52 protein-coding genes (2 of these 52 running past the window's edge) are annotated in these 57,671 nt (G+C 41.6%); 8 read left to right on the top strand and 44 right to left on the bottom strand.

Translation table 11 applies throughout. From position 1 onward, the window contains the following. The 3 genes from ACVBIK_RS02125 to ACVBIK_RS02115 all read left to right on the top strand — a co-directional run. Window positions 1–709 carry the 3' portion of a sugar phosphate nucleotidyltransferase gene (locus tag ACVBIK_RS02125; RefSeq protein ID WP_447168969.1) on the top strand. The gene continues 779 nt to the left of window position 1, outside the view, so 709 of the gene's 1,488 nt are visible here — the last part of the coding sequence; its start codon lies beyond the left edge, outside the window; it ends in the stop codon at window positions 707–709. 107 nt (window positions 710–816) lie between these two features. Next, a complete protein-coding gene (locus tag ACVBIK_RS02120; RefSeq protein ID WP_447168968.1) occupies window positions 817–1,272 on the top strand; it encodes an adenylyltransferase/cytidyltransferase family protein in 456 nt (151 codons plus the stop codon). Beyond that, window positions 1,272–2,618, top strand: a complete 1,347-nt coding sequence (locus tag ACVBIK_RS02115; RefSeq protein WP_447168978.1) for a CDP-glycerol glycerophosphotransferase family protein — start codon at window positions 1,272–1,274, stop codon at window positions 2,616–2,618. The genes ACVBIK_RS02120 and ACVBIK_RS02115 overlap by 1 nt, the downstream gene beginning before the upstream one ends. 468 nt (window positions 2,619–3,086) lie before the next feature. On the opposite strand, the gene rfbC is transcribed toward ACVBIK_RS02115, so the two are convergent. The 3 genes from rfbC to ACVBIK_RS02100 form a co-directional block, all read right to left on the bottom strand. After that, window positions 3,087–3,653, bottom strand: a complete 567-nt coding sequence (gene rfbC, locus ACVBIK_RS02110) for a dTDP-4-dehydrorhamnose 3,5-epimerase (RefSeq protein WP_447168967.1) — start codon at window positions 3,651–3,653, stop codon at window positions 3,087–3,089. Window positions 3,654–4,237: 584 nt separating this feature from the next. Continuing rightward, a complete protein-coding gene (locus tag ACVBIK_RS02105) occupies window positions 4,238–5,248 on the bottom strand; it encodes an NAD-dependent epimerase (RefSeq protein ID WP_447168966.1) in 1,011 nt (336 codons plus the stop codon). Window positions 5,249–5,482: 234 nt separating this feature from the next. Further along, on the bottom strand, window positions 5,483–6,649 hold the full coding sequence (locus ACVBIK_RS02100) for a nucleotide sugar dehydrogenase (protein WP_447168965.1): 1,167 nt from the start codon (window positions 6,647–6,649) through the stop codon (window positions 5,483–5,485). Window positions 6,650–7,401: 752 nt separating this feature from the next. Between ACVBIK_RS02100 and ACVBIK_RS02095 the strand changes: the two genes are divergently transcribed. Then, on the top strand, window positions 7,402–8,838 hold the full coding sequence (locus tag ACVBIK_RS02095; protein WP_447168964.1) for an MBL fold metallo-hydrolase RNA specificity domain-containing protein: 1,437 nt from the start codon (window positions 7,402–7,404) through the stop codon (window positions 8,836–8,838). A gap of 723 nt (window positions 8,839–9,561) precedes the next feature. Here the strand turns inward: ACVBIK_RS02095 and rfbB are convergent. The 18 genes from rfbB to rfaH form a co-directional block, all read right to left on the bottom strand. Beyond that, entirely contained in the window at window positions 9,562–10,605 is a 1,044-nt protein-coding gene (gene rfbB / locus ACVBIK_RS02090; RefSeq protein ID WP_447168963.1) for a dTDP-glucose 4,6-dehydratase, read from the bottom strand. Window positions 10,606–11,134: 529 nt separating this feature from the next. After that, the gene (gene rfbA / locus ACVBIK_RS02085) at window positions 11,135–12,016 is read right to left on the bottom strand and encodes a glucose-1-phosphate thymidylyltransferase RfbA (RefSeq protein ID WP_447168977.1); all 882 of its coding nucleotides are present in this window, start codon (window positions 12,014–12,016) and stop codon (window positions 11,135–11,137) included. A 104-nt stretch (window positions 12,017–12,120) separates the two neighbouring features. Further along, entirely contained in the window at window positions 12,121–12,486 is a 366-nt protein-coding gene (locus ACVBIK_RS02080) for a hypothetical protein (protein WP_447168979.1), read from the bottom strand. Next, window positions 12,426–12,575, bottom strand: a complete 150-nt coding sequence (locus ACVBIK_RS02075) for a hypothetical protein (protein WP_447168976.1) — start codon at window positions 12,573–12,575, stop codon at window positions 12,426–12,428. Before ACVBIK_RS02075 ends, ACVBIK_RS02080 begins: the two co-directional genes overlap by 61 nt. Window positions 12,576–12,906: 331 nt before the next feature. Further along, on the bottom strand, window positions 12,907–13,707 hold the full coding sequence (locus tag ACVBIK_RS02070; protein ID WP_447168962.1) for a glycosyltransferase: 801 nt from the start codon (window positions 13,705–13,707) through the stop codon (window positions 12,907–12,909). A 64-nt stretch (window positions 13,708–13,771) separates the two neighbouring features. Further along, a complete protein-coding gene (locus ACVBIK_RS02065) occupies window positions 13,772–14,863 on the bottom strand; it encodes a pyridoxal phosphate-dependent aminotransferase (RefSeq protein ID WP_447168961.1) in 1,092 nt (363 codons plus the stop codon). Window positions 14,864–14,874: 11 nt separating this feature from the next. Beyond that, the gene (locus ACVBIK_RS02060; RefSeq protein WP_447168975.1) at window positions 14,875–15,771 is read right to left on the bottom strand and encodes a glycosyltransferase family 2 protein; all 897 of its coding nucleotides are present in this window, start codon (window positions 15,769–15,771) and stop codon (window positions 14,875–14,877) included. Next, complete coding sequence (locus tag ACVBIK_RS02055; RefSeq protein WP_447168960.1) at window positions 15,771–17,036, bottom strand: hypothetical protein; 1,266 nt, start codon at window positions 17,034–17,036, stop codon at window positions 15,771–15,773. The genes ACVBIK_RS02060 and ACVBIK_RS02055 overlap by 1 nt, the downstream gene beginning before the upstream one ends. Beyond that, complete coding sequence (locus tag ACVBIK_RS02050) at window positions 17,020–17,898, bottom strand: glycosyltransferase (protein WP_447168959.1); 879 nt, start codon at window positions 17,896–17,898, stop codon at window positions 17,020–17,022. The genes ACVBIK_RS02055 and ACVBIK_RS02050 overlap by 17 nt, the downstream gene beginning before the upstream one ends. Then, a complete protein-coding gene (locus tag ACVBIK_RS02045) occupies window positions 17,888–19,096 on the bottom strand; it encodes an oligosaccharide flippase family protein (protein WP_447168958.1) in 1,209 nt (402 codons plus the stop codon). The genes ACVBIK_RS02050 and ACVBIK_RS02045 overlap by 11 nt, the downstream gene beginning before the upstream one ends. Further along, window positions 19,089–19,997 carry an ATP-grasp fold amidoligase family protein gene (locus ACVBIK_RS02040; protein WP_447168957.1) on the bottom strand — a complete coding sequence of 303 codons (909 nt, stop codon included), beginning with the start codon at window positions 19,995–19,997 and terminating at the stop codon, window positions 19,089–19,091. Before ACVBIK_RS02040 ends, ACVBIK_RS02045 begins: the two co-directional genes overlap by 8 nt. After that, window positions 19,966–20,634: an HAD family hydrolase gene (locus ACVBIK_RS02035; protein ID WP_447168956.1), complete on the bottom strand. Its 669-nt coding sequence runs from the start codon at window positions 20,632–20,634 to the stop codon at window positions 19,966–19,968. Before ACVBIK_RS02035 ends, ACVBIK_RS02040 begins: the two co-directional genes overlap by 32 nt. After that, entirely contained in the window at window positions 20,627–21,826 is a 1,200-nt protein-coding gene (locus ACVBIK_RS02030) for a hypothetical protein (protein ID WP_447168955.1), read from the bottom strand. Before ACVBIK_RS02030 ends, ACVBIK_RS02035 begins: the two co-directional genes overlap by 8 nt. A 2-nt stretch (window positions 21,827–21,828) precedes the next feature. Then, window positions 21,829–22,818 (bottom strand): sugar transferase, encoded by a 990-nt coding sequence (locus tag ACVBIK_RS02025; RefSeq protein ID WP_447168954.1) that lies wholly within the window; start codon window positions 22,816–22,818, stop codon window positions 21,829–21,831. A gap of 141 nt (window positions 22,819–22,959) precedes the next feature. Continuing rightward, window positions 22,960–23,922 (bottom strand): Wzz/FepE/Etk N-terminal domain-containing protein, encoded by a 963-nt coding sequence (locus ACVBIK_RS02020; protein ID WP_447168953.1) that lies wholly within the window; start codon window positions 23,920–23,922, stop codon window positions 22,960–22,962. 116 nt (window positions 23,923–24,038) lie between these two features. Further along, window positions 24,039–24,416, bottom strand: coding sequence for a four helix bundle protein (locus ACVBIK_RS02015; RefSeq protein WP_447168952.1), 378 nt, complete (start codon window positions 24,414–24,416; stop codon window positions 24,039–24,041). Window positions 24,417–24,644: 228 nt separating this feature from the next. Beyond that, complete coding sequence (locus ACVBIK_RS02010) at window positions 24,645–27,440, bottom strand: SLBB domain-containing protein (protein ID WP_447168951.1); 2,796 nt, start codon at window positions 27,438–27,440, stop codon at window positions 24,645–24,647. A 1,932-nt stretch (window positions 27,441–29,372) separates the two neighbouring features. Continuing rightward, on the bottom strand, window positions 29,373–29,894 hold the full coding sequence (gene rfaH / locus ACVBIK_RS02005; protein ID WP_447168950.1) for a transcription/translation regulatory transformer protein RfaH: 522 nt from the start codon (window positions 29,892–29,894) through the stop codon (window positions 29,373–29,375). Window positions 29,895–30,357: 463 nt separating this feature from the next. Here rfaH and ACVBIK_RS02000 point away from each other — a divergent pair, with 463 nt between their 5' ends. Further along, window positions 30,358–31,827, top strand: coding sequence for a peptide MFS transporter (locus ACVBIK_RS02000; protein ID WP_447161384.1), 1,470 nt, complete (start codon window positions 30,358–30,360; stop codon window positions 31,825–31,827). A 972-nt stretch (window positions 31,828–32,799) separates the two neighbouring features. On the opposite strand, the gene ACVBIK_RS01995 is transcribed toward ACVBIK_RS02000, so the two are convergent. Beyond that, the gene (locus tag ACVBIK_RS01995) at window positions 32,800–33,906 is read right to left on the bottom strand and encodes a response regulator (RefSeq protein ID WP_447168949.1); all 1,107 of its coding nucleotides are present in this window, start codon (window positions 33,904–33,906) and stop codon (window positions 32,800–32,802) included. A gap of 90 nt (window positions 33,907–33,996) precedes the next feature. Continuing rightward, window positions 33,997–34,776 carry an MlaA family lipoprotein gene (locus tag ACVBIK_RS01990; RefSeq protein WP_447161386.1) on the bottom strand — a complete coding sequence of 260 codons (780 nt, stop codon included), beginning with the start codon at window positions 34,774–34,776 and terminating at the stop codon, window positions 33,997–33,999. A gap of 394 nt (window positions 34,777–35,170) precedes the next feature. Between ACVBIK_RS01990 and ACVBIK_RS01985 the strand changes: the two genes are divergently transcribed. Together ACVBIK_RS01985 and ACVBIK_RS01980 are read left to right on the top strand one after the other, a co-directional pair. Then, window positions 35,171–36,865: a hypothetical protein gene (locus ACVBIK_RS01985; RefSeq protein WP_447168948.1), complete on the top strand. Its 1,695-nt coding sequence runs from the start codon at window positions 35,171–35,173 to the stop codon at window positions 36,863–36,865. A 65-nt stretch (window positions 36,866–36,930) separates the two neighbouring features. Then, window positions 36,931–37,239, top strand: coding sequence for an EscU/YscU/HrcU family type III secretion system export apparatus switch protein (locus ACVBIK_RS01980; RefSeq protein WP_447161463.1), 309 nt, complete (start codon window positions 36,931–36,933; stop codon window positions 37,237–37,239). Window positions 37,240–37,895: 656 nt separating this feature from the next. Here the strand turns inward: ACVBIK_RS01980 and ACVBIK_RS01975 are convergent. Then, window positions 37,896–38,300 (bottom strand): DUF2802 domain-containing protein, encoded by a 405-nt coding sequence (locus ACVBIK_RS01975; protein ID WP_447161388.1) that lies wholly within the window; start codon window positions 38,298–38,300, stop codon window positions 37,896–37,898. A gap of 567 nt (window positions 38,301–38,867) precedes the next feature. Next, window positions 38,868–39,359, bottom strand: a complete 492-nt coding sequence (locus ACVBIK_RS01970) for a chemotaxis protein CheW (RefSeq protein ID WP_447161389.1) — start codon at window positions 39,357–39,359, stop codon at window positions 38,868–38,870. Between the two features lie 239 nt (window positions 39,360–39,598). Between ACVBIK_RS01970 and ACVBIK_RS01965 the strand changes: the two genes are divergently transcribed. Further along, window positions 39,599–39,769, top strand: a complete 171-nt coding sequence (locus ACVBIK_RS01965) for a hypothetical protein (protein ID WP_447168947.1) — start codon at window positions 39,599–39,601, stop codon at window positions 39,767–39,769. Between the two features lie 26 nt (window positions 39,770–39,795). On the opposite strand, the gene ACVBIK_RS01960 is transcribed toward ACVBIK_RS01965, so the two are convergent. From ACVBIK_RS01960 to fliL, 19 genes are all read right to left on the bottom strand, one after another. Continuing rightward, window positions 39,796–40,734, bottom strand: coding sequence for a chemotaxis protein CheW (locus ACVBIK_RS01960; RefSeq protein ID WP_447168946.1), 939 nt, complete (start codon window positions 40,732–40,734; stop codon window positions 39,796–39,798). Then, on the bottom strand, window positions 40,718–41,509 hold the full coding sequence (locus ACVBIK_RS01955; protein ID WP_447161392.1) for a ParA family protein: 792 nt from the start codon (window positions 41,507–41,509) through the stop codon (window positions 40,718–40,720). The genes ACVBIK_RS01960 and ACVBIK_RS01955 overlap by 17 nt, the downstream gene beginning before the upstream one ends. A gap of 244 nt (window positions 41,510–41,753) precedes the next feature. Next, complete coding sequence (locus tag ACVBIK_RS01950) at window positions 41,754–42,425, bottom strand: hypothetical protein (RefSeq protein WP_447168945.1); 672 nt, start codon at window positions 42,423–42,425, stop codon at window positions 41,754–41,756. Then, on the bottom strand, window positions 42,418–43,605 hold the full coding sequence (locus tag ACVBIK_RS01945; RefSeq protein ID WP_447168944.1) for a protein-glutamate methylesterase/protein-glutamine glutaminase: 1,188 nt from the start codon (window positions 43,603–43,605) through the stop codon (window positions 42,418–42,420). The genes ACVBIK_RS01950 and ACVBIK_RS01945 overlap by 8 nt, the downstream gene beginning before the upstream one ends. Before the next feature lie 94 nt (window positions 43,606–43,699). Further along, on the bottom strand, window positions 43,700–45,964 hold the full coding sequence (locus ACVBIK_RS01940) for a chemotaxis protein CheA (protein ID WP_447168943.1): 2,265 nt from the start codon (window positions 45,962–45,964) through the stop codon (window positions 43,700–43,702). A 12-nt stretch (window positions 45,965–45,976) separates the two neighbouring features. Further along, window positions 45,977–46,714: a protein phosphatase CheZ gene (locus ACVBIK_RS01935; RefSeq protein WP_447161396.1), complete on the bottom strand. Its 738-nt coding sequence runs from the start codon at window positions 46,712–46,714 to the stop codon at window positions 45,977–45,979. 13 nt (window positions 46,715–46,727) lie between these two features. Next, a complete protein-coding gene (cheY, locus tag ACVBIK_RS01930; RefSeq protein ID WP_012276572.1) occupies window positions 46,728–47,111 on the bottom strand; it encodes a chemotaxis response regulator CheY in 384 nt (127 codons plus the stop codon). Window positions 47,112–47,171: 60 nt separating this feature from the next. Beyond that, on the bottom strand, window positions 47,172–47,891 hold the full coding sequence (locus ACVBIK_RS01925; protein ID WP_447168942.1) for an RNA polymerase sigma factor FliA: 720 nt from the start codon (window positions 47,889–47,891) through the stop codon (window positions 47,172–47,174). Further along, window positions 47,884–48,765 carry a MinD/ParA family protein gene (locus tag ACVBIK_RS01920; RefSeq protein ID WP_447161398.1) on the bottom strand — a complete coding sequence of 294 codons (882 nt, stop codon included), beginning with the start codon at window positions 48,763–48,765 and terminating at the stop codon, window positions 47,884–47,886. Before ACVBIK_RS01920 ends, ACVBIK_RS01925 begins: the two co-directional genes overlap by 8 nt. 4 nt (window positions 48,766–48,769) lie before the next feature. Then, the gene (flhF, locus tag ACVBIK_RS01915; RefSeq protein WP_447168941.1) at window positions 48,770–50,185 is read right to left on the bottom strand and encodes a flagellar biosynthesis protein FlhF; all 1,416 of its coding nucleotides are present in this window, start codon (window positions 50,183–50,185) and stop codon (window positions 48,770–48,772) included. An 11-nt stretch (window positions 50,186–50,196) separates the two neighbouring features. Beyond that, complete coding sequence (flhA, locus tag ACVBIK_RS01910) at window positions 50,197–52,296, bottom strand: flagellar biosynthesis protein FlhA (protein ID WP_447161400.1); 2,100 nt, start codon at window positions 52,294–52,296, stop codon at window positions 50,197–50,199. A gap of 151 nt (window positions 52,297–52,447) precedes the next feature. Further along, window positions 52,448–53,581: a flagellar biosynthesis protein FlhB gene (gene flhB / locus ACVBIK_RS01905; protein ID WP_447161401.1), complete on the bottom strand. Its 1,134-nt coding sequence runs from the start codon at window positions 53,579–53,581 to the stop codon at window positions 52,448–52,450. Window positions 53,582–53,646: 65 nt separating this feature from the next. Next, window positions 53,647–54,444, bottom strand: a complete 798-nt coding sequence (gene fliR / locus ACVBIK_RS01900) for a flagellar biosynthetic protein FliR (RefSeq protein WP_447161402.1) — start codon at window positions 54,442–54,444, stop codon at window positions 53,647–53,649. A gap of 114 nt (window positions 54,445–54,558) precedes the next feature. Then, window positions 54,559–54,828 carry a flagellar biosynthesis protein FliQ gene (fliQ, locus tag ACVBIK_RS01895; RefSeq protein WP_447161403.1) on the bottom strand — a complete coding sequence of 90 codons (270 nt, stop codon included), beginning with the start codon at window positions 54,826–54,828 and terminating at the stop codon, window positions 54,559–54,561. 7 nt (window positions 54,829–54,835) lie between these two features. Next, complete coding sequence (gene fliP, locus ACVBIK_RS01890; protein ID WP_447161404.1) at window positions 54,836–55,585, bottom strand: flagellar type III secretion system pore protein FliP; 750 nt, start codon at window positions 55,583–55,585, stop codon at window positions 54,836–54,838. Next, entirely contained in the window at window positions 55,582–55,953 is a 372-nt protein-coding gene (fliO, locus tag ACVBIK_RS01885; protein WP_447161405.1) for a flagellar biosynthetic protein FliO, read from the bottom strand. Before fliO ends, fliP begins: the two co-directional genes overlap by 4 nt. A gap of 12 nt (window positions 55,954–55,965) precedes the next feature. Continuing rightward, on the bottom strand, window positions 55,966–56,343 hold the full coding sequence (gene fliN, locus ACVBIK_RS01880) for a flagellar motor switch protein FliN (RefSeq protein WP_447161406.1): 378 nt from the start codon (window positions 56,341–56,343) through the stop codon (window positions 55,966–55,968). Window positions 56,344–56,355: 12 nt separating this feature from the next. Beyond that, complete coding sequence (fliM, locus tag ACVBIK_RS01875) at window positions 56,356–57,384, bottom strand: flagellar motor switch protein FliM (RefSeq protein ID WP_447161407.1); 1,029 nt, start codon at window positions 57,382–57,384, stop codon at window positions 56,356–56,358. A 45-nt stretch (window positions 57,385–57,429) separates the two neighbouring features. Further along, window positions 57,430–57,671 carry the 3' portion of a flagellar basal body-associated protein FliL gene (fliL, locus tag ACVBIK_RS01870; RefSeq protein ID WP_447168940.1) on the bottom strand. Its footprint extends 274 nt past the window's final position, so the window shows 242 of its 516 coding nt (coding positions 275–516); its start codon lies beyond the right edge, outside the window; its stop codon occupies window positions 57,430–57,432.

Genomic DNA, 57,671 nt, shown 5'->3' with positions numbered 1-57,671 from the left:
AGGTAAGAACTGCCTTGTAGATGCGCAATCGAGTCTTAAAAACTGCATTATTCTAGATGACTCTTATGTGGGCAAAGGGCTCAACGTTAATAATGCCATTGTGTGTAAGAATACACTGATCACACCCGGGAATGGTGGCGCGATCAAGCTCAATGATGACAGCATTTTGGCTAAAAACCATACCCTGGCTAACACTGAAAGCGTGACCCTTTGCGATAGAAGTATTGCTCTTTTTCTTCTTTGTATTGGATTAGTGTTTAGCCCGCTCATTGCAACTTATTGTTTAGTTAACGCCAAAAACAATACGTTAACGAGAGGGGTATCAATTAGAAAACCGCTAATTAAAGAGAAAGTCACATTAAATAATAAGCACTACAGCTGCTGGCGCTGGAATGTTAAGTCGCTATGGATGAGTCGCCTCCCCCAGCTCTACCTCGTTGTTTTAGGGCGATTAAGCCTTATCGGTCGTAGCCCATTTATCAAACCTATCAACCCCTTTAGTGCCTATGAATACGGGATCTACGGCCCACTACAACTATTAATACACTCAGCCGTTGAAGACGCCTCTGCAACGTTCCCTGAAGAATGCGATTTAATCGAGGATGAATTCGCGCAGCCCTTACAAAAATATAAATATTGGCAACTCATCAAATATGTTTTTAACCGCTCTAAACAATTACGAATACATAACCAGCTAGAACAGAATTAAAGCCGAACCTAAAGCATGAGCCAAAACATGCGCCTAAAACATAAGTTTCAACATAAGCAAAAGTAGCCAAATTGACATTAGCAAGATAAGCCAAGCGGGAGATCATTATGAAAACAATCATCACTTACGGCACATTCGATCTTTTTCACTATGGACATGTGCGCCTATTTAAGCGATTAAAAGCCCTCGGCGATCGTTTAATCGTGGCAGTTTCGACAGACGAATTTAATGCTTTAAAAGGTAAGGCCGCATTTTTTAGCTACTTTCAACGAGCTGAAATCGTCGAAGCTTGCCAATATGTCGATATGGTAGTACCAGAAACCCATTGGAATCAAAAAGCAAAAGATATATGTGAATATGATGTCAGTATTTTTGGCATGGGTAACGACTGGAAAGGTAAATTTGATGATCTGTCACTATTGTGTGAGGTTATTTACTTAGATCGAACCGGTGAGATCTCAACAACTGAGATTAAAAATAACCTAGCATTACCTAAACAAACCAGTGATGGTAATGACACAGCTTCAACACCGTTGCAGCAATCCAAAAAGATAAACAAATGATGACATACTCTATTTTAGACTGGCTAAAAGCAATACTCAGAAAGCTCATATTCATGCTATCTGGCCTTGCTCCGCGCACATCTAAAAAAGCGGTATTTGGAAGTTATAAAGAGGGCTTTAGTGACAACAGTAAATACTTGTACCTGCATTGGCAGCAGACAAAATTCATCCGTTGCATCTGGATAAGTGGCAATAAGGCTGTGATCACGCAGCTACAAAGTCAGAACCTAGAGGCTTATTATCGCTGGTCATTTAAAGGTATTTACCACAGCTTAACGGCTAAATACTTTTTTTATAATAGTTACATTGGCGATATTAATCAGTGGCTTGCTAATGGTGCAGTAAAGATAAACTTATGGCATGGCTTGCCGATGAAGAAAATTGAATTTGATATAACAACAGGCCCCATGGCCGAAGTTTTTAATCCTAAAAGCCAACTAGCCCAGTGTAAACAATGGTTACTTGCCCACCAGCAACGGACAATGCCTGACTTAATGTTGAGCCCAAGTCCGCTAATCGATTCGCTTTTTTGCAGTGCATTTAGACTCAGCAGCTCACAGCTCTTGCGTGCAACCAATCCAAGAACCGACTACTTTACACTCGGCTACGCCATAAAAAGTGAAATAGAAAGCGATTCACCAGTCAAAGGTTCAACAGAACAATACCCAACAAGTGGTGAACCGAGTCCGAGCACGCTAACTCAATCCATTAAGTCACTGCTCGCAGTCCATCTAACTCAGCCAAGTGAGCCTGCACCGCAGCCACACATTATTTTATACGTTCCGTCGTGGCGTGACAGCCATCAGGAAGGCAACCCGTACAGCAAAGCATTCAACTGGCAGCAATTATCAAATCACTTAGTGGCTAATAATCAGTTGTTTCTATTACGCCTACATCCCAATGAGGCGGCACTTGCTGATGAGCTTACAAGTTACGCTAACATTATCAATATTACGCCGTTAGAAGATGTATATAGTTTATTGCATCAGGTGGACCTACTCATTACAGACTACTCATCTTTATTTATTGATGTACTACCACAAGGTACGCCAATCTGCTTCTATCGCTTTGATGAACAACATTACCAACGAGATTGCCGAGATATCTACGACTACGCCACAAAGTTGCCAGAGTTCGCACCTAAATGCACAAGTTTCAATGAGTTATTAAAGCAGCTAGAACCAGAGACTATCGCCGCACGGAGATTTAATGCTATAGACAGTGGACAAAGGGCTAATCAAACAAGTTATAAAAATAACTATCAAGCAGTAACAGAACTATTTTGGGGAAAGGACACGCCAAATGCATTTGAAGCTTTGGAAGAAAGAATAGGTTCTAGCTCCTAGAACCTCGAACGCTTCGCTGCTAGGAAAAACAAAAGCAAAAGAATTGACGGCATAAATGCCGACCTACTTAAACATTTAGAGCCTAGGTTCTAGAACGTTCGCAAGCTCACTGCGAGGGCGCTTCGCTGCTAGAAAAATCAACAGCAGAACAACAGTTCCTTAGGGTTTAAATTAACTTGTCGGCTCTTGCATGTCAGTCTTTGTATTGTGGCTTCCCCCGGTTCTTCCACCTTCACTCTATTTGACTTTTGCAACTCATAACCATCGCTTTTGCTTGTATAGCATCTAGCAGGAGCAAAGCGACGCTCTCACCAGCCGTAGGCTGTACTAGCAGGCCAGAGGCCGATCTTCTTAGCTTTTAACCGTCAGCGAAGCGTTCCGTAAGTAAGCCTGCGAACGTTCCGTATACCGTAAGGCCGCAGGCCGTTCCGCTTTTACGTCTTAGCTTCTACCATCTTTTGCTCTTAACTAGGACCTAGTACCTGCTCTTCCTAGGACCGTCTCAGCCTTTTTATCTTTCTCCGATAAAATCGGCTTAGCCCCCTCTTCTAACGGCCATAGGATATCTAATTGAGGATCATTCCAGGCAATAGTTCTTTCAAACTCTGGCGCATAGTAATCGGTACATTTGTAAATAATGTCGGCGTAATCACTTAAAGTTAAAAAACCATGAGCAAAACCCGGGGGGATATACATTTGCAGTCTATTTTCGGCAGATAAAATTTGCCCAAACCACTGACCGTAGGTTTTTGAATCTTTACGAATATCAACCGCGACATCAAAAATACTACCAGCTGTCACACGAATAAGCTTACCTTGAGCTTGTTGCAGTTGATAATGCAGGCCTCGCAGCACATGCTTTTGCGAGCGACTCATATTCTCTTGCACAAAGCTCGGGCAAGCCATGCCAACTTCAGCAAATAGCGCCTCAAACTCTGATTGACGAAAGGTTTCCATAAAAAAGCCCCGTTCATCACCAAATACTTTGGGCTCAATCAGCAACACATCAGGAATTAGGGTAGGTATTAGTTTCATCATAGTCTTTTAAATAAAGGCTTGGGCTTGGACTAGGACCTAGGTTCTAGGACGTTCGCTAGCTCACTGGATAAACAAAGTTCTAGGACCTAGGGCACTTCGCTCCGAGGACGGCCTTCAGCCTGCTAGGAAAAACAAAAGCAAAAGAATTGACGGCATAAATGCCGACCTACTTAAACATTTACATCCTAGATTATAGGCCGTTCGCAAGCTCACTGCGAGGGCGCTTCGCTACTAGGAAAATCAACAGCAGAACCTTGGGGTGTAAATTAACTTGTCGGCTCTTGCATGTCAGTCTTTGTATTGTGGCTTACCCCGGTTCTTCCACCTTCACTCTATTTGATTTTTGCGACTCATAACCATCGCTTTTGCTTGTATAGAATCTAGCAGGAGCAAAGCGACGCTCTCGCCAGCCGTAGGCTGTACTAGCAGGCCAAAGGCCGATCTTCTTAGTTTTAAACCGCCAGCGCAGCGTTCTGTAAGTGAGCCTGCGAACGTTCCGTTACCAGTAAGGCCGCAGGCCATTCCGCTTTACCGTCTTCGCTTTTACCTAGAACCTGCATTTCCTAGGACCTAGGACCTTCTTAGCTTTTTAAGTAATACTCTTTATACCATTCAACAAACTTCTGTACGCCTTCTTCGACGCTAGTTTGTGGCTTGTAACCTACAGTGTTGAATAAGTCTTCAGTATCGGCCCATGTTGAATGTACATCGCCAGGCTGCATATCCATCATATTTTTAATGGCTTCAATACCTAACGATTTTTCAAGTGCAGAGATGTAATCCATTAGTTGAACCGGGCTACCATTACCGATATTAAACACCCGATAAGGTGCAGAGCTCGTTGCAGGAGTGCCCGAATCACTTGACCAATCTGGATTAGCAGCAGGAATACTGTCTTGGATACGGATGATGCCTTCAACGATATCGTCGATATAGGTAAAATCGCGGCTTAAGTTGCCATGGTTATAAACATCAATCGCTTCACCTTTCACTATCTTATTGGTGAACTTAAGTAGCGCCATATCAGGGCGTCCCCAAGGACCATAAACGGTAAAGAAACGCAGGCCTGTCGTTGGCACACCATAAAGATGCGAATAAGTATGTGACATCAACTCATTGGCTTTTTTAGTCGCAGCATACAGCGAGATAGGATGATCAACACTGTCGTCTGTTGAGAATGGCATTTTTGAGTTAAGGCCATAAACAGAGCTTGAAGAAGCATAAACCAAATGCTGAATCTTATGGTGACGGCACCCTTCTAAAATTGTCAAGTGGCCAACCAAATTACTGTCGGCATAGGCCATAGGGTTATCGATTGAGTAGCGCACACCCGCTTGCGCCGCGAGGTGAATCACTCGATCAAAACCTTGCTCTGCAAACAGCGCTGCAATGCCTTCTCTATCTGCTAAATCTAATTTTTTAAATGAAAAAAGAGCCTGAGACTCTAAATTTTTAAGGCGGTCCAGTTTTAGGTTAACATCGTAATAATCATTTATGTTATCGATACCAACCACTTCATGGCCAGCAGCACATAAACGTTCACTGACTTTTGAGCCGATAAAACCTGCTGCACCTGTTACTAAATACTTCATAAAATTCTCTTTTGTTAAAAGAAGACCCTAGATACTAAGACGTTCGCAAACTCTCTGAATAGCAAGGTTCTAGGACCTAGGACGCTTCGCTCCGAGGACGGACTACGTCCTACTAAGGAAATAAAAAACAAAACAGCGTTGCCTTTGACCTTGCAGCTCTTTCCCGCTTTTCCGTCTTAGCTTGTACCTAGAACCTAGGACCTTTCTTTTTCCTAGGACCTTCTCAGCCTTTGCTCAATCCGACCCAAACAAGTCTCGTGTATAAACTTTATCAGCAACATCAGCCAGCTCATCAACCATTCGGTTCGATACTATGACATCTGAAACTTGCTTAAACTCTTCTAAATCTTGCATCACGCGAGAGTTAAAAAATTCGGGCTCTGTCAGCACAGGCTCAAATACTACAACCTCAATGCCTTTAGCCTTAATGCGCTTCATAATGCCTTGAATAGAAGACGCGCGGAAATTATCTGAGCCTGACTTCATAATTAGGCGGTAAACACCGACAACTTTAGGTTGTTTTTTAATAATTGAGTCAGCAATAAAGTCTTTACGCGTCGAGTTAGCATCAACAATTGCGCTAATCAGGCTATTTGGTACGTCAGCATAGTTTGCACGTAATTGCTTGGTGTCTTTTGGTAAGCAATAACCGCCATAACCAAATGATGGATTGTTATAGTGCGAGCCAATTCGAGGGTCTAAACCGACACCTTCAATAATTTGACGCGCATCCAAACCATGCGATTCAGCGTAACTATCTAACTCATTGAAATACGCGACACGCATTGCAAGATAAGTATTAGAGAAAAGTTTAACCGCTTCTGCTTCTGTTGAATCAGTGAAAAGAATATCAATATTTTCTTTAATCGCCGCATTTGCAAGTAAGTTAGCAAATACTTCAGCGCGCTCAGAGCGCTCACCGATAATAATACGAGAAGGATGTAGGTTGTCGTAAAGAGCGCGCCCTTCACGTAAAAACTCAGGTGAGAAGATAATATTGTCAGTATTATATTTTTGTTTAACTGACTCAGTGTAACCTACTGGCACGGTCGATTTAATCACCATCACTGCATTAGGGTTAATGGCGAGTACATCTTGAATGACCGCTTCAACAGATGAGGTATTAAAGTAGTTTGACACGGTATCGTAATCGGTAGGAGTTGCAATAATCACGTACTTAGCATCTTGATAGGCTAGCTTTTTATCTAACGTTGCCGTTAAATCGAGCTTGTGATTAGCTAAGTAATCTTCAATTTCTGTGTCCGCTATAGGTGATAAACCTTGGTTAATCATCTCGACTTTTTCAGCAACAATATCAACCGCCATCACGGTGTTTTTTTGCGCCAACAACACTGCGTTTGACAGGCCTACATAGCCCGTCCCTGCTATAGCAATTTTCATCTTAAAACCTTAAAAATAAATATCCGCGTAAAATAACACTCAAGCAGCAAAAAGTCTTGTTTTAGGCCACATTTTTACCGCTAAGACGAGGTACTGTAAAGACGAACGCTTCGCTCACGGATAACGGAACGTTCGCAAGCTCACTCACAGAACGCTCCGCTTAAAGTGCAAAGCGATACGGTGCTAAGACCTCGGACGTTTCTAGGACGGAATACGCCCTGATGTAGGCTGAGCTTTAGCCCATCAACAACATAAAACATCAAAGAAAAGCTGACGGCATAAATGCCGACCTACATTAAAAGAAGCCCCTATCTTAGCTTTAACCGTCAGCGAAGCGTTCTGTAGGCCAAAGGCCGTTCCATCTTTGCTTACCGTCTTTGCTCGTACCTAGGATCTAGAACCTGCTTTTCCTAGGACCTTCCTAGCCTTTAACCGTCAGCGAAGCGTTCTGTAGGCCAAAGGCCGTTCCACCTTTGCTTATCGTCTTTGCTCGTACCTAGGATCTAGAACCTGCTTTTCCTAGGACCTTCCTAGCCTTTAACCGTCAGCGCAGCGTTCTGTAGCCCAAAGGCCGTTCCATCTTTACTTACCGTCTTTGCTCCTACCTAGGATCTAGAACCTGCTTTCCTAGTACCTAGGGCCTTCTTGCTTTAAGCTCGTATAGAATCTAGCAGGAGCGTAGCGACGCTCTGGCCGTGGCGGAGCCACGTTCTAGTCTCTGCCCCCTAATAACAACGATAAGGAAGTCATTTATGCAAATCATCCATCATGGTGCTGTTAATGGAGTAACAGGTTCATGCCACCAGCTTAATATCAACTCCAACTCAAGTATTCTCATTGACTGCGGCTTATTTCAAGGCGCTGAAACAGCAGGTAAAACCGCAGCAGACCAACTCCAAATTGAATTCGACATTAGTCATATCACCGCACTGATTATTACCCATTGCCATATTGATCATGTTGGTAGGCTGCCATATCTACTTGCCGCAGGTTTTGATGGCCCGATATATGCGACATCAGCAACTGCAGCCCTCCTCCCCATGGTGATAGAAGATGCACTCAAGGTCGGCGTCACCAGAAATCAGCGATTAATTAGTTTATATTTAAAGCGCTTACAACAATTAATTAAGCCTATTGATTATGGCCAATGGTTTACCCTGGAGGTGAATCACTGTGACAGCGGCTTTCAACAAGCTAAAGCAAGGTTTAACGTCGCTGGGCACATTCTGGGGTCGGCCTATGTTGAAATAGAACTGAGTAATAATTCGCTAGCTTACAGTGACGGTGACAATCACAATGACAAAGACAATGACAAGCACCTAATCGTATTTTCAGGTGACTTAGGAGCCAGTAACACGCCGCTATTACCAAGCCCGAAAAGCCCTCTGCGCGCCGATACATTAGTGATTGAGTCAACCTATGGCGATAAAAACCATCATAACCGTGAGCATCGAGCTGAAAGCTTACGCCGAGTGATTGAGAAATCAGTCAACGACAACGGCGTAGTACTCATTCCAGCCTTCAGCATTGGGCGCACCCAAGAATTACTGTACGAACTAGAGCAAATCATCTTTGAGCAACAACACAATCCTATGTGGCAAAGTATCGATATAATTGTCGACTCGCCCATGGCTGCAAACTTTACCGAGCAATATGTTAACTATAAAAAGCTGTGGGACTCTGAGGCCAAATCTATATTAGCCCAGCAACGCCATCCACTGGATTTTGCTCAGCTTTACACCATAGATAGCCACCAAGATCACTTAGCGGTAATCAACTACCTTTCAAGCAGACAAAAGCCCGCGGTGGTGATTGCAGCAAGCGGCATGTGTACAGGCGGGCGCATCGTCAACTATCTACAGCGGTTTTTAGCCCAGTCCACTGCAGACATTCTATTTGTGGGATACCAAGCAAAAGGAACGATAGGACGGGATATTCAGACATACGGGCCAAACGGAGGCTACGTATATATTGAAGGGGATAAAATCGATATCAAAGCAGGAGTACATACCATCAGCGGCTATTCAGCCCATGCAGATCAACAAGACCTAATTAATTTTGTCGAGGGCATACAGCATAAGCCTAAACACATACGCATCGTCCACGGCGATTCTGATGCCAAACAAGCGTTAGCTGATAAATACCAGCAACTCTTACCTAACGCAGAGATTGAAATAGGAACAAGCTAAGACTATAAAGCCAAAGCTATTCACCACAGAGGACACGGAGCGCTACGCGACACGAAGAAAAACAACATCAAGACCAACTAAAAATAGCGCTAATCTTTTGCTTTACGCACTTCTCCGTGTCCTTCGTGAAAGCGAAGCGCTTCGTGGTGAGAATACTCTTCATGCTGTAATCAAAAGCCAAAAGCTATTCACCACAGAGGACACGAAGCGCTACGCGACACGAAGAAAAGCAACATCAAGACCAACTAAAAATAGCGCTAATCTTTTGCTCTACGCACTTCTCAGTGTCCTTCGTGAAAGCGCTTCGTGGTGAGAATACTCTTCATGCTGTAATCAAAACAGGCCGTTCGCTTTACCGTCCCAGCTTGTACCGTCTTAGCTCTTACCTAGGACCTGCTTTTCCTAGAACCTCGCACCATCTTAGAGCCAACCGTCAGCGAAGCGTTCTGTAAGTGAGCCTGCAAACGTTCCGTCATCCGTAAGGCCGCAGGCCGTTCGATTTCCAGTATCTACTTGTATCGCTTCGCTTTACGTAGGTTGGGCTTTAGCCCATCAAAACATAAAACACCATCAACAAGCTGACGGCATAAATGCCGACCTACATACAAATAAGGTTTGAGATTCTAGGATCTTGTTTCTAACCGTCAGCGAAGCGTTCTGTAAGTGAGCTTGCAAACGTTCCATATACCGTAATCCGCTTTCCCGTCTCAGCCTTTATCGACTTTAAACCATCTTTGCTTTTACCGCCGCTTTTACATACCACTCTACGGTTTTACGTAAACCTGATTCAAAAGACTCCGTCGGCTTCCAGCCTAACTCGCTTTGGAACTTACTCGAATCAATTGCGTAACGAACATCATGACCTAGTCTATCTTCAACATATGTAATGAGCCCTTTAAATCCCTCAGCATTGCGACTCCCCATTAATGAATTGGGGTTTTCAGGGGCTAACTCCTCTAGAAGCTCACAAATCAGGTTAACGACATCAATATTACGTTTTTCACAGCTGCCGCCAATGTTATAGGTTTCGCCCATTTCCCCTTCTGTTAAAACGGTATAAAGCGCGCTAACATGATCCTCCACGTATAACCAATCACGCACCTGCTGCCCATTACCGTATATTGGAATAGTCTTACCGGCTAATGCATTACATATCGTTTGAGGAATGAGTTTTTCGTGATGCTGAAAAGGACCGTAGTTATTAGAGCAATTAGTCACGACAATAGGCAAACCATAGGTTCTATGCCAAGCCCGAACCAAATGATCGGACGCCGCTTTGCTAGCAGAATATGGCGAGCTAGGATCATACCTAGTTTGTTCGGTAAATAATTCACCGTCAGCTAAGTCACCAAATACTTCATCGGTAGATACATGATGAAACCGAAACGCATACTTTTTATCTTCTTTGAGTGAAGCGTAGTATGCACGACTAGCTTCAAGAAGAGTGTATGTACCAATAATATTGGTTTGCATAAATTCTGCAGAACCATCAATAGAACGGTCTACGTGGCTCTCAGCAGCTAAGTGAATAATGGCATCAGGTTGATACTGTATAAGTAATTTGTCTATTAACGCCCTATCACAAATATCACCTTGCACAAACGCATAGCGATTCGATAATTCAACGTCAGCTAAAGACTCCGAATTACTGGCATAAGTCAGTTTATCGAGATTAACCACAACACTATTGGTGTACTTAATGAGAAAGCGAACCAGAGCTGAGCCAATAAACCCAGCACCACCGGTGATCAAGATGACCTTATCCATTTACTACCAACTCAAAATTAAATTTAACGACAACGTCTAAATTGACGGCATAAGCGATCACCTACAGCATCGTTGTAGGTTGGGCTTTAGCCCATCAAAACATAAAACAAAAGCTGACAGCATAAATGCCGACCTACATTCAAAGAAGGTCCTAGGTTTGAGGTTCTAGGATCTTGTTTCTAACCGTCAGCGCAGCGTTCCGTCAGTGAGCCTGCGAACGTTCCGAAATCCGTAAGGACGTAGGTCGTTCGCTTTCCCGTCTCTGCTTGTATCGCTTCGCTTTACGTAGGTTGGGCTTTAGCCCATCAAAACATAGAACAAAAGCTGACGGCATAAATGCCGACCTACATTCAAAGACGGTCCTAGGTTTGAGGTTCTAGGATCTTGTTTCTAACCGTCAGCGCAGCGTTCCGTAAGTGAGCCTGCGAACGTTCCGCAATCCGTAAACTCACAAGCTGTTCCTTATACCTAGAACCAGCCTTTCCTAGGGCCTAGGATCTTCTTAGCTTTTACCTAGAACCTTCTTTACTTATTCAATTAAAGACAACAAATACTGTCCATAGCTATTACTCAACATAGGTTGTGCAAGACGCTCAATATCATTATCACTTAACCAGCCGCTTCGCCAGCCAATCTCTTCTAAACAAGCAACTTTCAACCCTTGAACCGTTTCAATAGTTTGAACAAAAGAAGAGGCTTGTTGCAAACTATCAAACGTGCCGGTATCTAACCATGCAAAGCCGCGCCCTAGCCTTACTACCTGTAATTCTCCCTGCTTTAAATAAGCTTGGTTAATATTGGTGATCTCTAGCTCATGTCGTGCAGATGGCGTTAAATTTTTAGCAATATTGACCACTCTATTATCAAAAAAATACAAGCCAGTAACCGCCCAATTAGATTGAGGCTGTAACGGCTTTTCTTCAATCGATAACGCCTTGAAAGATTCATCGAACTCAACAACGCCGAAGCGCTCAGCTTGATCAACTTGATAAGCAAAGATTGTTGCACCGACTTTCTTACTCGCTGCAATCTTTAACGACTGACTAAACCCTTGCCCATAAAAAACATTATCACCAAGGATCAAACAAACATTATCATCGTTAATAAAATCCTCTGCAATCACAAATGCCTGAGCAATACCTTCAGGCCTTGTTTGAACGGCAAAAGACAAACGGATTCCAAAATCAGTACCATCACCGAGTAAACGTTGAAATAACATTAACTCTTCAGCAGTCGTGATAACCAAAATATCTCGAATACCAGCTAACATTAAAACCGATAACGGATAATAGAACATCGGTTTATCGTAAACAGGGAGTAACTGTTTAGACACACCTCGCGTGATAGGATAAAGCCTTGAACCAGCGCCACCGGCTAACACTATTCCTTTGGTAATAGCTTGGTCATTCATGGTACTTTTAGCAGTACTATTCAAGATAATCATCCACAATTTAATACTCTAAAACAAGAAAATCCCCAAATAGGGGATTTTCAAAATAGTGCATAACGCCGAGTTTAGCCGTTACGCCTAATCCAAGTTAAGATCTGCCATACATGAGCTAATGCCCAGTTATATGTCGCAAAAATAACTAAAAAGCCAATAAACATAATAGCTTCATGGACTGCCAGTAACTCACCTAAAATACCAATAGTTGCAAGTATTGCAGACAACAATGTAATGCGAGCTAAAGTTTGTTTTCGGCTATAACCTGCACGTTCAAATATATGATGCAGATGATCTCTATCTGGTTTAAAGGGAGAATGCCCTTTCTTGACTCTGCGATACATAATGGCAGCCATATCCATTAAAGGTATCGCTATTAAGTAAAGAGCTGTAACAGGAGAAAATGCTGGATTTGCTGACTCTGTACCGATGACCAAACAACTGTTAGTCCTATAAGCATACTACCTGCATCACCCATAAATACTTTTTGTAACGAGGAAAATGGCCAACGTAAATTAAAAAACAAATATGCAGAAATGGTAGCAATAAATAAACAGGTAATATCAGCCAATGATTTTCAGTTAGGTAGAACAAAAATCCTTGTGAGAAGAATGTTACAATACTGAGCCCCCAATGAGAAAATCGATATCAACTCCATCTCAAACTCATTGATAGAGTCTATAACAGCAAATACCGTTACCAAAAGCCCTATGCATCCGATGTTTTAACTAGAAGAAGTAAAATATACTCCCTAGTTCGTTCAGATAAAACTCAGCACCAAAAACTAGAAATGTTGCAATTATAATTTGCGGAATGAGCAGAAATCCAACAAAAACATCTACACAATAGAAAATTATTTATCGAAATAACCTATAGGCAATTTTCTGTAAAAAAACTGGTGAATATCTAAGCAAAAATTTTGAACTTAAATTTGAATATAGCATCAAAGAATTTAGAAAACCAATTTCGCGTTGGAACCTTAAGAGTATAACTTCATGTTTAAAATAGCTAGCGCCCCTCCTTGAATAAAAATCATCCCCACATCTCATTTTTAACAATGTGTCTCGCGTGTTTCCTAGCTTATATCCATGAACCAGTAATTTAGACCAAAGTCCATAATCTTGACTTTTTCTCAGTGCAGGGTATCCACCGAGTTTGACTACTATATCTTTTTTAAAAATTGAAGCAGGATGACTTAGTGGAGACCTAGACTTCGCAAAGCGCGTGATTTGTGTATGCTCAGTTGGTAATACTCTAATATTAAGAACTGAATCCATACTTTCGTTCATTTCTTCTATGGCGCCACTGCTAGCGACGATAGCTGGATTAGCTGCCATAAACTCAAGTTGCTTCTCGAATCTAGTGGGATAACAGACATCATCCGTATCCATACGAGCAACTAAGTTATAACTACATTTTTGTAATCCAACATTGAGCGCTGAAGCTAGGCCAACATTGTCTTGAATCTGTATTGAAATTATATTTAGCCTTGATCTGTAGTTATTGATAATTGCAATCAAGTCAGAAGATATCGGGCCATCTTGAACTAAAACAACTTCATCTGCTAGAACAGTTTGAACCAGCAAGCTATCTAAACACTCAATTAAATTAGAAGGTTTTTCTTTTGAATATACTGACATTAAAACGGAAAATTTCATAATGACTCTTTAAAAGGCTGAAAATCAGAGACAATATCAGCCTTTACTTTTAACAAAAGCAAAACTACAATTTCTTACTAATAGCGTCTAGAGCATCTAAAACAACTTTCATCTGACTCTCAATACCAATAGTTATTCTTACAAGCCCTTTGCAAGCATTTAGATGACCAAATGAACGCACATAAATAAGCAAAACTTCAAGTTCCTTAACATAAAACTCAGCAGAATCTCCCAAATCTAGCAAAACAAAATTCCCCCCTTCCGAATTTAAAACTTTGAAGTCGCGTTCGACTAGACTTTTTATAAAAGAGGACTTAGAAGAGTTGACATCATCCACGTAGCTTCTCATATACTCAACATCATCCAAAGCTGCAATGGCAGATAATTGGGCGAATGAATTTACACTTTTCGCATTTCTAATTCTGTGCAGACCTTGTATATTTTTTTCACTCGAAATTGCATAACCAAAACGAATTGATGCCAAGCCAAATGCTTTTGAAAAAGTTCTACATATTAACACATTCTCAAAATCGAGAACTAAATTAGAAGCTGTTATTCCAGAAAACTCATAATATGCTTCATCAAGTATAAATAGAACATCATTAAACTCTTTTACTAACTCTTTTATAATCCCTACATCATACACATTACCAGTAGGGTTGTTAGGGTTACAAAGATATACAGCTTTAGGTGAAACAGATTCTAAATGTTCTTTAAATTTTTCAACATCAAATTTAAAGTTGTTTTCATAATCTAAGTAAAAATAATTTATTGTGGCACCAACACTTTCAGCCACTGCTCTGAAGTTATCATATGTTGGTGAAACCAAAACTATTATATCTTCACTTGATACAAAAGACCTCAAAACGTATTCGTGCAAGCCATCGGAACTAGAAAAAGACTCAACATTACATTCAGGCAGACCAACGTACTCAGCCAATTTTTGTTTTAGTTTAGCGTTAGCAACATCTGGATACCAGTTTAGCTTACCATTTAACAAAAAGTAATTAATAGCCTCGGCAACTTTTGGCGAAGGAGGGATTGTAGATTCATTCCAATCAAGCTTTAAAATATTTTCATTTTCGATACTCTCCCATGCCTTATGAGAGGATACTTTATAAGGAGACAAGCGTTTAACATTTTTATTGAGGAACATATAACATCCAATTATAATTTACTACGAAGTTTAATAAGTAGAACAGGAGATAAGAACGCAATTAATGCTAAAGCCAACGTCATTAAGCTACGCTCTATAATGAAAGATTTTAAGTAATATTTTGAACTAGTTAATCGTTTATTGATTGACACGGCTTGCGCAGCCAAAAACTTATACTGCTTTGATGTTCTAACATCAAGTTCTTTATCTGATAACACTGTGCTTGCAAATACACTGTGTTTTTTATTTATAAGTTGGATTGCCTTTTCATAATTTGAGATGCTTGCTGAAATCCTATCTCTCGAAAATGAGCGATAACCTACTGAAAGAGCCTTTTCGACAATATGAATATTACTTCCTTTACTTATTATGCGAATCCAAAGATCATACTCTTCTCTTGCAGGGAAGTTAGTATCAAACCCTCCTAAATCCAGAAATAGATCCCTATTAATTATCGAAGAAATTGTGCCACCAATAAAATTTTCGGTTAATATCGAATTAAGACTATCAACATTATTTTTAGCTCTAGTGTTATACTTAATATTCAAGTCAGTATAATTAACTTGTATTTGACTAAATACAGCATCATTAGATACCAAGAATGGTTTTTGCATTTCAATTTTATCATCTAGCCAAATATCATCGTCGTCTAAAAATGCAATGTATTCTGAACTTGCTTTTGCTGCACCTAAATTTCTGGAACTGTGTGCTCCGCACGCATTATTACGAAACAGCTTAATTTTACTATTGTTATAAGACTCTACTAAAACTTCGCTTTCTGCATTTTGTGTGTCATCTACGACTATTACTTCTTCTACTGATATAGTTTGTTTTAGAACACTATCAATTGCATTTTTTAACAAATCACATCTATTGTGGGTTGGTATTATAACCGAAATTGTTGGCATCACGTTTCACTCGCTCTCTTATTGCATATGCTAGAAAATGCAATCAAACTACACATCGTAAACATATATTTATTAAAGCCAAGTGTCATAGCTTTGGCTTCCATTATCATAAACATCAAAAATAAAAAAACTATTGTAATTAAATGCTGTTTTTCAATTTTATTAAATGAAAAACACCCCATTATTACCATCTGATAAATTAAAACAAAAACTAGCCAAAAAATGCCACCATAAAGCAACTCTCTTAAATAGCCAACATCAGTACCATAATAGTATTCGCCAGTATTCGGATCTGTAAATATGCCTGTCCCCCAAAAAAGTTCATAATATGAGACATCAATATCCCACATTTTCAACAAAATATTAGTAGATTTGGAGCTCGCTTGTCCTGATTGACTCATGTTATAAAAAATTTCAAATACAAATGGAAAAACTTTGTCGACAAGTAACATAACTACATCATTAAAAATGATAAAGAACACTAATGACAGAAGTATAAAAATTAAAACAGCTTTTAAAACTTTCATATTTTTCGTGACGAAGTTGTTATGACAAAAAACAAACATTAGTATACCTATAATCACACCTAGGAGTGCACTCCTTCCTGCAAAAAAAGAACCAGCAACTAATAACAAACCAATAAATATTGCTTTTACAGTTAAGACTTTTGGCTTAATGACATACAATTGGAAATATAATACAAAAGAAATAGCGTAACCAACAGATAACCCCCAACCAGGAGCCCCCGTTAAAGCAAGACCTCTTACTCCACCGTAATCTTCATATAACCTTGATATTTTGTCAGCTGAATATGTTTTATGAACAAGAGATGCTATATCAGGAGAAACAAAAGCTAATAGTTGAACTATGGATTGAAGACAAAAACAAAAAACTATTATCTTTAACAGGTCTACTTGGCTCTTAATCCCTCCACCAGAGCACAAACAAATCAATATAATAACTATTGACACTGCTTGAATCAATTGAGATACATAGTTTTTAAAATATGAAAGATCTAAATATGAACTTTTAAAAGAAATAAATGATGCCAAAGTCGACATGACCAATATAGCTAAAATCAAATAAGCAAAGTGCCTACTGAAAACAAACTTATGGTAATTAAGCTTCCCCCCTTTAATTAATGAATAGGTAACAGCGAACGGAACAGCAAGCATTGCGCTATTAATAGGTTGAATGACATAAAAACTATTAATAAGCATAAAGATGATTAAAATTGAAAATGTACGATCAATTACGTTCAGCATCCTTATTTAAAACTCCAATTTTTACTTTCTCTATTAACGAATCAATTCGCAAAAAATATCGTATCGTAAACGCAATAAAATAGTGCCATTTCGGCCCAACTTTATTCATATAAAATATAGACTTCAATGGAGGCAAAACACCCTTTAAAAAGTTAATGACAGTTAACTTACTACACTCGTTTACTATAAACTTACCGCCGGCCTCTCTTCTATTTTTTATCACGATTTCTTTTATAGAATATCTCGCAGGATGCTTCACTAATAATTCTTCAGAATACTTAACACCAAAACCTAGATCATTAGCTCGACGCCCCCACTCACAATCCCCCCCAGATAAAAGTCCTGCATTAAACAAACCAACCTTATCAAATAACCACCTGTAAGTAATCATATTGGCAGTTACTGCCATAGCTTGTTTCTCTATATACTCTCTTTGTCTAAAGGCATAACAAGACTCATATATCTCCCCTAAAGAGCGAGGTGAAGCTCCTTTATAGAAAAGTTCAACTTTCCCACCGATTCGAACGCAATTTGGCTCTTGATCAAGTAAAGCAACGCCATTATTAATCCAGTTTTGTTCAACTATGCAATCAGAATCAGTGAAAAATAATATCTCACCTTTAGAATTTACAACCCCTTTATTTCTTGCCGCATAAGAACCTTTAATATTCTCATTTAAGAAAATAACTTTATTATATTTTTCCGTTAATCGTTTTGGGATGTCGCAGTTGGGATCATTATTAATTACTATTATTTCAAATCCACTTTCATGGTAACTTTGATTCACTAAGGAATCCAAACATAATGATAACCTGTCATTATCCTTAAAGGTTGGAATTATTACGCTTACTCTAATTTTCATTTAATATCGTTCTCATCATATAAACTCTTATTATAGCTTCAACAAAAAAACTAGAAGTTGTTAAGCAAGTTAAATAAAATATTGAAATATTACTAGTTAAAGCTAGGCAACATACCCCTACCAGGAAGAACACCGTCGACACTATCAAACTGACCATGACATATTTATATTTACCTTTGACTATAAATAAATTCTTAGCCAAAGTTAAACTTATTGAATAAAAAATAACACTTATCGAAATCACATAAAAGCTTGTTACATAACTTATATAATCAATGTAATATAAGTTTATAAAAATAGGGCTACAGATACAAGCAACTAAGACAATGAAAACGCTATATAACATAACTAACTTCGTCTGCTTATAAAACAATTTACAATCAAAATTATTTGATAAAATAGGAAAAAAAGACGAAACCGTTATATTTATAGGTATAAACATAAGATTCAATATCTTCATTAAAATATCATAAATACCAACACTAGCTGGCGATAAAAAAACTGCTAGCAAAACTGTTCCGAGTTTATCCTTAAATAGAGGGATACAGTTAGTTAGTGCCAAAATATATGAATCTTTGTATGTCTGCTTTATAAGTTTTAAATTAAGTGATAAATTAATTTCATATTTTCCACATATAATCTTATAAGATAAGAAATTAGCAAACATGTTGCTACAACCTATTATGATTGGTACAACCCATATATCTTTTTCTGATTCGACTAAAAAATATACCCCAAATAAATATATTAATCTTGATAAAAATGTAGCTACAGTAATATTCTTCATATCATTTAGTGCGTGACTAAACCATAGAACATTAAAAATTTCAGCAAACAAAATTAACGAAAAATATTTAACAACACCATACTCAGGCCATATGATAGACAAAAAATAAATTAAAATGAGCCCTAAAATAGCATGAAAGAGTTTTATGACAATGACGCTAGAAAAGTACTCATTCCTAGATTGGCTATTGGAAAACCCGTTAGAAACTGTTTTAGTAGCAGAATCTTCAAAACCAAAACTAATAAAAGTTGTCATATATAGAGCTATTGCGGTACAAAGAGCTATGACACCATAACCATCTAAGCCTACTCTAGATATTAATAATGGAATTATTGCAACAGGAAAAGCTAATGTTAGTAATTTGATAATAGTTAAGTTTATACTATTATTTATTATCTTTTTATTAGTCAAACTGAACCTTTTCCCCCAAAGCTATGTCAACGCTTCTCGGTTCAATTAAGTCAAATCCTCCTCCATGAAATATGGTAATTTCACCAACAAATATATCCCCATCTACATTATATAAATCAATCCTGAGATAAGGAAAGCCTTTAGCTAACTTTTCAGAAATTTCAATCATCTCTGAAAAATTTTGTGGGATAGTTATATCTGGGCCAGTAAACTTTTTATCAAAGTCTTTTTTATCGCCCCACTTAAAGTCAACAGGTTTCCAATTAAGATCATAAATTTTACGATAATTTTGACCCTCTCTATCTACGGCGCAGTATACAAACTCTGCTTTTCCATTAATGCAGTTAACTTTATAATCGTTGGGTATTTTGCCATTTTTATCTAATAACAATTTCTCAATTAATATTCTTCTTTCAAGATTTTTATAGTGAATTTCTCTTGAAATATAATAATGGTTATTCCAAAGATTAAATTTATATAAAGCCTTAACGTAATCTAAATCTAACTCAGACTTATGTCTAGCAATAATCCCTCCTGAACTATCGTGATTAGTTTTTATAATAAATGGGATGTTTGGTAACATATCAATATTCAACTCTTTTTGCGATTTTAAGATTGAAAAAATCGGAATTAAATATTTATCACCTATAGCACGACTTACATATTCTCTAACTAATAATTTATCTGCAAAAACTATATATTCATCTCGTCTTTTCCTTAACTTTATAAATTGCATTTTTTCATTTAAACTAATTGGATTATCTAACTCAAGATCATATCCAAAAGTAGATTTAAACTTGTTTTTAACATATCGCTCATCTGTTGCAAAAAAACTCACAACGTACATGTAAAAAGATTTAATATATTTCTTACTTATGCCAAACTTTCTCGATAAATCCATGACACTCTCTCACCCAATGTTTTTCACTTTCTCGACTAATGACAACTTTAGTTTCACCTAAATTGAACAAAGGCATATCTGTTTTGCTATCTGAATAGACAATACACGTTTCATAATCTAAAGAATGGCCACACAAATATTTGTCTATTTTTTTTACTTTATTTTCTTCTAAACAATCTACGCCCTTTATTTTCCCTGTACAAACTCCATCAAAATAATCAATTTCAGTACTTATGACGTCATCAATTAAAACTGGCATAAAATGATTTATATATATATCATAACCACCAGAAACAATGATTATTCTATACCCATTATTTTTAAGCTCTCTTATTTCTTCTATAACATCCTTGATTACGAAATCGGTCTCCAATAGAAGTGAAAACTCCTTAGCTTTCTTTTCCATAAATGCCGCATTTTTTCCTTTCACCAATCGAAGTATGAAAGGTTTTGGTGATTTATATCTTTTAAATAATTTTTTTAATATTTTATTTAAAATTCTATTCCTCATCAACCTGATTAACAAAACTTTAACAAAACTATCTTTTACACAATATTCTATGTACTCGTCAGCAGTTTGCAAATCAACGAGCGTTTCGCAGAAATCAACTAAAGCAACTCTTTCAATTTTACTCATGATTCAACTTTTCTCTAATGTCAACTCGGCATAACTGTCTAGAACCATTCACTATCGAGTCAAAATAAACGTGACCATTAACACTATCGAATCGAGGGTGGAAGTCACAGCGCGTTTTATTTTGAAATCGTGAAGGTATATAATGCTCAAGAATCGTCTCAGATTTTTCATTTCTAACGTCTAAAAGCAACAGTTTTTGTCTTCTAAAGAAATCAGGATAAGTATCCGTTAGAATTAGAGAGTCATTTATATATACAGGGTGACCATCACCTAATCCATCAAAGCAGTTAATAGTTTTACTATTTAAATTTAATAAATGGTAACCATCCCGACCATTTTTATCTCTAAAATACCCAAACAAATTGTCGTCTTGCCAACATAAGTGACTAACCATACCTGTATTTAAGATTAACTTCAGGTCTCCGTTAATACTACTTTTATAAAAAAGCCTATCTACTCTTGTCCCATCAACTGTATAACGTTCAATAAATACAAACTTACTTTTACAAGGTGAGACCAGAATGTGATTTAAAACATGGTTATTTTCTTTTGAATTACGGTAAGGTATTAGCTCATCTTCCGCAACAATGGTTAACGCCTTTTCTGAGCCCCAACTGATGTATTTGATGTATAGACTTTCATCTTTCATCTTACAATGTTCATATCCATATTCACTTTTTTCCTTTGTGATTTTCGAATACGAAAGAGATAGAAAACCTTGTTCAAATACTTCGCTATAACCATAAGAATATCGGCTTAACACCAAAGTCAGCTCTTGAAAATCCAAAATCCGACACAAGTTAGCTATAATTACTTCTTTTTCACTATCATAACTATTAAAAATAAAACTATTTTCATCAACCCAATTTAATTTTGCTCCTTGTTGAAGATTAAAGGAACTAACAGAAGCAACCACTTTAAATTTAGAGGTAAAAAGATCGGCTATTATAACATCTACTTCACCATTTTTATTTATCCGATGAAATAAAATCATATTGTTATTAACAGGTGATGTACCGTAATAACCAAAGAAAGTATCACCTTCGATCCCTAAATCATGCTTTATATTCCAAACTTTTATGTTATTAGCAAAGATACCATAACAAACCCCACCGATTTTATAATATAGATACTTCAAGGTTTTTTTAACTTTGGGGAATCTAGTTATATTTCTAGCTATAGCCTTTAACATATTTACCTACCCATACCAAAAATTACTACTTTAATAGTTTTTATGAGAATTTTAATATCTAAAGCAAGACTATGATGTTTAATATAAAATATATCATATTTATGCTTCCAGATGGCATCTTCAACCGATGCACCGTAAGGGTAACTTACCTGCGCCAATCCTGTTATTCCAGGTTTAACAGCATGCCGGAACCGATAATATGGAATTTCCTTTTCAAGTTCTTCAATAAAGACTTCTCTTTCTGGTCTAGGTCCAATAATCGACATTTCACCTTTTAAAATATTTATTATTTGTGGTAATTCATCAATTCGAGTTTTACGAATAAAATTTCCAACTTTGGTTACACGAATATCATTTTTTGTGGCCCATTGAGCTCCTGACTTCTCGGCGTCGCTTCGCATTGAACGAAACTTTATAACCTCAATCTCATCATTATATAAGCCAGTCCTACGTTGTTTGTAGAAAACTGGACCAGGACTTTCGAGCTTTATAGCAATTGCAGTAATAATTCCTATTGGAACTGCAATTAAACACAAAGCTAAGCTGATTATAAGGTCTAAAGTTCTTTTTGCTGTCTGTGTTCTATTTGTGGATAAAATTGAAAATGCTTTTTGGTGTAGAAAGTATCCACTGTGTAGTAACTTTACCTCTGTATAACCAAGCCGTGAATCCAAATAGCTGACAAGGGGTTCTGCCCAGCCTCCTAATTCAGTTGCTTTCACGAGAAATTCTTTTTTCTCTTCGCTTAAGTAAGAACTTTCAAAGTGGCAAATAACCTTACAATTAAAGTTAGAAATAGAGTAATCATTTAATATTATCCTAAAAGGATGCCCTTCCATCGTTTTTGTAATTTCAGGTTCTCTTTTCTCTGGACAATATATATATATTTCTTTTTGCTTAAGCGCTACTGACTTTGACTTAAAACGTTTAGTAATCTGCTTAATCGGTTCGTTTATCTCTGATTCATTTCTTTTATTAAGTGTCGAGTTCATATACTTGCCAAGGTTTAATTATAAGGTTGGACTATTGGTGTTCCATATTTCACATATCAATATTAAAACACTGAAAATATAAATAATGCCTTCTATATAAACATAAGCATTGACCAATATAATCCACAAAAATACTTTTAACTATCGATTCAAATAGTATCGACGGATTAACACAAATAAACTAGCGAAAATACCACCAATGAATGTGCCTACAAGGCAAATAAGCAACCTTTTAGGTTTAAATTTTTCTTCAGGAGCGATCGCCGGGTCAATTGTTTTAAACACGTATTCATCGCGAACTTCCGCAAACATTATCGTTTTTGCTTGCTCTTCAATTAATTTGTATAGAATTGAGCGAATATCTGCAACGTTTGTTTGTACTATTTGCTTATTCAGAAATTCACTACTCCGAATCGCTTCTGCAACGTCACGCTCTTTCATAACAGTATTAATATCTTTAATTAACCACGTTACCCATTGTTTAGCAATATTTGGAGATACGTGTTCAACTGATATTGTTACCAAGCCAGTATCTTTACTAACATTAACAGCAATGATTTCGCTAAATTCTTTATATGCCTCTAGCATGGATGGTTTTGGTTTGAAAGGCGATTTTACTTCACGCACCCAAGTTTCACTCTTTATATCGTACACTTCGTCATCATAAATTAGAGTATTTGTTTCCATATCCCAGCTTTTGGCCGCCATTAAATCCAACAAAACATTATGCTTTTGAACGAATTGGCTAGCGAATTGGCGCGACTTCATCACCTCGATGGCCATTTGAGTTTTATCAACGCCACCGCCGCCACCTAAGTTAATGCCCGCCATGCTAGCAAGACCGCCAAACTGGCCTGCTAACGCACTTAGGCCGCCACCTTGCTCTTCACTTGCTGGTGCGAGTAAGGCTTCAGATTTGTAGATGTTAGGTTGCATGAGGGCGAAAATAACAGCGCCAATGGCAAAAACGGCTGTGATGCCGATGATGAGCCATTTGCCTTGCCAGATGACGCCAAACAACTCTCTCAAATCAATCTCATCTTCGCTTGCGGTTTGAGAGAACCTAGCATCCTTAAATTCTTGCGGTATATTCTGGTTATTCATTGCTTTATCTTTTATTTTATTGAGTAGAGAGCGCTTTGCTTCTAGATTCTAGGACGCTTCGCGGATAGAGCGCTACGCTGCTATAAGGGCAAGAATCAAAAGTACTCGCCTGTAAATTAATCGACTTTGTAATCTGTGCTTTCTTCTTTGATCTGTGATTCCTTATTTTTAATAAGAGAACCTATGATTTTAGCTAGCTCTTTAGCTTCTTTTATCATATCCATCGAAGACTGCTTATTTAGGTAGCCGATTTCAATTCCAATGTATAACTGGGTAACCAACTCTCCGAGTGAGCCTTTTGCATAATACAAAAAGCGTACTTTCTCTTTGTTGGTTTCACGCTCTTCACCTTCGGCTATATTCGAAGGTACTGATAAACCTGAGCGTGTAATTTGATCTTTAAAACCCCAGTTTTGTACTGTCTCTGTGGCCTTGTATATTTCGCACGACAGTCTTGAAGCTCTTTTCCAAACATCCAGTTGTTCGAATCTCATTTGAGTGACTCCTTCCGTGAAACAGAGCGCTGCGCTTCTAGGTCGTGACTTCGTCACGGCGAGAACGTCGCTTCGCTCCTTCTAGATTCTATAAAAGCAAAAGAGAGCACTGACGTAGTATATAACGCTGGCTCTTAAGCTTTTGCTTTTATAGCAGGACGAAGTCCGTTCTAGCAGCGAAGCGATCTAGCCGTGAGCTTGCGAACGTTCTAGCAAGCCAACGGCGGTCTAAAGATTTGCGACTGTGGCGAATGCTACGGCGCTGTTGTAGATGATTTGGGTTACTTGCGACCAGAGTGTTAGGTTGTCTTTGTACTCAGTATCTAGTGGCACAATGATGGTGTCGCCTGGTTGTAATGTTGACTCACTGCTAAACCACATTGAGCGCTTTGGTAACATTACTGAGCCATCTGCCTTGATAACATAAGTTCTGTCATCATCCGCTCGCTCTCTTGCACCACCTGACATCGCTAGGTACTGGTCAATGGTTTGGCCGTCTTTAAATCTATGGGTCGCTGCGTGTTGTACTTCACCCATTACTGCAATGGTTTGCTTAGTCGATGGTACGTACAGTACGTCTTTATCTTCTAATTGCAGATCGGCTTGCTTAATACCGACTGAGATTGCTGATACGTCAACCACTAAACGACCTACGGCTTGGATTGTTTCCAAGTCTGTTAGCATCATTTGTGCGTCGCTGTAGTTAATTACGTTACCGTCTTTTGATACACCACGAGTAGCAACGTCACGCAGTAGTTGTTCTGCGAGCTTTTTAACTTCTAACTGCTCTTGCTGGCGTACAGACTCACGTACAAATACTGACGATGGTAAGTAGGCATATGGAGTAAAGCCACCCGCTCGCTTTAACACGTCTGCTAATGTCTCGCCGCGGCGGATATTATAAGTACCAGGGAATTTAACTTCACCGCGTATTTCAACAGACTTATTTTCTTGCCAATCAGGCGTTGTCATTACGGTTAAAATATCACGGCCTTTTAAAGCGATATTTTGCGCAGCGTCGCCTTGAAGCGCAGCTTCAAGCTCAACATTGGTATGTTTGATTGCAGAGCCATCAACCGTAGTGTAAGTACTGGTTAACTCAGCGCGTGGTGTGTAGGCACCTTCTTCTAAACCGCCGGCAGCTGTGACTAAGTCTTTGATACGAGCATTAACCGCTAATGGATAGACACCAGGGTTATTAACGCGGCCATTAATTGCTACTGCGTTTACGCCAGCGCCAGCTCGGCCTTGGCTATTTAGCTTCATGATGATTGGGTAAAGTAGCTCACCACGGTTCATCTCGCCACTTAACTTGATTAAGTCGCTATCTTCAAACAGGTTGACCAACATCTTGTTGACTTCACCTTTAACCGCTTTAGCGGTTGGATCTTCAGCTTCGCCCTGACTGTTAATGGCAACGCCACCAAGCTCTTTAATATCTGAGAACTTCTTTTGGCTAAGTTGTGAGAATCCAGCTTCAAATAGGTCGTTACCCAGTAGAGAGTTGCCAGATAATGACTGAACCTTTTGTACGCGCTCTTTAACTAGCTTATTTAGCTCATAACGGTTTTGGGTTAGGTCGCTAAAGTTAAAGAAAATCACTTTATCACGTGCTTGAAGTGGTAAGTCTTGCGAAAGCACTTTGCCATTAATGGCTTTTACTGGTGAGAATTGATAGACCTGAATATCACCCTGCTTATTAATTTCACGCACGATGATGGCGTATTCAAGATCGGCAGATACTGAGAGGTCACCCCAAATAGACGGTACTAAGTCGCTAATTTTTTGACCTTGATACCACTGATACTTACCCGGGCGAACCACTGCGCCAACTACCGTAATGGCATCTTCGTACTGAGTAGTAGCACTCTTAACGCGGATCACATCGCCTGCTAGGGCTTTTGTTGCCTTACCTTTATTTGATGTTAAATCGACATTTAAAATTGATTTAAGGCTATTAGCATTAAAACGCTCAACGCTGCTGCGTCTTGGGTAGGCACCAGGTTTAATGCCTGCGGCCATTTCGATTACTTGCGCCATGGTTTCATGCTTTTTAAGCTCATAGATAGCAGGGCGACGTACTTCACCGGTTACGCTAACTAGACCACCAACCGATGGAATGAATACCACATCACCTGAGCGTAAGTTAATGTCGCCAGATGCATCACCACGAAGCAGTAGATCGTACAAGTCCATGCTACCGACTAATTTGCCGTTACGCTTAACCTGGATATTACGTAAAGAACCAATCTCGTTGATACCACCGGCAACAAACAAAGCTTGGGTAATGGTTGATAAGCTTGAAACCGTGTATGAGCCTGGTTTGTATGCATCACCGGCCACAAAGATACGGATTGAGCGTAACTCGCCCATGGTGATGTTTGACTGAATACCAATCATCTGCTGGCTAATGCGACTCGTTAATGTTTCGCGCAGCTCACTAAAGCTTAAACCTGCAACTGAGATAGGACCAAGCTCAGGGAACTGGATAACCCCTTCACGATTGATAACAAGGTCGTACTCTTTATTGTCTTTACCAAAAAGCTGTACTTTGATGTTGTCACCAGGGCCTACAAGGTATTCACTTGGTACAGGCACATCTGATACTGGTGCAAACGTTGTTGGTTCACCTGCAAACAGGTCATAACCAAAGCGTTTCAACTCTTTTTTAGCTGCATCATCTTCAAATTTTAACTGCTCGTCTGATTTGTCATTTAGCGGCTTACCAAATGCATCAACCGGATTACCAAATTGATCAACTTGAATTAAATCACCATTTACATCGTACTGGGCACGAGGATTAACTAAGTTTGGATTTTCAAGTTGCGGTTGTGAGCTACTACTACCACCTAACATTGAAGGGTCGATACCATACTGCTGTGCTAAGCGTTGCTGCTCAGATGCTGGAAGATTTTTAAATTGCTCCATCATTTGTGGAGAAGGCGTGATAGCACTTGCCTGCCCTGACAGTAGTATCAGCGCTGACATACCAGCAATGATGAGTTTTTTAGTCTTGTTAAGCACCAGTAATCTCCGAGAGAGGTTAAAAATCTAATACGATAAGAGCTGAGACGAACGGCCTACGGCCTTACGGCACGTGACTGTTTGCATCAATTGAATGTCACTACAGAACGCTTCGCTTACGGTAAAAGCAAAGCTAAAAAAAACGGTTTAGAGCTGAGACGGTAAAAGCAAAGACGATCCTAGGTTCTAGGTTCTAGGTTCTAGGAAAATCAAAAGATTAAAGCTAAAGCGAACAGACTGAGTTACTTCTAGATTCAGCAAGTTATGTCTTGTAGGTTGGGCTTTAGCCCATCAAATACTTATACCATCTATAGAAGCGACGGCATAAATGCCGACCTACTTTATAAAGAAGGTCTAGGTTTATAAACAGTTTCTAGGTTCTAGGTCCTAGGAAAATCAAAAGATTAAAGCTAAAGCAAACAGACTGAGTCACTTCTAGATTCAGCAAGTTATGTCTTGTAGGTTGGGCTTTAGCCCATCAAATACTTATACCATCTATAGAAGCGACGGCATAAATGCCGACCTACTTTTAAAGAAGGTTCTAGGTTTGAAATAAAGGTTCTAGGTTTATAAACAGTTCCTAGGTTCTAGGTCCTAGGAAAATCAAAAGATTAAAGCTAAAGCAAACAGACTGAGTCACTTCTAGATTCAGCAAGTTATGTTTTGTAGGTTGGGCTTTAGCCCATCAAATACTTATACCATCTATAGAAGCGACGGCATAAATGCCGACCTACTTTTAAAGAAGGTTCGAGGGAAATCATTAACATCTAAAGCTAAATGTTGTTTGCTGTTGATTTTGGTCTTTGGCTTTCCTAGCAGTGAGCTTGCGAACGCCCTAGGGCCTTGAACCTTGAACCTTCTCAGTTTTCAGACACGCTACCGACCCGCGTGGCGGCCAGAGGCCTTCGGCTATCGCTTAACGAATGAAACTATTCATTCGATGTCTTCAGACACGCTACCGCCCATGGATTGCGGCTTCCAACGTGCCCATCCGCTTGGCGGATATGTCTAATTTTTTGTTACTTTCAAATTTAACTTAAGGTAGATTCAGCTCGTGCCTCTATCTTAAATCAACTTATTTCTATCTTTCTCTTTCTCTTTCTCTTTGCTCTAACATAGTCATAGTTTCTGCAAACTTGGCCTTCAAAACAGAGTAAAGCAATTTGTTCTATACTAATGACTTCACTAACATGAGAGTTAGTCTTAAAACATCACTAACATGACAGCTAGCCTTACACGTTACTAAGACCAACTAATCGCGACAATCAGCCACTAGCCAGTGACTAATTAGTTACTAATTCATTAGTTAATCGGTTACTCATAACCAGTTACTCGTAAAAAGACGAGCCATCCTCATGCCATAGAGACTGCTCCTCAAAGTTACAGCTTTTTTCACCAATGCATTACAAAGGTAAAAATTTGAGAAGCGCAGAATTATACACTAACGAGCTTACTTGAGCAGTAACTCTAAGCCATAACTTGCGTTAGTTGCTGAATCTTTATGCACTTGTAAACTCTGTCGTTAGGTTTTAGTTATTTTTTGCGCTTAATGGTTTAATCACTTAGTTCTGAACTCAGTTAATGCTAATGCACTAAATTAGCCGCTTACCCGTTAAAGACTCAATGGTACAGCCCTCGCTCAACCACTACATTTTATCTATGGCTAGACTATAGCTAACCTAGGCCATACTCTTAATACACTGAGCTAATAACTGACCTGAACCAAACTAAACTGAACTAAACTGAATCAAGTATTTAATCTTGTTAACCTCACTATCAACACCTAAAACTAACACCTAAAAACAGCTATAGTTACCGCCATAAAAGCGCATAAAAAATCTAGCGTCGCGATTGTCGCTATGGCAAATATCCTACAAATTTAATAGCAAAATACCTACTTTTGATTTATTAAGCTTAAACGGGCTAGGTGATTTATTTAATCGGTTTTATCGAATCTCTTTCAACGGCTACTCGTTGCTGTTTACCCATCAAATCAAACAGTACGAAGCAGCGTTTCTCACCATTTGATTCATCGAAAATCCCTTCTAACTCAGTAAATGGACCTTGAGTAAAACGGACTTTATCCCCTACCTCTATCTTTGGCAGCGTTATGGCTTCATCTTCTTGCGGGGATATTGTTGATAGCAGCTTATGTTCGCGCATTTTGATTGCATGAATAATGCTGTCATCTATCGGTGTCATTAGTTCTTTACAACCAACGATTCTTATCACGCCACGTGTGTTATGAATTTTGGCCACGCTGGTAACTTGCGGGTCAAAGTTGATAAATAGATAACTGGGAAATAGCGATACGCGTCGTATACTTGTTTGCCCTTTTTGTATCTTTTCTTCTGGGTAACTAGGCAGATAAGTTTCAATTTGCTGAAGCGCCAAGTTTTGCTGAGCTCGAGCTTCGCCCCGAGATTTGCAATATAGTAGATACCAAGCCTTCATTTCGTTCTCTCATGTAATCTAACGAGCGCACTTTACAATCAGTGGCGCCCTATTCGCCGCATGGATACTAGCAAATTTGTAAGCTAAATTGAAAGCCGAGACGAATCAAAGTAAAGCCTAAGCCTCATTTCTAATGTCTGTTTGATCACTGATTAAGCCACTGATTCAGTCAATCGTACTCTAGTGGTTATTAAGTCGGCAGTTACGTTTTCAAAATTGACTTTAGCCGTCCATAAAGGGTATATAAGGTAGGCTTTATCGCATTTGACGCTATTTTCAGCGCCAAATGACAAAAACTAGAATACAAGCCAACAATAAAACAGCTTTTTGATTAACAAAAACACCACAGACTTAACACCTCTTGGCTAATTACGTTAATTAGAAGCTGTAATAATTTAAGTAAAACAAATTTCTGTAGCGATATTTGAGTTGCAGGCAATCACAAGCGAAGGTGGAAGAATACATGAGCGTAGCAAAACCTCAGGGGACGATGCTCGGGCATCCTAAGGGACTGTTCCTGTTGTTTACAACAGAACTATGGGAACGATTCAGTTATTACGCAATGCGCGCCATTTTGGTGTTGTATCTAGTTGATAAAGTACAATCTGAAGGCGGACACGGTCTTGGTTGGACACAGGGCGAGGCTATTTCGCTTTATGGTACGTTCACCGGTCTTGTATATTTGACCCCTCTGATAGGTGGTTGGTTAGCCGATAATTACCTGGGCCAACGTAGATCTATCATGATTGGTGGTGCCTTAATGGCCGCTGGTCAATTTATCTTGGCGCTGCCACACAACTGGATCCCAGGTTCTGAAACCTTGGCCTTTTATTTTGGTCTTGGTACGTTAATCTTGGGTAACGGTCTGTTTAAGCCAAACATTTCAACTATGGTTGGCGACCTGTATGAAGAAGGCGATCATCGCCGTGACGGTGCATTCACCATCTTCTATATGGGTATCAACGTAGGTGCATTCCTTTCAGGTATTATTGTTGGCTCGGTTGTTGCTGCTTACGATGGTAACTTCCAGATGGGCTTCTTGTGCGCCGGTGTTGGTATGGTGCTGTCACTGATCATTCAATTCGTATTTGCACAAAGATTACTTGGTGACATTGGTCGCAAGCCAGCGGCTAAGCTTGAGAAAGAAAGAGCCGAAGCTGCAGGTGATGTACGTAAAGAGCCATTGACTAAGATTGAGCGCGATCGCATTAAAGTGATCATGGTTATGGGTTTATTCACTATCATCTTCTGGGCTGGTTTTGAGCAAGCCGGTGGTTTGATGAACCTGTTCACAAATGACTTTACCGATCGCATGATTGGCGGTTGGGAAGTTCCAACTACATGGTTCCAATCTCTTAACGCCATGTTCATTGTTATTTTTGCGCCAGTAATCGCCTCTATCTGGATCCGCTTAGGTAAAAACGAGCCAAACTCACCGGTTAAATTTGCATTAGGTCTTGTGCTACTCGGTATTGGTTTCCTATTTATGATCGGTGCTGTATTAGAGATGGGCGGCGACGCTAACGCTAAGTCAAGCATGTGGTGGTTAGTAGGTGCATACTTCTTCCATACTATGGGTGAGTTATGTCTATCTCCAATCGGCCTATCTATGGTGACTAAACTTGCTCCACTGCGTATCGCCTCATTAATGATGGGTGCATGGTTCTTGTTCATTGCTATCGCTAACAAGGTTGGCGGCGTGGTAGGTTCATTTATTGGACATGCTGGCGAAAAAGAAGAGCAGCTTGCAAATGCTATGGCTATCTTTGCTGGCATCGCAATTACCTCTGCAATTTCAGGTATTATCCTGTACTTCATGGCTGATAAGCTGGTTGACTGGATGCACGGTGCTGAGGATGGCCCACATACTGAAGAGCAAGCTCTAGAAGAAGAGATTGCTGTTACTGCAGAGCATGAAGCGATTAGAAGATAAGAGATCCGGTTTAGGCTAAGACGGTTAGCGCTTAGACTAAAGCCGGAAAAGCTTGAAACAGAAAAATGCCAGAAGAGTCATCTTCTGGCATTTTTGTTTTTAAGATTTATAGCTGGTTTAAGCTGAGGCGTGGAAGGCCTGACAAGCTACAAACACCGCCTGTAATGTACTTTTGGCTTTTCACCACAGAGAAATGTGCTTCACGCTACAATCAAAAACCAGAAGCTATGCACCACAGAGGGCTCGGAGCGCTACGCGACACGAAGAAAAGCAACCGCAAGATCAAAAGCAGCAAGTCAATCAACAGATATTTTGCTCTTTTGCACTTCTCCGTGCCCTCCGTGAAAGCGCAGCGCTTCGTGGTGAGAACGCTCGTCATGCTGTAATCAATAATCAAAGCTATGCACCACTGAGAAAAGTGCTTCACGCTACAATCAAAAGCCAAAAGCTATTCACCACGGCGAATATGGCGAAGCCATGTGCTAATAAGCGAGAGCTAGGGATAGCAAACTGGCCGTTAAACACGGATGTTATTGGGGCTCGGAGCGCTACGCGACACGAAGAATATCAACATCAACATCAATCAAAAGCCAAAGCTATTCACCACGGCGAATATGGCGAAGCCATGTGCTAATAAGCGAGAGCTAGGGATAGCGAACTGGCCGTTAAACACGGATGTTATTGGGGCTCGGAGCGCTTCGTGGTAAAAAAGCCTTTAAATCACTAGTTAAAAACCATGCACACAAAGGACACTGTAATCCGTTTTACGTCTCAGCTTTCAGATTGTATGTAATCTAGCAGGAGCAAAGCAACGCTCTAGCCAGCCGTAGGCTGTACTAGCAGGCCAAAGGCCGATCTTCTTAGCTTAAAACCGTCAGTGCAGCGTTCCGTAAGTGAGCCTGCGAACGTTCCGTACACCTTAGGCTGTAAACCGTTCCGCTTCTCCGCTTGCACTCTTTTCTGCGATCGCCCCTATTTTAATGACAGTTGAATATATCCGCCGCGCTGTGTGCTTGGGTCATGGATCAATCCATAGAACTGATTATCTAACAGTTGTTGCTTGTGTTTGCTTACTTGAGTAGAGATACATAATTGCTCTCCAAACAGCAGGGTTCTAAACTGAACACTAGGCTTGCTCCAATTTGTCATGCCAAGCTGTAGAGAATCTGCAAGCGCTATCGGTGACAACCCCTCACTGTTTTTTAGATAACATCTAAATTCACTTCCCGCTGTCGCAATAGCGGCTCGATATTGAGTGAGTTCGACCACGACATAAGCCATATCAACCACAATGCCAAGTCGAGACTTAGCCATACGATCGTTAAGATAGACCAGCATATTAAAAGGTTCGGTGATGACAGGTGACATACCGTTGCTATACAACTTGAGTTTATGATTTACAAAGCTCTTTAGTAGCACTGAAGCAAACGCTGCTCGGTTGTCATGAGGATGAAAGTGGGCCATATACATCATGACATGGTTTTCATCTATCATGGCTGTATCGATAAAGTGGGCACTCACCTCGTTGGTATTAAACAAGCTATAGTCAATCACAACATCGCTATACTCAACCCGACTCGGCGGGAAAAGCTGTTGTTGCACGCTTTTAGCGGCTTCGCTACTTTGCTCCAATAACGCCAAATTTTCATTTAATTCAAGATAGGATAAGGATTCTTGCTCATCAAAATTCAATGACTCTTCAAATGAGTTATTCAAACATTCGCGAATGGAGTTTTCGATTAGATATAAATCAGAGACAGGTTTAACGAGGTAGTCACTGGCACCGTGTCTTAATGCGTCAATAACATCAGACATTGCTTGATTACCCGATATGATGATCGAAGGAGTGCCAGGCCTATGTTTATTCATCGCTTTAAGCATATCTAAACCACCGAGTTTGGGCATACTTAAGTCTGCTATGACAATATCAAACTGTTGTTCTTTAAAGCGAGTGAGTCCTTGCTCACCATTATCAGCTTCTATTACTTCTGCACCGCGGCTATCTAGATAAGATGTGACCAGTTTACGAAAAACTGGATCGTCTTCAACAAAAAGTATCGTAAGCTCTTTTAGCGCCATAAACTGCCCTTAATTGACAACAACGCAAACAACACTTTTTGTTTGCGTGTTAAGTAGAGCTTTTAGTTGTTATTCCCCACTCTACCAATGTTATTCTAGTTCTTGCATATATTCGTCAAGCAACTCGTCATCATCGTCACTTTGAGGTACATCGCCGTCATATACCTTATAATCCAAATGCTGAAAATAAGCATCTTTAACAAAGGTATATGGATCTAGAGCGTTATCAACCAATCGTTCCTGATCGATTGCAGATGCTCGGGTATGCAAGTTTTTAAGACCCCATTTTAGTACTGATTGCCAAAACGTTAGCTCAGACAGAGGAAAGTATAGATCATCAACCCAATCTGAGGCGATTTCACGAGTAACATATGGACCGAAAAATGGCGCCATGAAATAAGGACCATTTGGCACACCGTAATAACCAAGCACTTCACTGAAGTCGTCTTGTTTACGTGGCATGCCCATCATGTCGGCTACATCAATTGTCCCGAGTAGCCCTAATGTGGTGTTAACCGTAAAACGTCCACCAGCATTTGCAGCCCAGCCCCACTTACCTTGTAATGTGTTATTTATCAGACTCGATGGCTCTTCAAGGTTAAGTACGAAATTATTAATGCCACTTTTCAGCGGTCGCGGGACATAGTCATTGTAGCCATGTGCGACGGGGCGATAAAAATATCTATCCATAAACAGATAGTTAAAGTCCCACATCGCCCTGTTAAAGCCCTCTATAGGATCTCTTGGGTCGTTATAGGTTACCGTTATTTGCTGGTCACTATCCATAGTGGGATCAGTGGCATTTTCTGCAGCTTCAATTGAAGGCATTCCAAATATCGCCAGAGAAAGCACAATCCATTTAAACTTCATAATTGTCTCTTTGAAAAGGAGTCCATGTACTCGTCATTACTTTCACGCATTTCGACTCACGCCTTAATACATGAGATAAAAATTCATATTAAGTTTTCGACTAACTATCGCTAGCAATCTGTTTTAATTCAATAAAAACAGTATCAATCTATGTCACTTTGCATCGTACATCTGTTAAAGCAAAATTCAAGCTAAAGTGCTGTAGCCTTAGTGTCGATATACGTAACAAGACCGTTTATGGTTCCAAAAATTTATAAAAGTAGTCGAAAATCTTTATTTTTACATTTAAGGTGGATAAGGATACTGAGTAAGCCTATAAGATCAAACATAAATTTGTGTACAAACATATCTAAGCAGTCGTTTAAACCCTTGTAACACTTAACAAGAGCATACTTTGAATACGGTAACGGAACTCTTTACAGCTGCAAATCATCAACAAGGCAAAGGTTTGTCAACGGCAAAGCCTGTTAGCTCTTTGGTGCCGGTGTCGCTGCAGACTCCTCAACCAGGATTAGGTCCTCAACTCGGAACAAGTCATCAAAGTGGGCTGAGCGTTATGCTTGCAGGTCAGAGCTTTAGCCTAAAACCTACGCAAGAGACCCAATTACCGCGCCTTAACCAATATTCAAACTTCATGTTAAATATAGTGCAAATCAACGGCACTATAAAACAGAGCATACTTTTAGCCTTAGGCCAGACACTTAGACTCCCTTTACCGCAAGCTCTGCTAACCATGATCAGCAATGCCAATGGCCAAGAAAAAAAATTACAACTATTAGCTAAACGTAAAGATGGCTATCAACTACCGAACGCAGAAATACATGACTGTGAGCTAATATTTGATAAAGGCCCAAGGATCGAGTTAGCAAGCCTTGGCTCTCTCAGTTGTGGGCACTATGTGGCATCGATTAAAAGTACCAATGATCAGTTGTTCCTGCAGTTAGTCCCGATTAAGTTACAAACTGAAGTTAACCTGATCCCTGAGCAGGCATCAGACGAAAAACAGAACGAAATAGCAAGTCAGCCAATAGTAGAAAAACCGGACTCAAAATCAGCTCAAAAAGCCGATATGAACTTTCAATATAGAAAATTATTCAAAGCATTAGAAAGCATCGAAGTGAAGCTTGCTGATAGCGATGTAACGGGCTTAAACAAAACTGAAATAACAGACAAAACAGCTCAAGCTTCTACTCAAATCTCAAATGCAACCACTCGTGAAGGCTTCTTAGCTGGTGCACTGATAAAAGCCGGTGGGCTCCCAAAATTGGCCGCTGCCACACTTAAGACAAAACAAAGTCTTGCCAGCGTGCTTCTCAAGTCGCTCCCTATGATGATGCCTGAAACGTTAACCGAGTTGAGTCAGCCTCAACGGCTAAAGCTAATCACAGCTCAACTCTTTAGCCCCTCAGTCTCTCCCAACGAATGGCTTAATACGTCACTTTCGAGTCACTTCAGCACTATGGGTTTACTGCTTCAATTGCTATTAGCAAGAGCCTCTTCGCAAAGTATTTCACCCGAACTCATGCAAAAGCTAGCAAAGCTACAAAGTCACCTAGCGCTCCCTGAGGCAATATTGAAATTACTCGAGGCAGCACTGGTTAACGAGTCGCTGGCAAACATTTTTAATAATTTAAGTCTTTATCAGCAGGCATCAACTAAAACTGAAGTGGCCACTCATTACTATTTTGCTCTGCCCTACTCTATCAATCATTATCAAGAGCAATTAGAAGTGCATGTGCAAAAAGAAAACAGTACTAAGCAAAACGTTCCAGATAAAGATAGTGCTAATAAACACAGCTGCACGTGGAAACTACAATTAAAGTTTAACTTAGCCAGTGGCCCATTATTAATTAGTGCACAAGCAGCACAAGCAAATAGAAATCATGAAAAGCCAATAAACGGATCCCTTAAGCTAAACTTCTGCAGCAGTAGTGACACCCTGATAGCTAAAATAAAACTGCTAACACCAGCACTTACGCACAAAATCGAAGCTGTCGGCTTTAGTCAAGTTTCAGTAACGACTAAACAAGAAAATGTACCTGCCAGCATTTTGCCAGGCGAGCATTACTTAGTAAAAGTTCATGTATAACCTCACAATGCAAGATTTAGCCTTCAGTGAACCTATGACCAGGGAAATACTAGTTGAACACTACAATGAAAGATTCTAACAAACCAACAAAAGCTGTAGCGCTAAATTACCAGGCGGGTAGTGCGCCAAAAGTCACTGCAAAAGGTGAAGATAAACTCGCAGAAGAAATTATCGCCATAGCCCAACAAGCAGGGGTTCATATTCATCAAGATGAACATCTGTGTGATTTCTTACAGCGATTAGAGGTTGGTGATGAGATCCCAGCCGAGCTTTACTTACTTATCGCAGAGCTAATTGCGTTTGTATATGTGCTAGACGGCAAGTTTCCAGAAAAATGGGACAATTTACATCATAAGATAATGGAAGAGGTTTAAAGAAGGTCCGAGGTCCGAGGAAAGGCAAAGAAAGGTCCTAGGTGAAAGCTAAGATGGACGAAAAAAACAAAGATGAACGGCCTGCGGCCTTACGGCACGTGACTGTTTGTTTGATTGAATGTCACTACGGAACGCTTCGCTTACGGAAAACAAAAAAAACACTGCGGTAATTGGAATACAAAGCCGAAAAAGTGAAGGAGATAAATAAGTCAGAAGACTCAGCCTGTACCGTCTTAGTCTGTAGCATCTTAGCCAGTACTAACCCTTTTAAATGTAGGTCGGAATTTATCCCGACAAATTTTGTGTTTGCCTCCCAGATTGATGGGCTGAAGCCCAACCTACAAAAAATTATTTTATGTGCTCTCATCTTGGCTCTCACAGCCCCAGGAGGTTTCATCTCAGCCTGTATAGTCTTAGCTTAAACCGTCATCGCAGCGTTCTGTGAGTGAGCCTGCGAACGTTCCGTTATCCGTAAGCCCAGCGTTCGTCTCAGCCTTTGATTGTATAGCAGGACGAAGTCAGCTCTAGCACCTAGAAGCGCAGCGCCCTAGATTCTTCTTCGCTTGTACCGTCAGCGCAGCGTTCTGTGAGTGAGCCTGCGAACGTTCCGTTATCCGTAAGCGAAGCGTCCTCGCAGTGAGCCTGCGAACGTCCTGCTACTTTCCATGCAGTCGGATCAACAGTTCGGCTTCGGCTTTTGGTAGCTCACACTCTTCAATCAGTTCTGCAACGCCTGCGCCTAGGGCAACCATCTTCATTGCACGAGAATATAGTCTAGCTTGCGGATCTTGTTGGCTACTCTCTTCCAGTTTTTCATCTTGTTGTGTTAGCTTTTTCTCAAGCTCTAGCATTCGACGCCCAACACCAATGGTGCCACTTCTAAGCTCTTGTAGTTCGCGCTTAACGGCTTCTCTTTGCTTATCGCCTTCTTTTACTAACAAAGTTAACGCATCAACTTTTGCTCGTAGCTCGCCAGTCTGTTTTTGTAAATAAAACACCAACGCAAGGCAGACAACGATGAATAGTAACGCTGCTGCGATTAAAATTTCTTCAAAAATCATTAATAACTCATTTTTTAAATATCTAAGAAGGACGCTGCTAGAGCGTGATTGCGTCACTTCGAGGGCGTCGCCTTGCTCCTTCTAGGTTAAAGCGAAGAAGGACTTAGGTCCTAGGAAAATCAGGTTCTAGGAAAATCAATAAATAGTAAGGCTAAGACGAACGGCCTGCGGTCTTACGGCACGTGACTATTTGTATTAACTGAATGTCACTACGGAACGCTTCGCTTACGGAAACACGAAGAAAGGCGTCGCGTTGCTCCTTCTAGGTTAAAGCTATGAAGGAGCTAGGTCCTAGGAACATCAAAAAATTAAAACGAACAGACTGAGTCACTTCTAGACTCAGCAAGTTATGTTTTGTAGGTTCGGATTTAGCCCATCAAATACTGATGCCATCTATAGAAACGACGGCATAAATGCCGACCTACTTTAAAAGAAGGTTCTAGGTTTGGCAAAAGAAACTTTACACTTAATCGATACAATCTTTTGCATTTGCTTTTGCATTTCCTAGGACCTAGCAGCGAAGCGTCCTTGAAGTGAGCCTGCGAACGCCCTAGCACCTTCAAAATATTAAATCTGCGTTAGTTCCATCCACTCTTCATCAGATAGTAACTTATCTAGATCAACCAAAATCAATAATTCACTCTCGCGGTTACTCACGCCTTGAATAAACTTGGCACTCTCTTCAGTTCCTACATTCGGTGCGTTATCAATCTCAGAGCGGCGCAGGTAAACAACCTCAGCAACGCTATCGACTAAAATACCGATGACCTGCTTTTCAGCCTCAATAATAACGATACGCGTTGAATCATTTACGTCAGCTGATGCTAAACCAAAACGTGAACGGGTATCGATAACGGTGACAACATTGCCACGTAAGTTAATAATACCTAATACATAGTGAGGCGCACCAGGTACAGGCGCTATCTCGGTATAACGCAATACTTCTTGTACCTGCATTACATTGATACCATAGGTTTCATTATCGAGCTTGAATGTTACCCACTGTAACACTGCATCTTCGGTTCCCGCTGCTACGGCTACACTGTTTGAACTTGTCATAATCGCCTCAATCTATAGCTCTGCAGCTATTTGTCTAATCTATTCTTTAATATTTATACCAACCAAACCGATTGGCTAACCACTGTTAAATGCTAATAATGTGCTAGTACGCATAATATTGATAACTAAAATAGATAGTTACTTGTTTCTATGCCGCATATAGCCATTGAATTCCCATTAATAAATCTATTATCTAAAATAGGTGCTCATTTTTACTATGGTGCAAGCATCGCAGTCTAATGCAAGACTGCCAACAATCTTTCCCTATTGCCCTGTATCGACTGCTCAGCACTATTCTTTACCTTGCCTTCTGTATCTTGGCTTCTTTATCTGAGCAACTTTACCTGAACAGCTTTACCTTAGCCCCCCTGCGCAACCCTAAGTCGTTAATACTATGGGGCGATGAGTAAATAAAAATCATCCGAACTTTATATGGTTATGCTGTCTTGACTACCCAGTCTTGACAGCCTAAGCCTGAACCCAACATCTGTACCAAGGTCTCAACATTTAAAATGCCGCACATGCGCTCTTTTACCACACCAGCAAGCCATGGCCGTTTACCTGCTTGGCTACGCCAATTAATGTCAGATTTTTTAATCGATATTGTGTCAACTAATGACTCACACGCAAGGCCCCAATCGCTATTTTCTAGTAGAACAACATATTGATAGGTCACATTCTCGCTTAATTGCTCATCATATTTTTCAGGCATCACCCAAGCGCAAGTATCGACAACATTAAGTTGTGCTTCTCGATGCTGTTGCACTCCCATATACCAAGACGGCCGTCCCATGAGACGAGTGATCTTATCAACACTCACAATGCCCCCTAAACTCACTAAAGGTACTGCTAGCGTCAAACCCGCCACTTTAAAAAATAACACCTGAAACTCTTCATCTAGCTGCTCCAATAGTGTTTGAGTAGACACTAAAGGCTCATTGATTAATTGCTCTGTAGTTTGAGGCGTTAGATCCTGCGGCTGGGCGCTATCGCTGATAACTGCTGAGTCAGCGAGCAACTCAGACTCAGGTTCAATTTTTGTATGATGACTAAAAGTTGAATCATGGCTAATTGAAGCTATGCCGGCAGCAGGCGAAATATCGGTAAGAGTGTCAGCACTGGCTAACGTCGCTGTCGAGTATTGCGGCTCAACCTTGTTGGCACTTTCTTGAGGTGAGCGAGCGAACAATTGCTCTAATGCTTGTCGACTTAGGCGCTCATCTGCCTCTCGGCTTGCTAATTTTGTGCATTCTAGGGTTTTGCTTTGTGCGTAATCGCCTTCTGTTACGCTACTCGCTACTGCGCACTTTGTTTGCGGCTCATTAAGCAGCAACGAGAAATAATCACATACTGCATCATCAACTGATTTTGACATGTGATAAGCCCTTCGCAAGTAAATAATCAAGTAATCTATCGTACGCTTTTACGCCACGGCTATTAGGGGCGTAATGGGAAGCAGGTAAATGGCTCAAACTGGCATCTCTAAATTTGGTATCAACAGGGATCACGTCCTGCCATAACTCTTGGTTATAATCTTCATTAAGTTGTAACAATGCAGCTGAGGCCGCGCGAGTGCGTTTGTCATACATGGTTGGCACTATGGTGTAGCTGTATTGGATTTTTTTTGATCGCCCCATTAACAACATGGTTTTCACCATACGGTCTAGACCTTTAAGTGCTAAGAACTCAGTTTGCACCGGCACAATAATATGCTCACTTGCGGCTAACGCATTAACCATTAACACCCCCAGTACTGGCGGGCAATCTATCAATACTACATCGTACCTATCTTCGATTAACTTTAAGGCCTTGGTTAAGATGAGCCCCATGCCTTCTTGATGACCTAAACTCCGGTCTATCGTCGCTAACGCCATCGTTGAGGGCATTAAATCTAATCCCACGACATTGGTCGGTACAATATGAGCCTGTACGACATCACTCGTTAAGCGCTTATTCGCTAAAAACAGATCGTATAAAGAACAGGGTAATTGCTCACTATCAATACCAAGATAGTACCCAAGGGATGCATGGGGATCGGTATCAACCATCAACACCTTCAGACCACGTTTCACAAACGCACCCGCTAGACTGGCAACAGTTGTTGTTTTCCCCACCCCACCTTTTTGGTTTGCTATGGTCCAGATTTTCAAAGGATAATCCCCAGTTATAAGATTTAGTTTTAGCGCTTGTTAATCAGCTGTACTGCTCAGTGTTAGTGCTTAATGCTAGTGCTCAGTGTTAGTGATCAGTGTTAGTGATCAGTGTTAGTGATCAGTGTTAGTGATCAGTGCTATGGCTCAACGTTATTACTTCGCTCAACTTTTGCACTCTATCGCTCAATGAAGATTGTGCTGTAATCAAATGAATGATTGCCCTTGTCAAAGCTCACACCACTTAATCTTCTGGCTCTCTGGTTGTTACTCTAATTCCGCCATGGGGCAAACTAATGAGTTTCACTCCATCATCGCTTTCTAACACTGTCACAGCGCTCGCCTGACGACTCATATCGTTATGCTTAACAAGCTCAGTGTTTAGCGCCCTGTTAACGTCTTGCTGTATTGCAAGCGGCTTATCACTTGTCTCTGCTTTATGTTTTAACGTCTTATTTACTGAACGAGTCTCATCAAGATGACTTGTTGGCTGAGCTGGTGTCTCTGGCTTAACTCTTGTTGCTTGCGTAAGTTGCTTAACTTGTGTTGCTTGCGTAACTCCTGGCCCTATGGGTAAAACCGTTGACTCACCTTGCAGTGCCTTATCGACAAAAGACTGTACAAAATGTGGATTTTCAGCCATCCAGTTAGCCATCACTTCAGCCTGTTCATCGGGGACCATCAATAAGATTTGGCTGCTTTGCAGCTTCTGTACTTCATTGGTTAACAGTTTGTTTTTATGCTGAGATTCAAAGTAGAGTGAACCAAACGTAAAAGAGGCAATACTTAGCAAAAACATCAATAGCAATGACAGCGTATTCACTTCGCCCCGCTGCGCTATGATGCTTTTTCTTACGGCACTTTTTCTTTCGGCACTTTTTCTTACGGCACATTGCCTCAAAGCCGCTTTAGCCATTAATGGTCTCTTTAATAATCGATTCAGCTATATGCTCTAACGCAATAGACTTAGTGGCGATGCCTGCCGCAGTTACCGCTTGCGGCATACCATAAACCACACAGCTAGCCTCATCCTGAGCCCACACTGTAGCGCCAATACCTTTAAGCATTCTGGCCCCTTCGCGACCATCTGCCCCCATACCGGTTAAGACAACAGCAAGCACATCGCCGCCAATTACTTTAGACGCTGATGCGAAGGTAATATCGACACAAGGCTTATAATTCATATCGGCTTTACCCGCTATCACCTTAATTCTGCCGTAAGCCCCACCACGCTCTAGCATCATTTGCATGCCGCCAGGCGCTAAGTATGCGCAGCCAGGCTTTAGCTGATCGCCACTTTCAGCTTCTTTAACTTCAATCTTACACAAGCTATTAAGTCTGGTTGCGAACGTTGGCGTAAAAGCCGCTGGCATATGCTGAATAAGCAAAATGGGGTGCGGATAATTCGCAGGTAATTGAGTTAACACCTTTTGCAGTGCAACTGGCCCCCCTGTAGAGGTACCGATAAGTAATGCTTTATATTTTTTGCCACTACCACGAGTGATAACACTTGCTCGACTGGCGGGCCTTTCAAGTGTGCTTGCAGCGGTTGTAGCTGTAACGGCTGAGCGAGAAAGGCTCGATGAACTACGGTTCCTATCCGCGGCTCTCTCATTACTAATACTACTAGTAGCACTAACACCGCTAGGCTGAACTCTGTCATTGCCAGACAGTGGACGAGCAATCGGCCTAAATAGACGTCGACGACCTAACGCACGAATTCGTTGCTGCAATAGCGCTATCGCGTCATCTTTATTACTGGCGATATCTTCAAAGCGTTTTGGTAAAAAGTCTAAAGCACCCGCGTCTAATGCTTCCAATGTGGCTTTAGCGCCATCATGGGTCAGTGATGAAAACATTAAGATAGGAATTGGCTTGCTCGCCATGATCTGCTTTACCGCAGTGATCCCATCCATAACAGGCATTTCGATGTCCATGGTGATCACATTCGGATTCAACTCTGCAGCCATCTTCACGGCCTCAGCACCATTACACGCGGTACCCACCACCTCAAGCTCAGAGTCTTGACTCACTATTTCGCTAACACGTCGTCTGAAAAAACTCGAATCATCAACGACTAAAACTTTAATGCCCATTTAAATCCCTATACCGCACCACTGGCTCGCTCAATGCTGTATGTAAAAAAGGGAATAACAAGGCAATGCCTGTTATTCCCTATGCTAACCCGTGTTAGCTCCTGTTACGTGCGTAATGCTTTAGTAGGCCCGGTACATCTAAGATCAGCGCTATACCACCATCAGAGGTAATGGTCGCACCAGCCATGCCCGGCGTACCATGCAGCAATGTGCCTAGTGGCTTTATCACCACTTCTTCTTGGCCAATGAGTGAATCAACCACAAAACCAATTTGCATCGTACCTAGTTGGACAATAACCACATGGCCATGCTGTTTGTCACCGTGCCTAAAGCTCAATGCCTTGCGAGATAACCATTGCTCAAGGTAAAACAGCGGTACAGCTTTATCACGAACAATCACCGTCAACTGACCGTCAACCACATTGGTCTTAGTCAAATCTAAGTGGAATATTTCATTCACGCTCGACAAAGGTAAAGCAAAGACTTGCTTGGCGACTTCAACCATCAGGGTCGGCATAATCGCTAGCGTCAATGGCACCTTGATTTCAAGACGTGTGCCCTTACCCAGTTGTGAACCAATATAAATCGAACCGTTCAGCTGGGTAATACGGGTCTTAACCACGTCCATTCCCACGCCACGACCCGAAATATCAGAGATCTCAACTTTAGTTGAAAATCCTGGGGCAAAAATAAGGTTATAAGCTTCTTCATCGCTCATGCGTGCAGCGGTATCTTCATCGAGCACGCCGCGGCTAATAGCAATGCCTTTGAGCTTTTCTGGATCCATACCTGCACCATCATCCTCAATTTTAAGCAGGATGTGATCGCCTTCTTGGCTAGCAGATAATGTAATTGTACCTGTGCGTGCCTTGCCATTCGCCTCACGAGCATCAGGCATTTCAATACCATGATCGACCGAGTTTCTGACTAAATGGACTAAGGGGTCGGCTAACGCTTCAACAAGGTTTTTATCCAGATCGGTATCTTCACCGATCATAACAAGATCAATCTCTTTATTTAGGCTTCGAGCTAAGTCACGAACCACTCGAGGAAAACGCCCAAAGACTTTCTTAATCGGCTGCATGCGAGTTTTCATCACCGCGCCTTGTAGATCGGCAGTGACCAAGTCAAGGTTAGCTAAGGCCTTAGACATCTCTTCATCTTCACGTGCCACGCCAAGGCTCAATAATCGATTACGGACTAATACCAGCTCTCCGACCATATTCATGATCTGATCAAGCCTTGAGGTATCAACTCGTACTGTTGTTTCCGCTTGGGGCGCATTATTGCCAGCTGGCTTTGGGGCGACTTTAGCTGCAGGTTTAGGCTCTTGTTTAAGCTCTTGTCTAGCTTCTGGCTTAACAGCTGATACCTGCTGCGAGGTCGTTATTGCCTGTACAACTGGCTCAGATTGACTCGCTTTATGCTGCTGTGACGCGCCATGGCCAATTTCAGCAACACTATTTTTAACAACACTATTTTCAGCAGTATTGGTTCCTTTACCTGGACCTGTACCAGAACCATGCAGCTCATCAAGTAAGCGTTCAAATTCGTCATCAGTAATTTCATCTGAATCGACATTAGAGCCGCTTGTCTCAATAACCGCAGGTGCTGCCGACTGAACTTTAAATTGACCAGAGCCATGTAACTCATCAAGTAAAGATTCAAATTCATCATCAGAAATGTCATCAGATGATGATAAGGATGGTGCAGCAGTAGATTCAGCTGACTGACCAGGACCGTTACCCGAACCATGGAGTGCATCAAGCAAGGCTTCAAATTCGATATCATCAATATCATCGATACTGCCGCCTGTTGCCGACACTTGTGCAATCGTTTCAGATCCTGGAGCTTGTGCAACGAAATCTACACCTTCAACCACAGAAATAGAGTCTGCAACAGCGGTGACAGTAGGTTCTAGGGCTGCTGAGGCTTGAGCCGCTGTCTCGGCCATTTCAGATGCTAGCAATTCACCCGCGCTTAACGTTTTAAGCTGAGCTAATAGCGCTGGTTCTGCTGGGGATTGAGTTTGCCCTGCTTGAGTTTCAGCAAACATTGAGTTGATTGAGTCTACAGCCTGTAAAATGACATCCATCAAATTAGCAGAGACTTCACGTTTTCCTGTGCGCAGTAAATCGAAGGTATTTTCTGCTTCGTGGCAGACATCGACCATAGGTGCTAAACCTAGGAACCCTGCGCCACCTTTCACCGTATGAAAACCGCGGAAAATAGCATTCAATAAATCGGTATCATCAGGATTATTTTCTAACGCAACTAATTGCTCTTGTAGAAGCTCTAATATTTCACCAGCTTCGATCAAAAAGTCCTGCAGTATCTCTTCATCAACATCAAAGGACATTCTCTGACTCCCTTAAAAACCTAAACTCGAAAGCAGATCGTCAACTTCATCTTGACCTGTCACCACGTCCTGGCGGTGCTCTGCATTCATAATAGGACCTTCAGCTTCAACATTTAGCTTTGGCTTGTCGTCAACCGCGTTTGCAGGTTGCTCACCAAATACTGTCAACATCGACACTAAGCTATTCTCAACTTCTCTAACGAGTTCAATCACTCGACGGATCATCTGTCCGGTTAAGTCTTGAAAATCTTGTGCCAATAAAATTTGATTAAGAAGTTCTTTTACTCGGCTTGCATCCGACTCGCTTCTTTCTACAAATTGTTGGATATCGTGGCAGAGTGTTTTAAATTCATTTAGCGGCAACTCGCGACGCATTAGCTTGTCCCAAGCGGGCTTAACAGCTTGAATATTTTCACTTAATGCACTTGCAAGAGGTAAGCACTCTTCCACCGCATCCATGGTTTTATTTGCCGCTTGCTCTGTCATATCGATGACATAAGTCAAACGCTCTTTTGCATCTGGGATCTCAGTATTGGCTAATTCAATTAAACGACTATCAAATTGAAAGTCAGAAATAGCACTGTGAAGTTGACGGGTTAAGCGCCCGACTTCATCAAAAAGATCTTTTTGAATGGGCGCAGAAATTTCTCTAACCAATTCATCCGCTTTTTCCTGCTCTCCCTGACTAAGAAGTGCAACTAGACTCTCTGCTTGTTCAAGAGTAATCAGCCCTGACAATTGTTGCTGCATTGCTCATCCCTGCTTAGCCGAGGCGTTCAAAAATTTTATCGAGCTTTTCTTTTAGTGTGGCTGCGGTAAATGGCTTAACGACATAGCCGTTAACGCCTGCTTGAGCGGCAGCAATAATCTGCTCACGCTTAGCTTCAGCGGTCACCATTAATACAGGAAGGTGTTTCAAATTATCATCGGCACGAATGGCCTTTAATAGGTCAATACCTTGCATGCCAGGCATGTTCCAGTCAGTTACAACGAAATCAAAATCGCCTTTTTGTAACATAGGTAAAGCTGTAGAACCGTCATCTGCTTCTTGAGTATTGTTAAATCCCAAGTCACGTAACAAGTTCTTAATGATACGTCTCATTGTTGAAAAATCATCAACAACAAGAATCTTCATATTCTTGTCCAAAGTTTCCTCCGCGGAGCGCGCCTAAAATGCGCAAGTAATGTGGTATCAATTATTATGATTTTATTCTTGTGTCCAATGCTTGAGTTTACCCTTGAGCCTGAGCATCGCCTGACTATGGATCTGGCTAACTCTAGACTCACTGACCTCAAGAATGGCCCCAATCTCTTTTAAATTCAATGCTTCATCGTAATATAGCGACAACACCAGCGCATCTCTTTCTGGTAGTAATTTAATCGCTGCAACGAGCGCAGAATGAAACTGTATTTCCGCGAGCGACTCGTAAGAATCATCTTCGTGGTCGTCAGCTTGATTCAAACCTTCAACGGCCACGCCTAAATCTTCTATACCAACGACTTTGCCCACTGATACGTCGTTTAAAATGCTGTAATACTCATCGAGTGGCATCTCTAACCGCTCGGCGATTTCGCTATCTTGAGCATCACGTCCTAACTCTTGTTCAAGTTCATCAATCACTTGAGCCACGCGGCGCTGATTGCGGTGTACCGAACGTGGTACCCAATCGCCGCGTCTAATTTCATCTAACATTGAGCCACGAATTCGAATTCCGGCAAAGGTTTCGAACTTGGCGCCTTTACTACCATCAAAGTTTGATGACGCTTCGAGTAGCCCCATCATGCCGGCCTGCAACAGATCATCTAGCTGAACTGATGCTGGCAAACGAGCCAAAAGATGATGGGCTATTCTTTTTACAAGCGGTGCATACTGTTCAACGATAGACGTCTTATTATCAAAACGAGTATACGCAGCCGCTTTATTCACCCGATTTATCCTCTTGATAATCAGGACGTTGAACTAAACGCTCAACGAAAAACTCTAAGTGACCACCAGGTTGAGACGGTACTGGCCAGCTCATAATTTTATTTGCCAGCCCTTGATAAGCAATGGCTGCTGGTGACTTAGGAAAAGCCTCAACAATCAATTTTTGCTTACGTACCGACTTACGTAAATTTTCATCAAACGGTACCGTGGCGACCAGCTCTAACGCGACATCAAGGAACCTGTCGGTTACCTTGCTTAGCTTGGCGAAAAGCTCCATGCCTTCTCGTAAGCTACGCACCATATTCGCTACAATCTTAAAGCGGAACACACCGTGCTCACGACTTAAGATTTTGATCAGCGCATAGGCATCGGTAATTGAGGTCGGTTCATCACAAACCACAATTAATACGTCTTGTGACGCTCGAGAAAAGCTCAATACCATATCTGAAATACCGGCAGCGGTATCAACAATCAAGATATCAAACTGAGTTCTCATTTCGCTAAAGGCGCGAATAAGGCCAGCATGCTGTGCTTGAGTCAGTTCCACCATTGCCTGAGTACCTGACGTGGCTGGAATAATGCCAATCCCTTTCGGTCCTCGAAGGATCACATCATCTAATTCGGCCTCTCCCGACAAAACATGAGATAAATTTCGCTCAGCACGCAAACCTAACATCACATCGACGTTCGCTAGACCTAAATCCGCGTCCAATACCAGTACACGTTTGCCCTTTTCGGCTAACGCAACCGCGGTGTTAATAGAGACGCTGGTTTTGCCCACGCCACCTTTACCACCTGATACGGCGATTACTTTTACTTTTTCATTATTTGGCTGATTCATCATACGTAAACCGCTTGCTTGATCCGGAGTCATGGCTTCACTCAAATGCATAGGTCATTTCTTGCGACCCTTCAATATTATGTAATGGTTCTATAGGTTTGTTATCTAATGCAGCTAATGCGCGATTGGCTAACGATAATGTATCAGCCACCTGCATATCTTCAGGAACTCTTTGTCCGTCCGTTACATAACTTAAAGGCAACCCACTTTGAATCAAGACGCTTAACGCAGGCGCTAACGATATTGATTCATCTAATTTTGTTAGTACTGCACCCGAAAGTGGAATACGTGTAAACTGTTTTACTGCATCTTCTAATACTCGACGCTGTCCCGTGGCAGACATTACCAGATAACTGCGTATTGGTAATCTGCTATTTGCGGCTAAACTGTCGAGTTGCTGGAATAAACGCTGATCTCTTTGTCCCATCCCCGCTGTATCAATCAAAACGAGCTTACGATTTCTAAATTGATAGAGTATTTGTTCTAACTCATTAAAATCATGAGCCTGTTTTACAGGGCACCCCATTATTTTGCCATAAGTTGCCAATTGCTCAAAGGCTCCAATGCGATAATGGTCAGTAGTAATGAGCGCAACTTGATCTGAGCCGTGATAAGCCGCAAAACGCGCCGCTAATTTAGCCACTGTCGTTGTCTTACCCACACCCGTTGGGCCAACAAATGCAACCACGCCACCTTGGCGTACAATATCATCGCCTTGGTTATCGAGTAAGTTGGCTAAGCTACGCGGCAAAGAGGCCACTAACTCTGCTGGAGAGTAATGTTCACTAAGGCTCGATAGCTTCTTTGCTATCGCGGGAGAGAACTCAGCCTCTAGCAGCTTGCTCTCAAGCATTGCTCCTACAGGATCGACCCGCTTTTTCTGTTCGACCATCAAGCTACTCACTTGATGCGTCAATAAATTACGAATTGACGCTAACTCTTCTTTCATCGCGTCAAATTCGGCACTGTTGTTCTGTTTGCTGCCATTAAAACTGTCTGGCGCTCGATGAGGCGTAAACTCTGCTTTCGCAGGTTCAGACGGCTTCACTTGTGCTTGCAGTCCTTTAGCCCATTCAGGCATATCAAGATTGTCACTGCGCGTTGACGGCGTTTGTTGGCTAATACGACTTTGCTGACGCTCTAATAATGCCTGCAAAGAATCTGGCGCTGGCGTTGATTGAGCGCGACTTTCAGCTTTTACGTTGGCCGCTCTCATATTCGGCTGCGCGCCACCTAAGGTCACCCTCTCTTCCGCAAGATCGGTAAACATAGCAGCAGAAGGTTTAGCCTCTGCAATTTTTGGCTTAGGCTCGTCATAATCGACTGCCGCAACAATCTCAATGCCACCGGTCACTTTCTTGTTTGACATGATGACAGCATCTGACCCCAAGGTTTCTTTAACTTGGGCTAGGGCCGAGCGCATATCTTTTGCTAAAAACCTTTTAATCTTCAATTATTCGACCTCTACTGACCCACTGCCGAGACGATGCGTATTTGCTTCTCGTCGGGGACTTCTTGATATGAAATCACCCGTAAATTAGGGATCGTATGCTTAACAAATCGCGATAACGTTGAACGTAGCATGCCTGACGTCAATAAAATTGCAGGCTGACCAACCATTTCTTGACGCTGCGTGGCGTCCACTAACGACTTCTGCATACGCTCTGCAAGGCTTGGCTCGATATTCGGACCATCGCCTCCCGTTGCCTGCATAGACTGATGCAACATTTGTTCCAACTCTGGCGCCAAAGTAATGACAGGGATTTCAAGCTCAGGTCCGCTGATCTCTTGCACTATCATACGTTTTAGGGCTATTCGAACCGCAGCAGTTAATACTTCGGTGTCGCTGCTCTTTGGTCCATATTCAAGTAACGTCTGTACGATGGTCTTCATGTCACGAATAGACACACCTTCATTGAGCAAGTTCTGCATCACTTTAACGACGCTGCCCAGTGGCATCACATCTGGAATAAAGCCATCAACCAACTTAGGCGAATGCTTACCAAGCATTTCAAGTAGTTGCTGAACTTCTTCATAGCCAAGCAGTTTGGCGGCGTTATTCGATAATAGTTGGCTGATGTGAGTGGCCACTACCGTTGAGGCGTCGACTACCGTGTAACCTAAGGTTTGTGCGTGCTCACGCATTTCGGGAGCGATCCACACCGCATCCAGACCAAAAGCGGGGTCTTTCGTTTCGATACCATCTAGCTTGCCATATACTTGCCCAGGATTAATCGCTAGCTCACAGTCATGACGAATTTCAGCTTCACCCGATGCCACGCCCATTAATGAGATCCGGTAAGCATTGGGGGATAAATCGAGGTTATCGCGAATGTGAACGGCTGGCACCAGAAAGCCTAGCTCTTGTGAGAGCTTCTTACGCACGCCTTTAATGCGTCCAAGCAGCTCGCCGCCCTGACCTTTATCCACTAATGGAATTAAGCGGTAACCCACTTCTAGGCCAATGGTGTCAACATGCTGTACATCATCCCAACTCAGCTCTTTTGGCTGCGAGTCGCGAGGCTCAACAGGACCTGTTTTTGCCAGCTCCAGTGCGCGCTCTCGGTCTGTTTGTTGCTTTTTCTTAATGAAGTAAGCGCCCGCGCCAGCTGCCGCTGCACATGATAAGAACACCAAATGTGGCATACCTGGCACAATGCCCATCACGAACATCACGCCTGAAGCGATGGCTAGCGCCTTGGGACTGTCAAACATCTGCCCCATAACCATTTCGCCCATATCACCGGATTCATTTTGACGCGTTACCATCAAAGCCGCGGCAATAGATAAGAGTAGACCGGGGATCTGCGCCACTAGGCCATCACCAATCGTTAATAGGGTATAAATTTCAACTGCCGCAGAGAAAGATAAATCATGCTGAGCGATACCAATAATAAAACCGCCCACAATGTTAATCACAAGAATTAATATACCGGCGACCGCATCACCTTTTACAAATTTTGACGCACCGTCCATGGCACCGTAAAAGTCGGCTTCACGGGTCACTTCAGCGCGGCGAGAACGCGCTTCTTCTTGCGTTAATAAGCCAGCGTTTAAGTCGGCATCAATCGCCATCTGCTTACCTGGCATGGCGTCTAGGGTAAAGCGAGCACTTACCTCAGATATTCGCCCCGCGCCTTTTGTCACAACGGCAAAGTTGATAATAATAAGGATTAAAAACACGACTAGACCAACGGCATAGTTGCCACCAATCACCACAGAGCCAAAGGCCTCAATCACCTTACCTGCCGCGTCACCACCATTATGGCCTTCAAGCAGGACCACACGCGTTGAGGCAACGTTCAGTGCAAGCCTGAGTAGGGTTGCCACCAGCAAAACGGTAGGGAATGCAGCAAAATCTAGCGGTCTGTCGCTGTAAATGGCAACGAGGAGTACCACGAGTGCCAGTGCGATATTGAAGGTAAAAAGGATATCGAGCAGGAACGCGGGCATAGGTAAAATGATCATAGCCAGAGCGGCTAAAACCAATAACGGCGTACCAATACCTTTTAAATGCGCAGGCTTTATCTGTTTTAATTGGCCTAGACTTGCTTTAAGTTCCATTCACCCTGAGTCCGATCTTTGACGTCTAACGCCAATACAGCAAATACTGTACCAATTATTTTTATAAGAATTGTCGCGACTATAACCTGAAAGCGACTAGCAAAGAATATCTGACGTTGCGAGTGGTTGATTTTTGGGCATAAAAAGGACTTTAATGTTTTAATTCATCTGGGATCGGCTGTTTAATTGGAACAGGATTAGGACGCCTGCCCTTGCCTTTTTGGTATTGTCGTAATTGGAATACATAAGCAAGCACCTGAGCCACTGCAGTGAATAACCCTTCAGGGATCTCTTGGTCAATTTTAGTAGTATGAAAAATAGCACGTGCCAGTGGCGGAGCTGAGACTATTGCCACGTCGTGCTCTCTAGCAATTTCTCTGATTTTAAACGCCACTTCATCCACGCCTTTTGCCACAACAAAGGGGGCCGTAGAACGAGTCGCATCGTATTTAACCGCCACGGCGTAATGCTCAGGGTTAACAACAATAACGTCGGCATTGGGCACTTCACCCATCATCCGCCTTTGAGACATCTCGTGTTGTAACTGACGAATGCGTCCTTTCACCTCTGGCTTTCCTTCGGTGTCCTTGTATTCGTCTTTCACTTCTTGCTTGGTCATCTTTAACTGTTTGGCATGATTCCAAATCTGAAATGGCACATCAATAATGACGATCAGGAAAGTGGATGCGCAAAGTAAAATAAATATCCATACCACTATGTCCAGAGCATGGTAAATATTGCCTGGCAAGTGATCTTGCGACAGCATCAAAATATCATCTAAATAGAGGGTCAATAATAGATAGGCAGTAATGGCGACCACAGAGAACTTAGCAATACCTTTAGTAAGTTCAACCAAGGCTTGCACGCCAAACATCCGCTTAAACCCAGCCATAGGGCTCATTTTGCTGGCCTTGGGCATAAAAGCTTTAACCGAAAATGACATGCCACCAAGGGCGACATTACCTGCAAATGCGATTAAGGCTAAAAACGCAATAAAACCCATCAACGGGACTGCAAGTTCAGTGCCTACCATCCCCCAAACATTCATCATCTGATTGGTATCAAAAATCTCGTCACGACTCTGCGTAAATAACTTCGTCATGATGTTATGCATCGCCTGTGCGATATCGGGGCCAGTCATTAACAAGCCTACCGAAGCCGCGATCAGTACGGCAGAAGTTCCTAGATCTTTTGAGCGTGCAACCTGCCCTTTGTCTTTGGCCTGTTGCAACTTTCTGGAGGTGGCTTCCTCTGTTTTTTCTTGGCTACTATCGTTTTCAGCCATTTATAGCCGCCCTCCACCTTGTAACGTGAACACTATTGCTGATAGCCATTCGCCATAAAGCATGATTACAGCCCACCATCGGCGCGGCATTGCAGCTCAAGTACATTACAAAGTAGTAGCTGAACTTCACGCCACACTTCATCAAAATGCGTCATGATGGGTGACAAAGTTAGCCAAAGAATAAACAAGCCTGCAATCATGGTGACAGGAAAGCCGATAGAGAAGATATTTAACTGTGGTGAGGCGCGCGTCATTACACCAAATGACAAGTTAATGGTGAGCAGCGCCACAATAGCGGATAGCGACATCGTCAAGGCTGCACCAAACATATAGCCCACAAATTCGGTAAATAGGCGGTAACTCGCCAGACTTAACCCTTGCATAGACACCGGGATAGAATCAAAGCTGGCGATCACCATTTTTATCAATAACAGGTGACCATCTACCGCTAAGAAAATCATGGTGGTGAGCAGTAAGAAGAAGTTACTAATAACTGGGGTTTGTTGTCCCGAGCTGGGATCGACCATAGAGGCGAAACCTAGACTGGTCTGCATACCGATGATCTGACCGGTAAGGACAAAGGTCTGCATTAGCAATTGTGTGGCAAACCCCATCGCGACGCCAATAACAATTTGCTGTGCGGTGATAAAGGCTGCACTCAATGAAAATAGATCGATTGTGGGCATAGTAGGCAGTACTGGAGCGACAGCAACCGTAACGGCAACAGACAGTAATAACCTTACTCTAGTGGGAGTCGTCGTTGCACCAAAGACGACCATCACCATAAACATGCTGGAAATTCGCGTTAAAGGCCACATGTAACCTGCGATGCCGTTCATGATGGTATCGAGCAAGATCTCCATAATTAATTCCGCGTATTCATTAAGAACTTGCTATACAGATTAATCATTACCTGTGAGCCGCTCTTTTTCACCATCGGGAAATAACAATCGATGTTCATAAGCACCTGTAAATAGTTAACCTATGACTTGGGGGATCATATCCACCATCTGGAAAAAGAAATCCATCATCATCTGAACCAGCATATGCCCCATTAACATGAGTGCTAATAACGTGGTCAGTAAACGAGGTAGAAAACTTAAGGTTTGCTCGTTAATGGACGTTGCCGCCTGAAAGACAGCCACGACTAAACCTATGATAAGACCAGGCACAATAATCATCGACACGATAATCACAATCACGGCCAGTGCTTCTCGAAAGATATCAATTAGTGACTCTGGACTCATGGCTTACCTACAATCCAAAACTGTTGGCTAAGGTGCCCATCACTAGGCTCCAACCGTCAACGAGTACGAATAACATGATCTTAAATGGCAATGATACAATCATAGGTGACAACATCATCATACCCATGGCCATTAAGATACTGGCTACCACCAAATCGAGCACCAAAAACGGCACAAACAACATGAAGCCGATCTGGAAGGCCGTCTTTAGCTCACTGGTAATAAATGCCGGAATAATGACGGTCATTGGAGCATCTTCTGGCTCAACAATGCCTTGATAACCCGAGATTTCAATAAATGTGTTTAGATCCGAGTTTCGAGTCTGGGCCAACATAAAATCTTTAAGTGGCCCTTGCCCGGTTGTAAAGGCATCTTGCAGCGGCATACCTTGCTCGATATAAGGCTTAACCGCTTGAACGTATATCTTGTCGAATACTGGCGACATAATAAAGAATGTCATGAACATACTGATGCCAATCAACACCTGATTAGACGGGGTCTGTTGTAAACCAATCGCTTGACGTAAAATCGACAGCACCACAATAATACGGGTAAACGAAGTCAACATAATGACCATCGCAGGAATGAAACTTAGCGCGGTCATTAATAGCAAAATCTGCATGGTCACAGAGTATTGCGTTGAACCATCGGCCCCCGTTGAGACCGTCACGGCTGGCAATATACCGTTTTCAGCAAGTGCAGTGGGTGCTATAAGAGTCAGCGCTAATCCGGCCAGAAGTAAAATCCACTTCATCATGATGACTTAGCTTGACGAAGTCGGCTGGCAAATGACTCGCCAGATATTTCAACAGGCTGCGCTAATTTATCAATGAGACTCACTTGCTGTTGTGTGACTCCAAGTAGATATTGTTGACCTGCAACCTCAACCAATACCAGTTTCTCTTTTTGCCCTAGAGGCGTCACAGCGATTGTTTTTAACACCCCTTGGCTACTGGGGACTAAGTTAAAACGTCTGACCAAATAAGCTAAGAAGAAAATTAATAGCAATACAAGGATCAAACCACCTACCATGCTTGAAAGCGTAGCGATGCTCGTTGGTGAAGCAGGTGTTTCAGCTTGAGCTGCCGCACTACTCACTCCGGCTAATACCAGTTGAAAGCTCATTAAACGTCCCTTTTACTTCAGCTTTTTAATTCGCTCTGTTTGGCTAATGACATCCGTTAGACGAATACCGAACTTATCGTTGACGACAACCACCTCACCATGGGCAATCAAGGTACCGTTAACCATCACATCGAGAGGCTCACCCGCGACCCTGTCGAGCTCGACGACAGAACCCTGATTTAACTGCAGTAAATTACGAATATTGATAAAACTACGACCGACTTCCATCGAAATAGTGACAGGGATATCCATAATCGCGTCGAGCTTAGATGCTTCTTCTTCACTTAACGGCGCACTATCGTTGTTAAACTCATCGAATTCAACAGCTTTAGCTTCTTCAATCGCTTGCTCAGCCATTGCTGAAGCCCAATCATCTGTATCTGTACTCATTTACCCTTCACCTTATATATCTGAACGTTCGCGCCCACGGCCTTTGTGGGTCACTAGCTGTAATTCTGTCTTAACCGTTTCTGGTCTTGGAATTTTTTCGCAAATTTTTAATGCTAAATTTTCTTTTGTTCTTCCCATCTTACAACGATAAGTCGGTAAATCTTCGACTTTCAAGATGATGTGCTCGGGCAGTTCAACCGGGATAACGTCACCCGCTTTAAACGCCAGAACTTCTCTTAGAGTGAGTTTATGCTCAACAATGGTCGCATCGATCCCCACATCAACATCCATGATTTCATCACGCAGTGCCTGTGACCAACGCATATCGGTATCTTGCGTATCACTTTGCACACCCGCATCGAGCAGTTCTCGAATAGGCTCAATCATCGAGTACGGCATTGTGATATGAAAATCACCGCCGCCACCGTCAACCTCAATATGAAATGAACTCACCACAACCACTTCAGTAGGGCTCACAATATTGGCCATTGCCGGATTGACTTCAGAGTCAAGATAATCAAACTGCACATCCATGACTGGCGCCCAGGCGTCTTTATAATCTTCAAAGATAATCTTTAGCAGCAGTTGTACGATACGACGCTCGGTAGGGGTAAATTCACGGCCTTCAATCTTGGCATGAAAACGGCCATCACCACCAAAGAAGTTGTCTACCAGAATAAAAACGAGACGGGCTTCCATGGTGATTAACGCGGTACCTTTTAAAGGGCTAAAACGCACCATATTTAAACTGGTTGGCACGAACAGGGTATGGACATACTCACCAAACTTAAGCATTTGCACGCCGTTAATCGACACTTCTGCCGCACGACGCATCATATTAAACATGCTGATCCGCAAGTGCCGAGCAAAACGCTCATTGACGATCTCGAGCGTTGGCATACGACCACGTACAATTCTGTCTTGCGACGAGAAATCATATGAACGTGCATCGAGCTCATTGTCGTCAATAATATCGTCATCGACATCATCGACTCCGTGGAGTAGTGCATCAATTTCGTCTTGGCTTAATAAATCACTCACGATATCGCCTTTGCTTATATAAAATAATTACTTTTTTCACACAACTTATTGCATGACAAAACCGGTAAATAGGACTTTTTCTACCACTGTGCGGCCAGTTACGGGCTGCAGGGTATTTTGTACATTTCGCAGCGCTAACAGACGTAATTCATCCTTACCAGCAGGAGAGCTGAGCTTCTGGATATCAGCACCACTAAATGTGGTAAGCAGTGCATCTTCAATTAACGGAATATGCTTTTTAATCAAAGTGTCATCGTCATTACCACGAACCATTAATTGCACTTTAA

The sequence above is a fragment of the Shewanella sp. 125m-1 genome, from assembly GCF_052977065.1.
Note: the sequence above shows the minus strand (reverse complement) of the source record. Positions and strands in the feature narration are given on the sequence as shown.

What these genes read in the sequence shown, in the direction of transcription:
- ACVBIK_RS02120 (WP_447168968.1), top strand. Translation starts at nt 817, where the DNA reads ATGAAAACAATCATCACTTACGGCACATTCGATCTTTTTCACTATGGA.
- ACVBIK_RS02115 (WP_447168978.1), top strand. Translation starts at nt 1,272, where the DNA reads ATGACATACTCTATTTTAGACTGGCTAAAAGCAATACTCAGAAAGCTC.
- rfbC (WP_447168967.1), bottom strand. Translation starts at nt 3,653, where the DNA reads ATGAAACTAATACCTACCCTAATTCCTGATGTGTTGCTGATTGAGCCC.
- ACVBIK_RS02105 (WP_447168966.1), bottom strand. Translation starts at nt 5,248, where the DNA reads ATGAAGTATTTAGTAACAGGTGCAGCAGGTTTTATCGGCTCAAAAGTC.
- ACVBIK_RS02100 (WP_447168965.1), bottom strand. Translation starts at nt 6,649, where the DNA reads ATGAAAATTGCTATAGCAGGGACGGGCTATGTAGGCCTGTCAAACGCA.
- ACVBIK_RS02095 (WP_447168964.1), top strand. Translation starts at nt 7,402, where the DNA reads ATGCAAATCATCCATCATGGTGCTGTTAATGGAGTAACAGGTTCATGC.
- rfbB (WP_447168963.1), bottom strand. Translation starts at nt 10,605, where the DNA reads ATGGATAAGGTCATCTTGATCACCGGTGGTGCTGGGTTTATTGGCTCA.
- rfbA (WP_447168977.1), bottom strand. Translation starts at nt 12,016, where the DNA reads ATGAATGACCAAGCTATTACCAAAGGAATAGTGTTAGCCGGTGGCGCT.
- ACVBIK_RS02070 (WP_447168962.1), bottom strand. Translation starts at nt 13,707, where the DNA reads ATGAAATTTTCCGTTTTAATGTCAGTATATTCAAAAGAAAAACCTTCT.
- ACVBIK_RS02065 (WP_447168961.1), bottom strand. Translation starts at nt 14,863, where the DNA reads ATGTTCCTCAATAAAAATGTTAAACGCTTGTCTCCTTATAAAGTATCC.
- ACVBIK_RS02060 (WP_447168975.1), bottom strand. Translation starts at nt 15,771, where the DNA reads ATGCCAACAATTTCGGTTATAATACCAACCCACAATAGATGTGATTTG.
- ACVBIK_RS02055 (WP_447168960.1), bottom strand. Translation starts at nt 17,036, where the DNA reads ATGCTGAACGTAATTGATCGTACATTTTCAATTTTAATCATCTTTATG.
- ACVBIK_RS02050 (WP_447168959.1), bottom strand. Translation starts at nt 17,898, where the DNA reads ATGAAAATTAGAGTAAGCGTAATAATTCCAACCTTTAAGGATAATGAC.
- ACVBIK_RS02040 (WP_447168957.1), bottom strand. Translation starts at nt 19,997, where the DNA reads ATGGATTTATCGAGAAAGTTTGGCATAAGTAAGAAATATATTAAATCT.
- ACVBIK_RS02035 (WP_447168956.1), bottom strand. Translation starts at nt 20,634, where the DNA reads ATGAGTAAAATTGAAAGAGTTGCTTTAGTTGATTTCTGCGAAACGCTC.
- ACVBIK_RS02030 (WP_447168955.1), bottom strand. Translation starts at nt 21,826, where the DNA reads ATGTTAAAGGCTATAGCTAGAAATATAACTAGATTCCCCAAAGTTAAA.
- ACVBIK_RS02025 (WP_447168954.1), bottom strand. Translation starts at nt 22,818, where the DNA reads ATGAACTCGACACTTAATAAAAGAAATGAATCAGAGATAAACGAACCG.
- ACVBIK_RS02020 (WP_447168953.1), bottom strand. Translation starts at nt 23,922, where the DNA reads ATGAATAACCAGAATATACCGCAAGAATTTAAGGATGCTAGGTTCTCT.
- ACVBIK_RS02015 (WP_447168952.1), bottom strand. Translation starts at nt 24,416, where the DNA reads ATGAGATTCGAACAACTGGATGTTTGGAAAAGAGCTTCAAGACTGTCG.
- rfaH (WP_447168950.1), bottom strand. Translation starts at nt 29,894, where the DNA reads ATGAAGGCTTGGTATCTACTATATTGCAAATCTCGGGGCGAAGCTCGA.
- ACVBIK_RS02000 (WP_447161384.1), top strand. Translation starts at nt 30,358, where the DNA reads ATGAGCGTAGCAAAACCTCAGGGGACGATGCTCGGGCATCCTAAGGGA.
- ACVBIK_RS01995 (WP_447168949.1), bottom strand. Translation starts at nt 33,906, where the DNA reads ATGGCGCTAAAAGAGCTTACGATACTTTTTGTTGAAGACGATCCAGTT.
- ACVBIK_RS01990 (WP_447161386.1), bottom strand. Translation starts at nt 34,776, where the DNA reads ATGAAGTTTAAATGGATTGTGCTTTCTCTGGCGATATTTGGAATGCCT.
- ACVBIK_RS01980 (WP_447161463.1), top strand. Translation starts at nt 36,931, where the DNA reads ATGAAAGATTCTAACAAACCAACAAAAGCTGTAGCGCTAAATTACCAG.
- ACVBIK_RS01975 (WP_447161388.1), bottom strand. Translation starts at nt 38,300, where the DNA reads ATGATTTTTGAAGAAATTTTAATCGCAGCAGCGTTACTATTCATCGTT.
- ACVBIK_RS01970 (WP_447161389.1), bottom strand. Translation starts at nt 39,359, where the DNA reads ATGACAAGTTCAAACAGTGTAGCCGTAGCAGCGGGAACCGAAGATGCA.
- ACVBIK_RS01965 (WP_447168947.1), top strand. Translation starts at nt 39,599, where the DNA reads ATGCAAGACTGCCAACAATCTTTCCCTATTGCCCTGTATCGACTGCTC.
- ACVBIK_RS01960 (WP_447168946.1), bottom strand. Translation starts at nt 40,734, where the DNA reads ATGTCAAAATCAGTTGATGATGCAGTATGTGATTATTTCTCGTTGCTG.
- ACVBIK_RS01950 (WP_447168945.1), bottom strand. Translation starts at nt 42,425, where the DNA reads ATGGCTAAAGCGGCTTTGAGGCAATGTGCCGTAAGAAAAAGTGCCGAA.
- ACVBIK_RS01945 (WP_447168944.1), bottom strand. Translation starts at nt 43,605, where the DNA reads ATGGGCATTAAAGTTTTAGTCGTTGATGATTCGAGTTTTTTCAGACGA.
- ACVBIK_RS01940 (WP_447168943.1), bottom strand. Translation starts at nt 45,964, where the DNA reads ATGTCCTTTGATGTTGATGAAGAGATACTGCAGGACTTTTTGATCGAA.
- ACVBIK_RS01935 (WP_447161396.1), bottom strand. Translation starts at nt 46,714, where the DNA reads ATGCAGCAACAATTGTCAGGGCTGATTACTCTTGAACAAGCAGAGAGT.
- ACVBIK_RS01920 (WP_447161398.1), bottom strand. Translation starts at nt 48,765, where the DNA reads ATGACTCCGGATCAAGCAAGCGGTTTACGTATGATGAATCAGCCAAAT.
- flhA (WP_447161400.1), bottom strand. Translation starts at nt 52,296, where the DNA reads ATGGAACTTAAAGCAAGTCTAGGCCAATTAAAACAGATAAAGCCTGCG.
- flhB (WP_447161401.1), bottom strand. Translation starts at nt 53,581, where the DNA reads ATGGCTGAAAACGATAGTAGCCAAGAAAAAACAGAGGAAGCCACCTCC.
- fliR (WP_447161402.1), bottom strand. Translation starts at nt 54,444, where the DNA reads ATGGAGATCTTGCTCGATACCATCATGAACGGCATCGCAGGTTACATG.
- fliQ (WP_447161403.1), bottom strand. Translation starts at nt 54,828, where the DNA reads ATGAGTCCAGAGTCACTAATTGATATCTTTCGAGAAGCACTGGCCGTG.
- fliP (WP_447161404.1), bottom strand. Translation starts at nt 55,585, where the DNA reads ATGATGAAGTGGATTTTACTTCTGGCCGGATTAGCGCTGACTCTTATA.
- fliO (WP_447161405.1), bottom strand. Translation starts at nt 55,953, where the DNA reads ATGAGCTTTCAACTGGTATTAGCCGGAGTGAGTAGTGCGGCAGCTCAA.
- fliN (WP_447161406.1), bottom strand. Translation starts at nt 56,343, where the DNA reads ATGAGTACAGATACAGATGATTGGGCTTCAGCAATGGCTGAGCAAGCG.